Raw genomic sequence first — 57,671 nt, forward strand, 5'->3', positions numbered from 1 at the left:
CGGTGCCGGGCTCCTGGGCGGCGCGGGGCTCGCGCTCGGGGCGCGGGGCGCGGGGCTCCCGGGGTTCGCGCGGGGCGCGGGCTTCGGGGGCTTCGCCTTCGCGCTCGCCCTTGCCTTTCTTGCGCTTGCTGCGCTTGCCGCTCGATTTGATTTTGTCGTCGAGGCGGTCGAGCGAGCCTTCCACGATGGCCGACACTTCGGGCTCGGGCGCTTCTTCGCGGGGCGGCAGCAGGCTTTCGATTATTTCGCCGCGCTTGTTCATGTCCAGCAGCTCGCGCACGCGGGCCGTGTCGAGCATCACCCAGTTGTTGTCGCCCTTGAAGGCAAACCACATGCGGCGGCGGAAGATGTCGGTTTTCTGCAGGAAGGCTTCGCCCCGGCTGGTTTTGAGGGGGCGCTGCACCTGCGGAATGTCCTTGAGGGCATCGAGGTAGGCGTCCAGCTCGTAGTTGAGGCAGCACTTGAGGCGGCCGCACTGGCCGGCCAGCTTCTGGGGGTTGAGGCTGAGGTTCTGGTAACGGGCGGCGGTGGTGCTCACGGTTTTGAAGTCCGTCAGCCACGTCGAGCAGCACAGCTCGCGCCCGCAGATGCCGAGGCCACCAATGCGGCCGGCCTCCTGGCGCAGCGAAATCTGGCGCATCTCCACGCGCACCCGGAACTCGTCGGCCAGGCGGCGGATGAGCTCGCGGAAGTCCACCCGGTCTTCGGCCGAGTAGTAGAACAGGGCGCGGGTGCGGTCGGCCTGGTACTCCACGTCGGAGAGCTTCATGCGCAGGCGCAGCTCGCTCACCACGGCGCGGGCCCGGAACATGGTGCCGGTTTCGAGGTCGCGCACGGCCTGCCAGCGCTCCTCGTCGTCGGGGGTGGCGATGCGCAGGATGTTGCGGATTTCCTTGGAGTCGGTGGGCACCTTTTTCTTGCGCATCTGCAGGCGCACCAGCTCGCCCTTCAGCGAGACGTGGCCCAGGTGCCAGCCGGAGCCGGCGGCATCCACCACCACGGCGTCGCCGGTCACGAGTGGGATGCGCTGGTCGTTGCGCATAAACTCCTTGCGGCCGCCCTTGAAGCGGACTTCGACAATATCAAACCCGGCAAAAGAATCGGGAACCTCCACGTCCTGGAGCCAATCGAACACATTCATGCGGGTGCAGCCGCCGGAGCTGCAGCCGCCTTTGGAGCCGCAGCCTCCTACTTTGGTGGTGCCGCAGCCCCCACCGGTTGAACAAGTTGAGCAAGCCATCTGGCTGAATATCTATAAGTGAAGCGGCGCATTGTCCCGGCCGCTGATGAGTGGGAATCTAGCAAAGATAACCCGTTTGCGAGAGGGAAATGTTTGGGCATAAAAATGCCCCGACCAGTTGGCCGAGGCATTCAATTATCTGCTTGCTGAAGAGTTTGGTAGCGCCAAACCCGGTTACTCGCCGGGCTTGAGCACCACTTTCACGCAGCCGTCCTTCTTGTGACGGAAGATATCGTAGCCGTGCGGGGCCTGCGAGAGCGGCAGGCGGTGGGTGATGATGTCGTCGAGCTTCACGTCGCCGTTCGACACGTGCTGCATGAGCTTGTCGATGTGCTTGTGGGCGGGCGCCTGGCCGGCCTGGATGATGATGCCCTTGTCGAAAATCTGGCCCAGCGGGAAGTTGTCCGTGGGGGTGGCATACACGCCCAGGATGGACACGAAGCCGCCCCGGCGCACGGCGCTGATGCAGGCGCGCACCACCTTGTCGGAGCCTTTTTCGAGGTTAATCACCGATTTGGCACGGTCGAGCAGGTCGCGGTCGGGCTCAAAGCCCACGGCTTCCACGCACACGTCGGCCCCGCGCCCGTTGCTCTTGCTCCGGATTTCGTCCACCACCTGCTGGTGGCTTTCCCAGAGAATGGTTTCGGCGTTGGCCGACTTGCGGGCCATGTCGAGGCGGTAGGGCTGGGTATCGACGATGATGACGCGGCTGGCCCCGCGCAGCCAGGCACTCTTGGCGGCCATGATGCCCACCGGGCCGGCCCCGAAAATGGCCACGATTTCGCCGCCCTTCACCCCGGCCCAGTCGATGCCGGAGTAGCCCGTGGGGAAGATGTCGGTGAGGAACAGCACCTGCTCATCGGTCAGGTTGTCGGGCACTTTGCGGGGGCCGTTGTTGGCGTAGGGCACGCGCACGTATTCGGCCTGGCCGCCGTCGTAGCCGCCATACAGGCTGGTGTAGCCGAAGAGGGCGCCGCCCTTCTGGGTGAGCAGGCCGCCCTCGGGGCCGTAGTGGTCGGGGTTGGAGTTTTCGCAGTGGCCGGGCAGGTCGTGGTTGCAAAACAGGCAGTGGCCGCAGGCAATGGGAAAGGGCACCACCACCCGGTCGCCGCGCCGCAGGTTGGTCACGCCCTTGCCCACCTCTTCCACAATGCCCATGAACTCGTGGCCGAGCGTCTGGGGCGTGGGCTGGGGCAGGCTGCCGTTGTAGATGTGCAGGTCGGAGCCGCAAATGGCCGTGCTCGTGACGCGGATAATGGCATCGCGCGACTCGTGGATTTCGGGGTCGTCGACGTTATCGACGCGCACGTCGCGCATCCCGTGGATTCGGAGAGCTTTCATAAGGGAGTGGCTGGAAATGAAGTGAAGAACCTCCCTGCTAACGCCCCGCCTTTCCCCGGGTTGCTACCGTCGAGCCAGCTTGCCGCAATAGCCTCCGCCGTACCCGCCGGCCTTACATCTGATACACAGCCACGCCCGCCGCCGTGAAAACATACGCGAAAGTTTCGCCCACCAGCACCTGCCGCACCGCGCCGGGGTCGAGGCCGGGGGGCAGGGCCACGCGCCGCTCGGTCTGGTTGTAGAGCTGAAAGAAATGGATGGCCCCGGCATCGAGGTAGTACAGCTCATCGCCCCGAAAGCCCACATAGCTCAGGCCGGTGAAGGGCAGCTTTTTCTTGTAGTTGCCCAGGTTGTCGAACACGTAGATGCCCGTGCTGCGGTCCACGAGGTAGGTGTTGTTCTGATACTGCCGGATGAACCGAAAGTCCGGCCGCGAGCGGCCGATGATGAGGTCCAGCGGCGTACTCTGCACCGGGCGCAGGGTGTTGGGGTCGAACTCGCGCAGCGTGAGCGTGCTTTCATCGAGCAGCCAGATGAAGTTGTCCGGAGCCAGCGTGGCCACGCGCACGGTGCCATCCAGCACATCGCCCAGCCGCACCTCACCGATGAGCGACAGGAACCTGTCGAGCAGCACCAGCTGCTGCCGGTCGTCGTTGAAAACCATCGTCGTGGTCACGTTCCAGGCTTCTACCTGGGCAGCGTGGCCGGGCTGGGTGGGCGCGTAGGTGCTCAGGGGCAGGCCCTCGGGGCCGTACTGGCGCAGGTTGTTGTCGGCATCAGCCACGTACAGCGCCCCGCGCCGGTCCAGCGAGGCGGCCCCGGGGTTGGGCAGTCTGATGAGGCGCAGCAGCTTCCAGGCCGCCGTGGTGGGCGCGGCGCTGGCATCGTCTTTGGGGGCGGGCGCGGCCTGCACGGGCGCCACCGTCTGGGTAGCCGCCGGCGCCGTGGAGGCGGCGGAAGGCACGGTGGTTTGGGCGTGGGCTTGATTTAGAGCCAGGATATTAGCGCCAAGAACCAGGAGCAGCACGGCGCAGGCGCGCAACCTCACCCCCAGCCCCTCTCCTGCGGAGAAGGGAGCCGGACGATTGTGAACGGTCGCGCCGCCGTGGCTCCCCTCTCCGCAGGAGAGGGGCCGGGGGTGAGGTGCCCCCGGCATGCCGTTGGGCTTACTGCTCAAAATGCCGCAAAGCCAGCTCATTGCCATCATACACGCCGTAGCTGCAATAATTGACCCATTCGCCTAAGTTGATGTACCGGCTGCCGGGGCGCACTTCCACATCGAGCGGCAAGTGGCGGTGGCCAAATACGTAGTAGTCGTGGTGCAAACGCGTTTCGAGCGCGCGGCAGTATTGCAGCAGCCACTCTTCGTCGCCAAAGTAGGTGGCGTCGTCCTTGCCGGCCTGCATGCGGCTGCGGCGGCTCCACTTATTGGCCATGCCGATGCCGAAATTGGGGTGCAGCCGCGCAAACAGCCACTGCGCCAGCCCGGAAGTGAACACCTGCTTCAGCGCCTTGTAGCTGTAGTCCTTGGGCCCCAGCCCGTCGCCGTGCCCGATGTGAAACAGCTTGTCGCCAATGCGCTGGCTCACCTCCTGCCGCAGCACCGGAATGCCCATTTCCTGGGTGAAGTAGCCAAACATCCACATGTCGTGGTTGCCGGTGAAGATGGTGATGGGAAGGCCCGCATCGGCCAGCTCGGCCAGCTTCCCCTGCAGCCGGATGAAGCCGCGCGGCACCGCGTGCCGGTACTCAAACCAGAAATCAAACAAGTCGCCCAGCAGGTAGATGGCCGCCGCGTCCTGCGCCGCCGCGTCCAGCCAGCGCACAATGCGCTTCTCCCGCGCCAGCGACGAAGCCGCATCGGGCGCGCCCAGGTGGAAATCGGAAGCGAAATAGACCTTCTTGCCGGGCGGCAGCGCAAGGTCAGACAGCAAGTGGGGTTTTTTAGACATGAGACGTGAGACACGAGACATGAGAACCAAGACGCCAGAAGACAGAAGAGCATGGCGAATTTCTCATGTCTCGTGTCTCACATCTCCTGTCTCACATCTCTTCTTCCAGTAAAAACAGCGCAATGCGGCGCGGGCCGTGAGCCCCCAGCACCAGGGTTTTCTCAATATCGGCCGTGCGGCTGGGGCCGGTGGTGAGCGACAGCATGGAGGGCAGCTGCGTGCCGTAGCGCTCCTGCATCAACCGCAGCGCATCGCCGATTTCGGCCACCACCTGGCTGGGGCGGGCCAGCACCAGGTGCTGGTCGGGATAGATGCTCAGGCGGCGGCCGCTTTCCGTGGCGGGCGATATCAGCACGCTGCCCGTGCGCGCCACCAGCGCCTCGCAGGAAGTCAGGCTGAGGTCGGCACTGGCAATAAAGTCGGCTTCATCGGCCCGGAAATCAATGCCCGCCGCCCGCAGCACTTCCTGCAAATCGGCCTCCCACACGTAGGGCGCGCCCACCTGCTGCCGCTCCTGGAACGCGGCCAGCTGCGCGGCCAGCTCCGCCAGCGACTCGCAGTAGTGAAACTCGCCGCCCACGCGCTGGAAGCTTTCGGCAAAAGCCACCACGATGTCGGCATTGGTCAGCGGCGGGTGCACGGGGGCCGCAAAGTCGGGCCGGGGCGGCAGCGGCGCCGGGCCATTGGCCAGGCCCTGGCGGATTCGGGCCAGCACGGCATCACGGGAAGTATCGGACATGGTGCAAAAGTAGTACGCATAAAAAAAGCCAGCCCCGAAAGGCTGGCTTCTCTCTTGTGCCATAAGCCGAAGCTTGCCGGTTGTGGGCGACTAGCCAACCACGGCACTGCCGCTGGGGGCCGAAGCTTCGTTGTTGCGGTTGTCGTCGATGCCGGGCAGCTTCAGCTCGGGCAGGTCATTCAGCAGGCCGCCGGCGGCCTGCTCGCCTTTCACCTCGCTGGCGGTTTCGCTGCGGTCGGTGCCCAGCATGTGGGCCTGGTAGGTGGTTTGCGACTCAAACGGCCGCTTGCCGACCAACCGCTCCAGGTCATCCTGCAGCAGCACTTCCTTTTCCAGCAGCTCCTTGGCCACCACTTCCAGCTCGTGCCGACGCTCGGTCAGCAGCTCCTTGGTTCGGGTGTAGGCCTGCTCGATGATGTTGCGGATTTCCTCATCGATGAGCTGCGCCGTGGCTTCCGAGTAAGGCTTCGAGAAACCATACTCGTTCTGGCCCTTCGAGTCGTAGTACGACACGTTGCCCAGCTTGGCGTTCATGCCATAGATGGCCACCATCGACTGCGCGGTTTTGGTGATGCGCTCCAGGTCAGACAGCGCGCCGGTCGAGATTTTGCCGAACACGATTTCCTCGGCGGCGCGGCCGCCCAGCGTCATGCACATCTCGTCGGTCATCTGCTCCACGTTGTAGAGGAACTGCTCCTTGGGCAGGTACTGCGCGTAGCCCAGCGCGGCCACGCCACGCGGCACAATGCTCACTTTCACCAGCGGGTCGGCGTGCTCCAGGAACCAGCCGGCAATGGCGTGGCCGGCCTCGTGGTAGGCCACAATTTTCTTCTCGCCGGGGCTGATAATCTTGTTTTTCTTCTCCAGGCCGCCAATCACGCGGTCGATGGCATCGGTGAAGTCCTGGTTGGTGATGAACTTCTTGTCGCGGCGGGCCGCAATCAGCGCGGCCTCGTTGCAGACGTTGGCAATTTCAGCGCCCGCGAAGCCCGGCGTCTGGGCCGACAGCTTCTTGGCATCCACGTCGGGGCCCAGCGTGAGGGGCTTGAGGTGCACCTGAAAAATCTGGGTCCGGCCGTTGATGTCGGGCGTATCGATGCTGATTTGACGGTCGAAGCGGCCGGGACGCAGCAGGGCCGAGTCCAGCGTATCGGGCCGGTTGGTAGCGGCCAGAATGATAACGCCCGAGTCGGTGCCGAAGCCGTCCATCTCTACCAGCAGCGAGTTGAGGGTGTTCTCGCGCTCGTCGTTGCCGCCGGGCATCGAGCCGCGCGAACGGCTGCGGCCCACCGCGTCAATCTCATCGATGAAGATGATGCAGGGCGCTTTGGCCTTGGCTTGCTTGAACAGGTCGCGCACCCGGGCGGCGCCCACGCCCACAAACATCTCCACGAAGTCGGAGCCCGACAGGGAGAAGAACGGCACATCGGCTTCGCCGGCTACGGCTTTGGCCAGCAGGGTTTTGCCGGTGCCGGGAGGGCCTACCAGCAGCGCGCCTTTCGGAATCTTACCGCCAAGGATGGTGAACTTGCTGGGGTTCTTGAGGAACTCCACAATCTCCTGCACTTCCTCTTTGGCTTCCTCAAGGCCGGCCACGTCCTTGAAGGTGATTTTTACCTTGTCGCCGCCCTCAAACAGTGCCGCTTTGCTCTTGCCGATGCTGAAAATCTGGCCGCCGGGGCCGCCCGCGCTGCCCATGCGGCGCATCAGGAACCAGAAGCCCACAATCATCAGCAGGATGAGGCCGTAGCTGCCAAACAAGTCCATCGGGCTCGAGCGCTCCTCAATGTCGAGCGGCAGGCGCTGGGCCGCTGGCACGTTGGCCTGCAGCTTGTCCAGGTTTTCCTGAAACAGCTTGGCATCCACCACCGGAAAGTAGAACTGTGAGCCCGAGCCGGCCGCGCCAAACGGCGTGCGGCGCACCAGCTCCTGCCGGTACTCCGGCTTGTTCAGGGCTTCGGGCTTGAGCGATACTTCCACCACCTTCTGATTGCTCACGATGGTGACTTTGCTCACATCGCCGGCAGCCAGAATCTGCTCGAACTTCTGCTGATTGATTTTGGCGGGCGAGTTCATGCTGTTCACCACCACGACCCCAAACAGGAACACCAGCAAGCCCGCCAGCACCCACAGCTGCACGCCCGGACGGGGCGAGGGCGTGGGCACTATCGGCTTCTTTTTCTTATTGTTACTGGGATTTTTATCCGACATGTAAATAGCTAGTTAAAACGGGTATAACCACGGGCTGAACACCGGCCCGAAAGCAAATGTTCGCTGAAAAGGAAGACGCGGCCGGGGCAGTTTTATTTTATTCGACAAGCGTTTTTGCGTCCGTCGTCCCTCGCTACGCCCAGGATGACGGACAAGGACAAAATCTTTACGCCGGTTCCGACTCGATGTAGCTGATGTCGGCATCGCCCCACAGCTCCTCGAGGGCGTAGAACTTGCGGCGGTCGCGCAGGAATACGTGCACCACTACGTCCACGTAGTCGAGCAGCACCCACTCGCGGTTGGTGCGGCCCTCGGTCTGCCAGGGGCTTTCGCCGGTTACTTTTTCAATTTCCTCTTCCACCGAGCGGGCCACCGCCTCAAGCTGGGTATCGGAGTTGGCCGAGCAGATGATGAAATAATCTGCCACGGCATTTTTTAATTCCTTCAAATTCAGCACCACGATGTCGGATGCCTTCTTGTCCTGCATGCCGCGAACGACCAAATCTGCCAATGTGTCTGAATCCTGACGGACCAACGTGCTTTTCATATTGTCTTGTTAGGTGTGAGCTTTACAGCCGAAAGTCTACGAAGTTAACGATACGCGAAAGAAGGCTGTGGTAGTCACCCCCAAAACCCTGTTCACGGGCCAGCAACTGGTATGGCTGCCGGCCTGTGCCTCGACGAATTCGGAGGCTCAGCGTCTGATTGTCCAAAACCGGGCCAGCGAAGGCTGCACCATCATTACGGACTTTCAGACCGCCGGCCGGGGCCAGCGCGGCAACCAGTGGGAAGGCGCCCCCGCCGAAAACCTGATGCTGTCGGTGGTGTGGCAGCCCACTTTTCTGGCCGCCACCGAGCAGTTCCGCCTCAGCCAGGCCGTGGCCCTGGGCGTGTACGACTGGGCCCAAACCCTGCTCGGAACCGACCCGAAGCTGAAGCTGAAATGGCCCAACGACCTCTACTACGGCGACCAGAAACTGGGCGGCATTCTGATTGAGAACAGCCTGAGCGGCGCAAAGATTCAATATAGCATCATTGGCATTGGCCTGAATATCAACCAGCAGGAGTTTGCCGTGGGCACGGCCACGTCCTTTGCCAAGGTCACGGGGCGCAGCTACCAGCGCGACGCGCTGGCCGCCCGCCTGCTCGAGTGCCTGGAGCGGCGCTACCTGCAGCTGCGGGCCGGGCAGGTGGGCAGCCTGCGGCGCGACTACCTCCAGGCGCTGTACCGCTACCAGGAGGTTCACCCGTTCATCATCGACGGGAAAACGGTGAGCGGCCAGATTGTCGGGGTGGAGGACGATGGGCGGCTGGCCGTGGCAGTGGGCAACGAGCTGCGGCGCTTCGGCCTGCAGGAAATTCGCCACGCCTAGCAACCAATGCCGCCGTTTCGGCATCTGTTTCCTATATTCAGACTTTCGAATAAAAAATAATTCGGGGCAGGCAACCTTATCCGCTGCCCGGCCGAGTTGTTTTTGCTACGGGCATTCAACTTTTGGGTGTTTTGGCAATCCATCAAACCGAAATGCTTCGGCCGGCGTTGGTTACGCCAGGACGGCGCAGTTCGGCACGGTGCTTGTCTTTCCGGTGGCACAGTCCTTTTCCGCCTTCATTTTTTCTGCTTCATCTGATGAAACTCTTTACTCGTTTTGCCGCTCCCGTTGCTGCCATGTTGCTGGCGGCCACTTCGGCCTTCGCCGCCACCATCACCGTGCAGGTGGGCGACAACTTCTACACCGGCCCGGACGGCACCAACACCATCCGCATGACGCGGGCCGACGTGCTGGTGTTCCAATACGTGGGCGCTTCCAGCCACCCCACCATGTCGGACAGCTCGCCGGCGGCCTGGCCCCTGTTTCAGATGAACGGGGCCAACGTCACCAAGACGTTTGCGGCCAATACGTTTGCCGTGGGCTCCTACCCGTTCCACTGCACGGCCCACGGCGGGCCCGGCTCGGGGCAGTTCGGCACCCTCATCGTATCGGCCGCGCCCACGGCCACGATGGCGGAATCTAATCTGGCCGCCGCTACGCTGAATGTATTTCCGAACCCCGCCCACGGCCAGGTAACGGTGAAGCTGGAGCAGAAAGCCGGCATCGACTACAAGCTGCGGCTGAGCAACATCATCGGCCAGGAGGTGCGCACCATCGCCCTCAAGCCGGAGCTGACGGCCGCCGGCCTGCCCCTCGACCTGAGCGACCTGCGCACCGGCGTGTATTTCTACAGCCTGCTCGTGGATGGCAAAGTGGCCAGCACCAAGCGCCTCGTGCTGCAGAACTAGCTTCCGCTCATTTTGTGATTGACCAAAAAGCAGCCCCGGGCTGCTTTTTGTGTTTCTAGCCCGAATTGGTTGGCGGCAAGCGTCAGTGCAACGGTGCATTGCCTACTTTTGCCTTTTCACTGATTAGCTGTTGCTTTTTCCGGCAATGCGTTTTGCTGGCGCTTGCCGGGCCCTCGTGTCTCACCCGTTTCTATGCGTTCCTTTAAAAGCCTGAACAACCTTGTCGGCTGGCTGGTATTTGCCATTGCCGCCGCCACCTACCTGCTCACCCTGGAGCCCACGGCCTCGTTCTGGGATTGCGGCGAGTTCATTGCCTGCTCCTATAAGCTGCTGGTGCCGCACCCGCCGGGAGCCCCCACCTTCCTGCTGCTGGGGCGGTTGTTCTCGCTGTTTTCGTTTGGCGACGTGACCAAGGTGGCCGTGCTCATCAACGCCCTGTCGGGGCTGAGCAGCGCGTTCACGGTGCTGTTTTTGTTCTGGATTATCACGCGCATGGCCCGCAAGCTGGTGCTGCGCGGCGAGGCCAACGAATATTCCGTGGCCGCCGAAACCATTGAGCCCACGGGGGCGCAGACCCTGCTCATTCTGAGCGCGGGCGTGGTGGGGGCGCTGGCCTTTGCCTTCTCCGACTCGTTCTGGTTCAACGCCGTGGAGGGCGAGGTGTACGCCATGTCGGCCCTGTGCACGGCGGCCGTGGTCTGGATAATGCTGAAGTGGGAAGCCCGCGCCAACGAAGCCGACTCGGATAAGTGGCTGGTGCTGATTGCCTACGTCATCGGCCTCAGCATCGGGGTGCACTTGCTCAACCTGCTCACGCTGCCCGCCCTGGGCTTCACCTACTACTACCGCCGCACGGCCAACCCGACCCTGAAAGGCGGCATCATCGTGCTGGTGGTGAGCATGATTATCGTGGGCTCGATTCTGGTGGGCATCATCCCCGGGCTGCCCACGCTGGCCGGCAACTTCGAGGTGTTTTTCATCAACACCATCGGGCTGCCCTTCAACTCGGGCCTGTTTATCTTCCTGCTTGTGTTTATCGGGCTGATTTGGTTTGGCTTCCGCCTCTCCTTCCAGCGCCGCAGCCAGCTGCTGAACACGGCCATGCTGTGCTTCGTGTTTATCCTGATTGGCTACTCGTCGTACCTGATTGTGCCCATCCGCAGCTCGTTCCAGCCCACCATCAACGAGAACGACCCGGAGGATGTGCTTTCGTTCGTGAGCTACCTCAAGCGGGAGCAGTACGGCTCGCGCCCGCTGCTCTACGGCCCGCAGTTCAACGCCCAGCCGGTGGACTACGCCGAGGGTGCGCCCCGCTACGCCCGCGACCTGAAAACCGGTACCTACAAGGAGATTCTGCCGCGCCAGCAGGAGCCCGTGTACAAGGACGAGGACAAGATGCTGCTGCCCCGCATCTACAGCTACGAGCCCGACCAGATTGCCAACTACAAGAAGTGGGTGGACATTCAGGACGGCGTGAAGCCCACCATGGGCCAGAACCTGGGCTTCCTGTTCCGCTACCAGATGGGCCACATGTTCTGGCGCTACTTCATGTGGAACTTCGTGGGCCGCGAAAGTGACATTCAGCAGGCGGGCGTGGTCACGCCCTTCAGCCCAGGCAAGGGCGTGGTACCGCCGCGCATCCTCGACAGCCCGGCGCACAACAACTTCCTGGCCCTGCCGCTCATTCTGGGCCTCATCGGCCTGTTTTTCCAGAGCCGCCGCAACAGCAAGGATGCCTGGGTGACCGGCCTGCTGTTCCTGATGACGGGCCTGGCCATCGTCATCTACCTCAACCAGCCGCCGCGCGAGCCGCGTGAGCGCGACTACACCTTCACGGGGGCCACGTTTGCCTTTGCCATCTGGATTGGGCTGGGCGTGCTGGGCGTGGCCGAGCTGCTGGGCAAAGTGGTGAAGGCCGACGGCGTGCGCGCTGGCGTGGCGCTGGCGGTGAGCCTGCTCATTCCGGGCATTATGGTGGCCCAGGGCTGGGACGACCACAACCGCAGCAACCGCTACAACTCGGTGGATTCGGCCAAGAACCTGCTGAACTCCTGCGCTCCGAACGCCATCCTGTTCACCAACGGCGACAACGACACCTTCCCGCTGTGGTACGCCCAGGAGGTGGAAGGCGTGCGCACCGATGTGCGCGTGGCCGTGCTCAGCTACCTGAACACCGACTGGTACATTGCCCAGATGAAGCGCCGCAGCTACCTCTCGCAGGGCTTCCCCATCTCGATGCCGGCCGAGGCCTACGCCCAGGGCACCAACGACATGCTGCCCTTCGCGGCCAACCCGGCCGTGCAGAGCGTGAACCTGAAAGAGTTCATCGGGCTGGTGAAAACCAACAACCCGCTGCTGCAGGTGCAGTACCAGGAGGGTGGCCCGATGATGATGAGCTTCCCCACGCCCAACTTCTTCCTGCCCATCGACACGGTGGCCGTGAAGAAGCTCGGCATTATCCCCAAAGACCGCGAAGGCCAGTTGGTGGATAAGATGGAGTGGAGCATGGGCAAGCGCGCCATCGAGAAGAAAAACCTGGTGATTCTCGACATGATTGCCACCAACAACTGGCAGCGCCCCATCTACTTCAGCAGCACCGTGGCCCCGAGCGACTACATGAACCTGCAGCCCTACTTCCAGCTCGAGGGCATGGCCTACCGCCTGCTGCCGCTGAAAGACCCGAACTACGACCCGCGCAGCGGCGACGAGGGCTACGTGGAAAAAGACCTCACCTACGCCCGCCTGCTGAAAGATTTCAGCTACCGGGGCCTGCAGAACCCGCACATTTTCTACGACGAAAACAACCTGCGCTTCCCGGCCAACTACCGCGACAAGTTTGCCCGCCTGGCCAACGCCTACCTGGCCGCCGGCAACGTGGCCAAGGCCAAGGAAGTGGCCGACAAGGCCCTGGAGCTGATGCCCGACAACACCATCCCCTACGACTACTACTCGCCGCAGCTGGTGCCCGCCCTGGTGGCCGCCGGCGAGAAGGCGAAGGCCAACGCCATCATGGACACCATGACGCAGCGCTCGGAGCAGATGCTGGCCTACTACGCCGGCAAGCCCGACGGCAGCCTCTTCGAGGACGACATGCGCGGCTACCTGCTGGGCCTGCAAAGCGTGTACCGCGCCGCCGAGCTGGCCGGCGACAAGGCCCGCAGCGAAAAAGCCTACACGCTCATGAGCCAGTATTACCCGCGGTAGCAACCGTAGGGTGCGGGGCTTGCCCCCGCCCGGACGTTGAACCGTCGTTGAACCTATCAACAATGAGAAGGCCGGCCCCGCAGTGTGCGGGGCCGGCCTTCTCATTGTTGGGTGCGGGGCGTGCCCCCGCCCGGGCGTTAAACGGCGCGTTTGTATATCGTTGAACGCCGGACGGGGGCCAGCCCCGCCCCTACGACGTGTTGGAAACCCATTGTGCAACGCCGGGCGGGGGCCAGCCCCGCCCCTACCACCGATTCGGGTTATCGAGGATATAGCGGCGACAGGCTTCTAATTCGCTGGCGTCGCGGATAATACGCTCGTAGTAATCCCGCTGCCAGCAGGAAGGCGGCGCTGGGTGGCCGGCCGCAAGCAGGTGCCGACGCCACTGCCCGAAGCAACGCGACTTAAAGCTGCCAACCACCGCGCTTAGCTGGACCGACTGGTTACGCGTCAGCACCAGAATGCAGTGCAGGTGATTGGGCATGAGCACCCAGGTATCGAGCCGCACGGTAGGAAAGCGGCCTGGAACAGCGACCAATTCGGTAGTCACGATTTCGCCCAGAATGGTTGGCTGAATGGATTCGCCCGTTGCCAGGCTCCCAAACAAATGAGCTTTCGCACGCGCACAAATGGTGAGCGCATAATAGCCTGCCATGCTATAATCGTAGCCCTCATACCGAATGCTGCGACGCTGCGGAAGTTCCATAAACAGGTAGGGTGCGGGGCTTGCCCCCGCCCGAACGTTGCACAATAGGCTTACATCACAACGTAGGGTGCGGGGCTTGCCCCCGCCCCTACGTTGCACAATGGTTTATGTCACAACGTAGGGTGCGGGGCTGGCCCCCGCCCGTCGTTGCACGAAATCGCGGTTACGGCGCCAGCGCACGGGCGGGGGCAAGCCCCGCACCCTACCAGCAGGGCCGGACGCGTGCGTCCGGCCTATCCGGGGCGCACCGGAAGCACCGGACGCGTGCGTCTGGCTTATTCGAGGCACCTGAGTAGCACCAGACGCACGCGTCCGGCCTGTCTTAGGTGCCTCGGAAGCACCGGACGCGTGCGTCCGGCCTGCATTGGGCAGGCTAGCGCGTGCCGGCAGGCTTTTTGGTGGCGGTGCGGCCGGGCAGGCTGGCGTAATCGAAATACTGCCGGGCCTGCTCGGGGGCGCGGCGGTGCACGTACACGGCGGCGGAGTGCACGTCCCACAGGGCTTCGGCCAGGGCGTGGGCGGCGGGGCCGAGGTCGGCAATGGTTTGCTGCACGGCGGCGCGGGCCTGGGTTTTGGTGGCGCTGGCGGCGGCATACTGCGTGAGCAGGGCGCGGGCCTGGGTGCCCAGCGCCTTCAGGGCCTTGTCGGCAGCGGCTTCCAGGGCCTCGGTGTAGGCCGTGAGGCGGGTGAGGCGCTGCTTCACCGGGGCCTGGGTGAGGCCACCGAGCTTGGCGGGGTAGTAGGTGGCTTCTTCGGCGGCGTGGTCGAAGAGGTAGGGCCGGAGCACCTTGGCGTCGGAGGCCTGAATAAAGGCCTTGAACGCCGCGAAGGCAGTGTTTTCGGTAGTGGTGCCGGTTTGGCTGCTGCCGCCCTGGCCCTGGCGGGCCACCACGTCGTCGCGGAGGCCCTTCACGGCCGTGGCCAGGTCGGCGGCGTGCCCGGCAATGAGGGCCTCCACGCCCGGCGCGCCAATGGCCGTGGCCGTGAACTCGCCAAAGGCCGCCAGCCCCTCGCGGGACACTTTCAGGTTGAGGAAGAAGTTCTCGTACTTGTCGCTTTGGTAGTCTTTCATGGGGGTAAACGATGAAAATGGATGAGAAAAAACGGAGCCCCAGCCAGTTGGCCGGGGCCCCGCGTGTGTGGGGGTAAACGTAAGGAGTAATTCGGTTATTTCACTGAGCAGCGGCAGCTTTTTTATTCAAATCGAAACGGTAGCGCAAGCCAAAACTTAAGGCATTCGTAATGCCCCAGCTATTGCCAGTGGCGGCACGGTGTACATCGGCCGAAGCTGACTGCACGTTTTTGTTCCAGGTCAGGTCCGCCACGGCTTCCACGTGCCGCCCCACCAGGAAGGTGGCCCCCAAGCCCAGGCTGCCATACAGCTGCCAAGCCCGCTCGCTAAGGTGCCGCCCGCTCACCACCCGCCCTGCCACGGTGTTTACCTCGTCCAGCTCGTTCGTGGAGTGCCACCCCGTCAGCCCGCCCAGCGCCTGCAAGCCCAGCGGGCCGCGCTGCATGAGTTGGTACCGGGCCAGTAAGGGAATGGCGTGGGCCGTAATCGACGACCGACGGGAGCCGGTAGCCAGCTCGCCGGCCGTGGTGAAGCCAACGATGTACGGGTCCTGGTTATCAGCTTGCCGGGTATAGGCATAACCTACCTGCACGGCCAGCCGGGGCGAGAGTGACGCCCCGGCCACCACATGCCACGGCCCCACGCTGGCCCAGTTCGTGCCCGAGGGGTAGGCCACCTCGTAGGTGTTCCGGTACAGAAAAGCAGCCCCCACATAGTAGCGCGGCGCGGGCTGTGGCGTTTGAGCCGTGGCTGATTGCGCCAGGCAGCCACACAAGCAACACCATGCAATAGATTTCATGAGCCGTTCAGCGGGTTCGTTCCTGATTTGTGGGTATCTGTAAATATACTCGTCCCCGGTATTCACGTTAAGCTCGTAGGACATGTGGAACTGGCTAGGTGAGTGGTGCTGCTGGTTGTTGCTACCATGGCTGTTTCAGGCCCGTGCCCGCTTACTTATCAGTTTGCTGCTTCACCTAAAGGATTTTGTAACGTCTTTTCCGTAGTCCCTGTTATGTCCTCCACTTCGCGCTTTTGGCTCCTGCGTCTCGGCTGGCTGCTGCCGCTGCTCTGCGCCGCCGCGGCCCCGCTGGCCCCGCGCCCCGACTACGCCGGCCTCTACCGCGACGGCCCGCGCCTGGACGTGGACACCCGCCGCGAGGCCGACAGCCTGCGCCTCTACCTGCGCCTACCCGCCCCCGCCCGCCTGGGGCCGGGCCACGCGCTGCGCCTCACCGCCTGGCCCAGCTACGAAGCCAAAGTGCCGCTGTGGCAGGATAGCATCCCGCGCCGCCGGCAGCACCCCCACCCCGAAGCCAGCGGCGACGTGCGCCTGAGCTTCTGCATTGCGGCGGCCCGCGTGCCGGCCGGGGCCATCCTGCAGCTCACCACCGCGCCCATCGATGCCAAGGAAGATTACCAGGAGCCCAGCACCACCGCCTGGCTGCGCCTCACCGAGGCCGTGCTCACGCGCCCTTTTGTGCTCACCGATTTACTCGGGCTGCCGCTCTGCCGCCGCTACGTGCAGGCCGATGAAACCTTCGGCGTGGACAGCTACGGCCTGATGCAGCCCGTGCGCTGGAAGCGCTACGCCGTGGCCCCCACCGCCGCCCTGCCCCCCATGACCAACCCGGCCGCCATGCCCGCCGGCCCCCGCACCCTGCCCGTGCTCGACTCGGCCACCGCCCAGCCAGGCGAGCCGCTGCGCTTCGGCACGCCCGGCCTCTATGCGCTGAAAGTGGGCGGCGCGGGCGGCATGCCCCCGCGCACGCTGGCCGTGCTGGTGGCCCCCAACGCCTACCCCGCCCTCACCACCGCCGCCGAGCTCATCGAGCCGCTGCGCTACCTCACCACCAGCCAGGAGCGCCAGAAGCTCACCGATGCGCCCGACCCGAAGCGGGCCGTCGATAAATTCTGGCTCGACATTGCCCGCGACAACCAGAAGCTGGGCAAGGAGCTAATCCGCCAATACTACGGCCGCGTGACGGCGGCCAACCGCCTCTTTGCCGCCCACAAGGCCGGCTGGCTCACCGACCGGGGCCTGCTGTACGTGGTGCTGGGGCCGCCGCCCAGCGTGCGCCGGCTGTTTTCGGGCGAGGAGCGGTGGTTTTATCCCGATGGCGGCATCGATGGCGGGGCCATCACCTACACCTTCCGGCCCCGGCCGAGTACCTTTGCCCCTGATTACTACGAATTGGTGCGCCGGCCCGAGTACGAAATGCTCTGGTATGCCGCCGTTGAAAAATGGAGAACCCCACCGACCGCCCTGACCGGCCCGAACGTCCCCAGCGACCTGCCCGCCCGGTAGCCGGCCGCCGCTTCTACGACGGCGCCAACCGCCCCGTCACGCCCAAACAGTTCCGCCCCGACCGCCGGGCCGACGAGTTTGACGACCGCCCCGCCCGCCCCCGCGGCCGCGGCGGCTCCGACAACCGCGACGACTTCCCCGCCGAGCGCGGCGAGGCCCGCCCGCCCTACCGCAGCCGCGAGGGCGGCGAGAAGCCGCGCTACGAAAACCGGCCCGCCCAGAACGCCAGCATCGACATGCTGTTTGGCCTGCGTCCCATTCTGGAAGCGCTGAGCGCCGGCCGCACGCTGGAGAAAATCTTCCTGCTGCGCGGCACCCAAAACAGCCTTGTCACGGACATCTCTACCGCCGCCCGCGCCGCTGGCATTCAGGTGCAGATGGTGCCCGTGGAGAAGCTCGACAACCTGACCCGCAAGAACCACCAGGGCGCGGTGGCCTTCGTGTCGCCCATTGATTATGCGCCGCTCGACAACATCGTATCGGGCTTGTTTGAGGAAGGCAAAGTGCCCTTCCTGCTGCTGCTCGACCGCATTACCGACGTGCGCAACTTCGGGGCCATTGCCCGCACGGCCGAGTGCCTGGGCGTGCAGGCCATTGTGGTGCCCAGCCGGGGCGCGGCCCAAATCAACGGCGACGCGCTGAAAACCTCCGCCGGCGCGCTCAACATCCTGCCGGTGTGCCGCGAGGTGAGCCTGCACGAAACCGTGCGCTTCCTTCAGCAGTCGGGCATCACGGTAGTGGCCTGTACCGAGAAAGCCGAAGAAGCCGTGGGCTCGGCCGAAATCGACTTCACCGGCCCCGTGGCCGTGCTCATGGGCTCGGAAGAAGACGGCATCTCGCCCGACCTCCTGAACCTGGCCGACGTGAAGCTGAAAGTGCCCATGACCGGCCAGATTCAGAGCCTCAACGTGGGCGTGGCCGCCGGCATCATGCTGTTTGAGGTAGCCCGCCAGCGGGTGAGCGCAGAATAGCATACCGATGCCTGTCAGCCTGAGCGCAGCGAACGACCTCATCACGTTTTAACAGCTCACACAACATAAGAGAGCCCCGGCACTGCACAGTGCCGGGGCTTTTCGCATCCGGTTGGTGGCTTCGAGCGGCAAGATTGCCGCGTTGCGCTGCGCTCACAATGACAGCCGCGCCGTCATTAATTGTAGCCCACGCCTTTCCGGGCCTTCACGTCGGCCACGAACTCCTTCACGCGCTGCTCCTCGCTGCGCTTGCAGATGAGCAGCACGTTGTCGTACTCGGCCACGATGTAGTCTTCCAGGCCCTGCACCACCACGAGGCGCTCGGCGGGCGTTTTGATGACGCAGCCGGTGGTGTCGTAGAGCAGCACGTCGCCGCTCACCACGTTGTCGTTGGCGTCGTGCTGGCCGATGCGGTGCAGCGAGTCCCAGGTGCCCACGTCGCTCCAGCCGAAGTCGGCGGGCAGCACGTACACGTTATCCGCCTTTTCCATCACGCCGTAATCGATGCTGATGTTGCGGCAGCGCGAGTAGGCCTGGCCGATAAATTCCTCTTCCTGGGGCGTGCCCAGCAGGTTGGCTCCTTCCTCAAATACCTCGGCAATGTCGCTCAGGTAATGATGGAAGGCGTTGATGATGACATCGGCCCGCCACACGAACAGGCCCGAATTCCAGAGAAAGTCGCCGCTGTCGAGGAACATGCGGGCCAGCTCCAGGTTGGGCTTCTCGGTGAAAGTTTTCACCTTGTGCAGCTGGCCGCCGGGCAGGCTCTGCTCGTCCATGTACTGAATGTAGCCGTAGCCGGTATCGGGCCGCGAGGGCTGGATGCCGAGCGTGATGAGCACGTCGTTGGCCTGGGCGGCCTCCACCGCAATGCGGATGAGGCGGCGGAACTCGTCGTCGCGCAGCACGGCGTGGTCGGCCGGCGTCACGATGATGGTGGCTTTGGGGTCGCGCTGGGCAATGCGGTAGCTGGCGTAGGCAATGCAGGGCGCGGTGTTGCGCCCGATGGGCTCGCCCAGAATCTGGTCAGGCGGCAGCGTGGGCAGGTGTTCCTGCACCAGTTCCATGTAGTCGCGGTTGGTCACCACAAACACGTTTTCTACCGGGCAGATGCCCGCAAACCGCTCAATGGTCAGCTGCAGCATGGACCGGCCCACGCCCAGCACATCGTGAAACTGCTTGGGGTGATGCGTGCGGCTAAAAGGCCAGAACCGGCTGCCAATGCCGCCGGCCATTACGATGAGATAGGTGCTGTTGGACAATGGGTGAATGGCTGAGTGGGTGAATGGCTGAACGGGCGGTTGGCCCCATTCTCTTCCTAATCTTCTATGCAAAAGTGCATGAGAAAAGCGAAAGGCTCATCCACCCCTTTGCCCCTTCCCCCACTCAGCCATTCCCCCATCGAGCCCTACACCAGGCCTTCGCGCAGCAAATCGTGCAGGTGAATGAAGCCGCTGAAGGCGCCGTCCTCTGTCACGACCAGCTGCGTGATGTTGCGTTGCTGCATCCGGACCAGCGCCTCGGCGGCGAAATCCTCGATGTCGATGGTGGCCGGGCGCGGGGTCAGGATGTCGCGGGCCGTGAGGCGCTCCAGGTCGGAGAAGCTGCCCAGCATCCGGCGCAGGTCGCCATCGGTGATGATGCCCGCGAGCTGGCCCGCCACATCGAGCACGGCGGTGGCCCCGAGGCGCTTGCCCGAGATTTCCAGCAGCACTTCCTTCAGCGGCGCATCTTCCGCCACCTGCGGGCGCTGGTTCTGGCGGCTGAGGTCGCCCACTTTCAGGTAGAGGCGCTTGCCGAGCGTGCCGCCGGGGTGCAGCCGGGCAAAGTCGGCGGCGGTGAACTGGCGGCACTCGAGCAGGGCCACGGCCAGGGCATCGCCCAGGGCCAGGGCGGCGGTGGTGCTGGTGGTGGGGGCCAGGTTGTTGGGGCAGGCTTCTTTCGCGACGGGGGCGTGCAGGATGTAGGTGGCCTGCTGGCCCAGGTACGACTCCGCATTGCTGACCAGCGCGGCCAGCGGCACGCCCTTGCGGCGCAGCAGCGGCACCAGCACCTTGATTTCGGGCGTGTCGCCGCTCTTGCTGATGGCAATGACGAAATCTTCGGGCTGAATCATGCCCAAGTCGCCGTGGATGGCATCGGCGGCGTGCATGAACAGGGCCGGCGTGCCGGTGCTGTTGAGCGTGGCCACGATTTTGCCCGCCACGTGGGCGCTTTTGCCAATGCCCGTGACCACCACGCGGCCTTTCAGCTGCAGAATGGCCTGCACGCAATTGGCAAAGTCGGGGGTGGCGGCCAGAGCGGCGGCCACATCGTGCAGGGCGGCAGCTTCTTCGTGCAGCACTTGCCGGGCAATGGCCAGCACATCGACGGCCGCCGTGGCCGCCGGGTTTTCAAAAGGAATGGAAACGGGCATGAGCAATACGCGGAATGTTATTGCAAAATTGGGGGAAAGAAGCTCCCCCAACGCAAAGCAGCAAAAACGAGTGCCGCCGGAATATTGGCCCGTTGCAAGCGGGCCAGCGCTCAATTACAGCCTTTGAAGGGGACCAGGCTGCTGAAAAGGCTTATTTATCGGCTACTGTACGTCGGCCAGGCGCAAGGCCACGCAACCGCTCCTAGCCTTGGGACGCCGAATGCCAATATGAATAAATTGTTTTCCACAATTCACGAAAAAACCCATTTTTCATGCGGAGAATATTGGCTATTGCTTATCTTCGTTATGAACCGCGCATTAGGTTGCCTTTCACCAGAGCTTTCTAACTATGTCATCAATTGCCCTCCAGGATGCCCCGGCCATTACCGCCGATTTGAAACATACACTTAAAGAAGTATTCGGCTACGGCCAGTTTCGGGGCACACAAGAGGCTGTTATCCAAAATGTATTGGCGGGGCACAACACGTTTGTGATTATGCCCACCGGCGCGGGCAAGAGCCTGTGCTACCAGCTGCCGGCCCTGGTGCGGCCGGGCACGGCCATCGTTATTTCGCCGCTCATCGCCCTGATGAAGAACCAGGTCGACCAGCTCGGGGCCTTTGGTGTGAACGCGCAGGTGTACAATTCGACCCTGACGAAAACGGAGATGAACCGGGTGAAAAAGGACGTGATGAACGGCGACGTCCGGCTGCTGTACGTGGCGCCCGAAAGCCTGACCAAGGACGACACCATTGAGTTCCTGCTGAAAAGCACCATCAGCTTCGTGGCCATCGACGAGGCCCACTGCATCTCGGAGTGGGGCCACGACTTCCGGCCCGAATACCGCAAGATTCGCGGCATTATTGACAACCTGGGCGGCAACGTGCCCATTATCGCCCTCACGGCCACGGCCACGCCCAAAGTGCAGCTGGACATCCAGAAAAACCTGCACATGGACGACGCCAGCGTCTTCAAAACCAGCTTCAACCGCACTAATCTCTACTACGAGGTGCGCGCCAAGCACAACACCAAGAAACAGCTGATTCAGTACGTGAAGCAGCACAAGGGCAAGGCCGGCATCATCTACTGCCTGAGCCGCAAGAAGGTGGAGGAAATTGCCGAGCTGCTGCGCGTGAACGACGTGCGCGCCCGCCCCTACCACGCCGGCCTCGACCAGCAGACCCGCATCGACAACCAGGATGCTTTCCTAAACGAGGAGTGCGACGTGATTGTGGCCACCATCGCCTTCGGCATGGGCATCGACAAGCCCGACGTGCGCTTCGTGGTGCACTACGACGCGCCCAAATCCATCGAGGGCTACTACCAGGAAACCGGCCGCGGCGGCCGCGACGGCCTGGAAGGCAACTGCCTGATGTTCTACAGCTACGACGACATTCTGAAGCTGGAGAAGTTCAGCAAGGACAAGCCGGTGACCGAGCGCGACAACGCTCACCAGCTCTTGCAGGAGATGACCAACTACGCCGAAAGCGCCGTGTGCCGCCGCCGCCAGCTGCTGCACTACTTTGGCGAGACGCTGGAGAAGGACTGCGGCTTCTGCGACAACTGCAAGCACCCCAAGGAGCGGTTTGAGGGCGAAGCGGCCGTGGGCCTGGCCCTGCGCGCCGTGGTGCAGACGGAAGCGCGCTTCAACCTCACGCACATCGGCCAGGTGCTGCTGGGCCTGAGCAACCCGCACATTGAGAGCTACGGCCACAACGCCTTGCCCATTTACGGCACGGGCAAGGAGCTGGGCGACGCCCAATTCTGGCACTCGGTGCTGCGCCAGTGCCTGCTGAATGGCTTCCTGGAGAAGGACATCGACAGCCTGGGCCTGGTGCGTATCACCGACAAGGGCATGGATTTCATTGAAAACCCGCGCTCCATCACCCTCACCCGCGACCACAACTTCGACGAGGAGCAGAAGGCCGACGAGGAAAAAGAGGAAGTGCAGCACGCCGCTGGCCACGACGAGGCGCTGTTTGCCCAGCTCAAGGAGCTGCGCAAGCAGGTGGCTAAGCAGAAAAACCTGCCGCCCTACGTCCTCTTCCAGGACCCCAGCCTGAAGGAGATGGCCACCACCTACCCCACCTCGCTGCACGACCTCACGCACGTGTCGGGCGTGGGCCAGGGCAAGGCCCAGAAGTTTGGCGCGCCCTTCGTGGCCGCCATCAAGAAGTACGTGGAAGACAACGACATCGAAACCGCTGAGGACGTGGTGGTGAAGTCGGCCGTGAACCGCTCGAAAATCAAGATTTACGTCATTCAGCAGATTGACAAGAAGATGATGCTGGAGGACATTGCGTCGTCGAAGGGCATCACGATGGCCGAGCTGATGGAGGAAATCGAGCACATCTGCTACTCGGGCACCCGCCTGAACCTCGGCTATTACCTGGACGAGATGGTGGAGCCAGAAGTGCAGGATGAGATTTACGACTACTTCATGTCGGCCAGCACCGACAACATTGCGGCGGCCATGAAGGAGCTGGGCGATGAGTTTACCGAAGAAGAGCTGCGGCTGGTACGCATTAAATTCATCAGCGAAGTGGCGAATTAGGGCGGCGACGTTCTTCGTTTTTTCCAGTTAGCAAAGACCCTGCACCGTGGTGCGGGGTCTTTTTTTATGCCTGACTGACTGGAAAGGGCTTCGGACCGCTGGCAGGCACTCCGGCAGTCCAAAAACCGGCGCATCAGCCGGGCTAAACGGCTGGCCTACAAATCGCAATTCACTGTATTAAATAGCTTTAATGCATTTTTTAATCATTTGAAAAAGCAATATCTTCGTCGCCCTGCTTCCGTCCATTTTAATTGTTTTTATGGGAAACGTGCTACGCTACTCATTCTTCCTCGCGGTGCTGTGGGCTGGTGCGGGCGCACAAGTGGCCTGGGCCCAGGCGGGAACAACGACGCCGGCCAGGAAGCCCGCCGCCCCGGTGCCCGCGCGCCCGGCACCTGCTGCCGCCAAAGCTCCGGCTGCCCCCGCAGCCGGCAAACCGGCCGTGGCCCCCGCGCCCGCCGATACCGCCCGCGCCGTGGCCCAGGCCGATACGGTGCAGGTGCTGACGCCCGCCCAGCTGGCCGAGCAGGCCTACCAAACCGGCCTCGCCAGCTTCCAGAGCAAGGATTTTGCCGCGGCCCTGACCAGCTTCACGGCGGCCATTACCGCCAAGGCCGACCACGCGCCGGCCTACGCCTCGCGGGCCGCCACACACTTCGAGCTGAAGGAATACGCGCCCGCGCTGGCCGACTACAACGAGGCCATCAGGCTGGTGCCCACCGACTATGCCAGCTACCTGGGCCGGGCGCAGACGTATGAGGCGAACAACCAGCCCGCGGAGGCCGAGAAGGACTATGCCGAAGCCATGAAGGGCGGCAGCAGCTTTGGGCCGGCGTGGTACCGGCGGGGCCTGCTGCGCTTCGAGCGGGGCGAGTACCAGGCGGCCCGCGAGGACTTTGACGGGGCCATCAAGGCCGACCGCAAGGATGCGCTGGCGTTCCACGACCGGGCCTGTGCCAACCTGCAGCTGGGCAATTACCCCGAGGCCGTTATTGACTTTACCACGGCCCTGGCCCTGCAGCCCACGCTGCTGTCGGCGCTGCTGAACCGGGCCGCTGCCGAGCACCGCGCCGGCCAGATGCCCCAGGCGCTGCACGACTACGATACCTACCTCAAGGCCAAAACCGATGATGCGCTGGCCTTCGCCAACCGGGGCAGCGCCCGATTCGAGCAGCAGGATTTCAAGGGCGCGGTGGCCGATTTCACGCAGGCCATTTTGCTGGATGCCCAGTATGCGGTGGCCTGGAACAACCGCGCCGCGGCCAACCTGAAGCTGGAGGAATACGCCAAAGCCGAAGTGGATGCGACGCAAGCTCTCACGCTCGACGCGAAATATGCCGAGGCCTACCTGAACCGGGGCCACGCCCGCGAGATGCTGCGCAAGCCCGACGAAGCCTGCCAGGACTGGCGCAAGGCGGCCGAGCTGGGCATTGAGGCCGGCAGCAGCTACGCCACGGTTTCGGGCTGCGCGGCTCCGCCGCCCATGATTTCGACGCCCGAAACGGACAACGCCCAGGCCGTTTCCAAGCCCTAGCCAGCGGCTTGCCGCGCTTACTATCCGTTCCTTTTTACCTGTTGCTTCCGCATGGCTTTTCCTGTTCGCTCCCTGCTTCTGTCGGCCCTTTTTGCGGGGGCAATTCAGCTGGCGCATGGCCAGAACGTGCCCTTCGATGCCGCTCACATTCCGAACAAGGAGCTGCTGAAAATTTCCCAGAAGGCCATTCGCAGCGGCGACGACGACTACAAAGCCGCCCCGCCGCGCTACGCCGCCGCGCTGCCGCATTTTCTGGAAGCGCAGAAAATCAACCCCAACAACGGCGCCCTGAACCTGCGCGTGGGCGACTGCTACCTGCACGCCGGCGACGTGCCCACCGCCCTGCCCTACCTGCAAAAAGCCGCCGAGCTGGAAACCGGCCCCGCCGCCCCACAGGCGCACTACGTGCTGGGCCGCGCCTACCAGCTCAGCGCCCGCTGGACCGAAGCCATCAAGGAATTTGAGCGCGCCAAGCCGGTGGCCGCCGCCGCGGCCGCTAAGAAGGGCCAGGCCCCTGCCGACGCCAGCGCCGCCGACGTAGCCCGCCGGCTGGCCGAGTGCAAGGTGGGCCAACACCTGACGCAGCACCCCGTGCGCCTGTTTGTGGATAACCTGGGCCCAACGGTGAACTCGCCGGAGGACGACCACAGCCCGCAGGTGCTGGCCGATGAGTCGGTGCTGCTGCTGAGCTCGCGCCGGGCCGGGGCCATGGGCGGGGCCAGGGCCGGCAGTGGCCACGGCTTTGCCGATGACATCTACATGGCCACGGGCAGCGGTGGGGCCTGGGGCCCGTCGCGCGTGCTCAACGCGCCGGTGAATACGAACGGGGCCGACCAGGCCGTGGCCGTATCCATCGACGGGCAGCGGCTGCTGCTGCACACCGACGACGAAGCCGACGACCTGAGCGAAGCCCGCCTCTCGGCCGCCGGCTGGAGCAAGCCGCACCCGCTGGGCGCGCACATCAACACCAAGTACCGCGAAACGTCGGCCACGTTCTCGCCCGACGGGCGCTACGTGTATTTCGTGAGCGACAAGCCCGAGGGCAGCCTGGGCGGGAAGGACATTTACAAGGCCGAAATCGATGGCAAGACGCCGGCCGTGAACCTGGGCGCGGCCATCAACACCCCCTTCGATGAGGAAGGCGTATTTATGCAGCCCGATGGCAAGACGCTGATTTTCTCGTCGCAGGGCCACGGCACCATGGGCGGGTTCGACCTGTTCAAATCGGTGTTTGAGAACGGCAAATGGAGCACGCCGGAGAACCTGGGCTCGCCCATCAATAGCCCCAACGACGACATGTTTCTGGTGACCACGGCCTCGGGACGCTACGGCTACTTTGCCAGCGACCGGCCCGGCGGCCTGGGCGGGCAGGACATTTACCGCATCACCTTTCTGGGGGCCGAGAAGCAGGCCGTTATCAACCACGACGACCGGCTGCTGGCCGCCCGCCCGCGCCTGGTGCGGCAGCCCCGGCCCGCGCTGGCGGTGCCCGTCATCACCCCCACCGTGACGCTGCTGAAGGGCACCGTGACCGATATTGCCAACCAGCAGCCCGTGCCGGCCCGGCTGGAAGTCATCGACAACGCCAACGGCCAGGTGCTGGGCTCGTTCCAGACCACGCCGAATGGCAAATACCTGCTCAGCTTCCCCTCGGGCACCAACTACGGGCTGGTGGTGAGCCAGGAGGGCTACCTCTCGCAGTCTGAAAACGTGAACCTGCCGCCCGCCGCCGGCTACGCCGAAAACAAGCGCGACATTCGGATGCAACGCCCCGAAGCGGGCTCCAACATCGTGCTCAACAACGTGTTTTTCGACCCCGGCAAGGCCACCTTGCGCCCCGAAAGCACGGCCGAGCTCGACCGCCTGGTGCGCCTGCTCAACGACACCAAGCTGAAGCTGCACCTGGCCGGCCACACCGACAATGCCGGCGACCCCGCCGCCAACCAGGACCTAAGCCAGCGCCGCGTGCAGGCCATCATGGCCTACCTCATCGAGCACAAAATCAAGCCCGAGCGCCTCACGGCCACCGGCTACGGTGGCACGGTGCCGCTGGCCTCCAACACCACGGAGGCCGGCCGGCAGCTCAACCGCCGCACCGAATTCAAGGTGGTAGCGCGCTGATGGCCTGAACTCCGCCCGCCGGCGCGCGTATGGATAAGCACGTTTCTCCGCTGCATCTGGCGGGTATTGCCCGTGCTTATGTGGATAGTTTTTGCTTTGCTGGCGGCTTTGGCCTCCGCTTCCGTGGTCACGCTGTCGAAGGCCGCCATCAAAGATGTGCCGCCCAGCCTGGTGTTCGCCATCGAGGCAGTCTTGATTCTGCTGGTGGCCTGGGGCACGGTGCTGTGGCAGGATTTGCTGCCCGAAATTGGCAAGATTGAGCGCAAAACCTGGCTGGTGCTGGTGGTGGCGGGCGTGCTCACGGCCACGTCGTCGCTGCTGGTTTTCCGGGCGCTGTCCATCGGCGACGCCTCGCGGGTGTCGCCGCTCACCAACATTACGCTGGTGTTTTCGGTGTCGATGGCCGCCTTCTTCCTCAAGGAAAAACTAACCTGGCAGGTGATACTCGGAGCGGCTTTCATGGCGGCCGGGGCCCTGCTCATTGCCCTGGCCAAGCCGGCCGACAAAAAGGAAAGCAGCAGCAAAAATGGCCGCCCCGCCAGCGGAACCACCATTTACGAAACCAAGCCCACGGCGTAAGCTCAATTTGCGGCAGGGGCCAGCAGCGCTTCCGCTTCGAGCAGCAGCGAGGCGCTCATCAGCAAATCGTGCAGGTGAAACACCTCTTCGAGGCTGAACACAAACGCCTGATAGCTAACCGGCCCGGGCAGGGTGATGCAGCGCGCCAGCGGGTCGGGCAAACGGCAGGCGTGCTGTTCGTAAAGCGTGGCCACGGCTGTGCGCCAGCCGGCCAGCTCGGCCCGTTGCAGGCACAGGGCCACGTTGCCGAAATACAGGTGCAGGCAGCAGCCGGCAGAGCAGCCGGCAGAGCAGCGCGCAATGCAGCCTAGGTCGTTGTGATGCAGGTAGCGGCACATAATCGGGAAGCCTTGATTCTATTTAGAAATATTCTAAATATCAGCAAAGGTATTGTCCTCAGCCCACGGACCCAATTTTATTTAGAATTATTCTAAATAAAATTACGGCCACAAAAAAAGGCCGCTCTGCGGGCAGAGCGGCCTTTTCAGCCTGCTGGCGCAGCCTTCGGGCTTAGCAATACTCTTCGAATGCGCCCTGCAGGTTGTTCACGATGCGCATGGCATCGGAGCCTTCGATGTGGTAGCGCTCAATCATGTGCACCAACTCGCCGTCTTTGAACAGGGCGATGCAAGGGGACGAGGGCGGGTACGGGAGCAGGTGCTCGCGCATTTTGGCCACGGCGTCGGTTTCCATGCCGGCGAAAACGGTGACCAGCTTGCCGGGCTTCTTGTCGGCGCTGGCGAGGGCCATTTTGAGAGCGGGGCGGGCTTTGGCGGCGGCGCAGCCGCACACCGAGTTCACGGCCACCAGCACGGTGCCTTCGTTGGAAGCAAGGGCCGACTCTACTGCTTCGGGGGTCATGAGCTGCTCGAAGCCTGCTTCGGTGAGGTCCTGGCGGATGGGGGCCACCATGTATTCGGGATAAACTGCCATTGTCGTAATGAGTTATAAAAAAGCGGCATGGCCGCAGATGGGAACAAAAGTACGGGACTGTTTTGCATAAGTCGGCAGCCGGCCAAAAGGTTCGGGCAATGAGGCAGCCAAAACAGGCGGCAGCGCTACGGACCAGCTAAAATTGCAGATTGACAAATATTTATCTATAATTTACCATAATTACTCATACCTTACACAGCACAATTTATTCTTCACTTTTTAATAAATAAACACAGATGAGGTTACCTCTACCATCTTCCCGGCCGCGGCGTCGGCTACTGCTGGGCTTAGCTGCCTGGGGCATTTTGAGCCAATCGGCTACTGCTCAAACGCAGCCGTGCCCCACGGCCGAGGCGCTGTGGGCCCGCCACCACACGTTGGCACCGGCCAGAATCACCGCCAGAAACCAGGTATCTGCCCGCGCCAACTCCCGCCTCGACAGCGAGCTAAAGCGTCTGGATGCGCTGGCGGGCAGCATATCGGCCAGCGAGCTGCAAGCCAGTTTTCCGGCGTTAAGCTTCGGCCTGCACGCGGGCCAGCCCACGGTGCTGGTCCGCATCACGGCCAAGGACGTGAACGCCCTGCTGCCCCAGCTCCAAAGCCGGGGCTTTGAGGTGAGCAGCTCGTATCCCAAGCTGCACTTTGTGGAGGGCATGCTGCCCGTGCGCCAGCTGGCCGCCGCCGACGCGCTGAGCAGCTACGGCCTGATGGGCATCCTGGCCTCGCTGAAGCCCGAGAGCAACGGCGGGCTGGTGACCAGCCAGGCCGACTACGGAATGGAAGCGGCCCGCGCCCGCGCCACCCGCCCCAAGCAGGTGACGGGAGCCGGCGTTACGGTTGGCGTGCTAAGCGACTCGTTCAACTTTCTGAGAGGGGCCGGCGCAGACATCGCCTCGGGCGACCTGCCGGCCGCCGGGGTGCGCGTACTGACCGATTTGACGGCCAGCGGTTCTGACGAGGGTCGGGGCATGTGCCAGCTGGTTTATGACCTGGCTCCTGGCTCGCCTCTGGTTTACAGCACGGCTTTTGGGGGCGAAGGTGTATTTGCGCAGCACATTCGCGACCTGGCCAGCGCGGCCGGTGGCAGTTGCAAAGTGATTGTGGACGACGTATTCTACTCCGCCGAGCCGTTTTTTCAGGACGGAGTTATTGCCCAGGCCGTTACGGATGTAGTCACGAATCAGGGCGTGGCCTATTTCTCGTCGGCCGGCAACCACGCCGACAACAGCTACGAGAATGCCGCCCCACAGTTTGCCGCCAATGCCAACGGCGTACGCTGCCTCAGCTTCGACGTATCGGGCGCGACCACCGACCTCACGCAGCACCTCACCATAAGCAACCAGGGCATTTTTAAGCCCGTGCTGCAATGGTCCGACCCGTTTTACACAACCAGCGGCGTGCGAACGGACCTCGACATGTACCTGCTGGCGGTGAGCAGCGCCGGCGCGGTGGATACCGTAGCGCGCAGCAACTCGCGCAACCTGCTCACCCAAACACCCGGCGAATACTTCTCCTTCACCAACACAACGGCAACCACCGGCACCACCAGCTTCGACCTGGTTATCGTGCTGAAGGGCGGGGCCACGCCTACCCGCGTCAAGTACGTGAACTTCAACAACGGAGCCACCCCGCCCGTGGCCGAGTGGAACACATCGAGCAGCACCACCACGGGCCACAACACGGCCGCCGCGGCCATGTCCGTAGCGGCGGTGCCTTACTACAACCTGCAAACCAAAGAAGGCTTCACCTCGAAAGGCGGGGCCCTGCCGTTTTTGTTCTCGCCGACCGGGGCGGCCCTGACCACGCTCACCACCCGCCAAAAGCCCAACATTGCCGCCATCGACGGCACGAATACCACGTTTTTCGGCTACGACTACGAGGGAGACGGGTTTGCCAACTTTTTCGGCACCTCGGCAGCGGCCCCGCACGCGGCAGCCGTAGCCGCGCTGCTACTTTCCGCAGAGCCTACTCTCACGCCTACCCAAGTATATAGCCGGCTGGTAAGCAGCACCCGCCTGCTGCCCAACACCACAGCCACTGACCCTTACACCGGCCCCGGGCTTCTGGATGCTTTCACCACCCTGTACGGCCCGCTGGTGGCCACCACGCCGCCCGTGACGGAAGACCTCGAAAAAGGAGCCCTGCCGGTGAGCTGGCAGGTGGACGGCTACGCCGCCGGGCGGGTTCAGGTATCGACGCAGGCGCCAGCCTCGGGTATCCAGAGCCTGTTGCTCGACTCTTATCCCTACATCAACTCGGCTTCGCTGAGCGAGGCCACGCTGTTTTTGCAAGGCGCGACGGCCACCGACCTGCGGCTGACGTTCCGGGAGCGCAAGTTTGCCACCGAAACGGATGAGGCCATGCCCGTGCAGTTTCCCAATCACAGCAACACCGATGGCGTGGCACTGAGCGTGGATGGCGGCTTGAACTGGTACCGCATCATCGACCTGACCGGCACCAATGCGACGACGACTTTCCAAACCAAATCGGTGGATTTGACGGCCTTCGCCACAGCCAACAGCCTGACGCTGGGCAACGACATCCGCATCCGGTTTCAGCGCTACGGCCGGGGCGGCGTGATACCGGCTGCCCTCAGCAACAGCCCCGGCCGGGCTTTTGATGACATTGTGGTGGGCAGCCGCAACCCGGCGGCGGTGCCGCTCTACACCTACAGCCAGCCTACGGCGGGCTGCTCGGCCCTGCAGGTCCAGTTTGCCGACTCGTCGCTGTTTCGGCCCACGGCCTGGGCCTGGACGTTTGCCGGGGGCACGCCCGCCACGTCCACGCTGCGGGTGCCGCCCCTCATTACCTACAACACGCCCGGCCGCCACAGCGTGACGCTGAGCGTGACCAACGCGGCCGGCACCGTGACCCGCATCGATACCGGCCTGGTGGTGATAAACAGCCGGGCCCCGGTGGCCGCCATTACGGCTTCCAGTCTCAGCATTTGCAGCGGCAATTCGGTCACGTTCGCCAGCTCGGCGCTGTATTGCCCCGACACCTACTCGTGGACGTTTGCGGGCGGCACACCCGCCACTTCGGGTGCGCTGAACCCGCGCGCGGTAACCTTTGCCACGCCCGGGTCGCACACGGTCAGTCTCACCGTCAGCAATGCGTTTGGCAGCACTACGACTTCAATCGTCGTGATGGTGGATGCCCCGCTACCCTCGTCCTTCACCGAAACCTTCAACGCCGCGGCAGCCCTGCCCCCTGGCTGGTCGCTGGTGACGCCTCCCCCAGCCCTGCCCTGGGCCCTGCGCGACAACGTGGTGGGGCGTATTGGCACGGCCAGCCGGGTCGGGGTGGCTCAGTTTGCGGCCGATGCCACGGTAGGCACCCATCCGGCGGTGTACACGGCAGCCTACAGCCTGCCCACCAACGCCACGCCCACCCTCAGGTTTGACGTGGCCTACCGGCCCTATGCCAGCGTGGCGGGCGGGCCGGTTACCGCCAACGACTCGCTCATCGTGCAGATTGCCAATGCCTGCACCGGGGCCGTGCTGGGCCGGCCCTACGCCAAAGGGGCGCTGGGCACGCTGCCCACCGGCACCAGCGTGCCCGGCTTCGTGCCCGCCACGGCGGCCGACTGGCGCCAGGAAACCGTGGACCTGACGCCCTACATCGGCAACCGGGTGGTCATCCGCTTCGTGGGCCGCAACGGCCACGGCAACAACCTCTACATCGACAACGTGCAGCTGAACAGCACGGTGCTTTCCATGGCCTCGGCGGCCGATGCCGTGGGCTTCGAAGCCTGGCCCAACCCCACGCCCAGCGGCACGGCTCTGAACCTGCGCCTGCCCGCCTACACTGGCCAGGTGAGCCTGCGCCTGGTAGATGCCCTGGGCCGCGTGGTGTGGCAGGAGCAGGTGCAGCAAACCGGCGTGGCTCTGGAGCGCACCCTGCGCCCCACGCTGGCCGCCGGCCTCTACGACCTGCTCTACGTGCCGGCCAGCGGCACCCTGGCCGCCCGGCACATTGTGCTGGAGTAGCCTGTTGCTTTCAGGCAGAAAAAAGGGCCGGGCGCTGAGCGTCCGGCCCTTTTTTCAATTTCAGGCTACGGCACTATCGTTTCGATGCTGCCATCGGGGCGGCGCTTCAGCTCGGTTACTTTGATGTTGCGCAGCCAGGTTTTGCCGCTCAGCTGGGTATCGTGGTAGAAGATGTACCACTTGCCTTTCACTTCGATGATGGAGTGGTGGGTGGTCCAGCCCTCCACGGGCTGCATGATGACGCCCTGGTAGGTGAAGGGGCCGGTAGGTTTGTCGCTGGTGGCGTACACCAGCAGGTGGGTGTCGCCGGTGGAGTAGGAGAAGTAGTATTTGCCGTTGTACTTGTGCAGCCAGCCGCCCTCAAAGAAGCGGCGCTTGGTGTCGCTGGCCAGCAGGGGCTTGCCGGCTTCGTCGAGGATTTTGAGCTCCTGCACCGGCCCGTCGAAGTGCTTCATGTCGGCCGCGAGCTTGCCCACGCGGGCGTTGAGGGCGGGCACGTCGCCGTTGGGCTCTTTTTCGGGCGCGTTGGCATCGTAGGTGCCTTTTTGCCAGCGCTGCAGCTGGCCGCCCCACAGGCCGCCGAAGTACATGTAGGCCTTGCCGTCGGTATCCTGAAACACGGCCGGGTCGATGCTGAAGCTGCCCGCAATGGGCGTGGCCTCGGCCTTGAACGGGCCGCTGGGCGAGGTGCTGGTGGCCACGCCGATGCGGAACACGTCCTGCTTGTCCTTCACCGGGAAGTAGAGGTAATAGGTGCCGTTTTTGAAGGCCGCATCGGGGGCCCAGAGCTGGCGGCCGGCCCAGGGAATGTCCTTCACCGACAAGGCCACGCCATGGTCCGTCACCTTGCCGCCCACGCTGTCCAGCGACAGAATGTGGTAGTCGTTCATGGCAAAATGGTCGCCCTTGTCGTTCTCCGGAATGCCGGCCTCGATGTCGTGCGAGGGGTAGATGTAAATCTTGCCGGCGAAGACGTGGGCCGAAGGGTCGGCGGTGTAGATGTTGCTGATGAGCGGCTGCGACAGGTACTTTTTGGCGGCGGCGGTGTCGGCTTTGGGCGCTTCGGCGGGGGCGGTGGTCGTGGTGGTTTCCTGCTTGGTTTCGGTGGATTGGCAGGCGGCCAGCAGGGCCAGCGAGGCGGCGAGGACAGCCGCCGGGGCTTTCGATTTCAAGGGGTTGCGCATGGGGAATTTTAGGGATTGAAAACGCGGAAAAAGCTCCGGCCACAGCCTTGGGCTAATGGCTAGCCAATGTGGAGCCAGGCAGGAGCTCGCGCAAAGATAGATGCGCCTTTCATCCGCGCAACCATTTGATTTTTAACCCATTTTAGCCGCAAACTACCGCAACCGATTCCGATAGTCCGGCTTTCGCCCTGGTAAAAAACCCGGCTTGCCGGGGCACAGCCGATAACTATTTTGCCCCCAAACACTTTTAGCAGGCAGCCGCCGTGCGCGGACCTTCCACCTTGTTTCACTCGCTGCTTATGGACACTCTCCCGGCCACCGATTTCCGCCGAATCTTTCAGATAATTGATGGCAACCGCAAGGCCGTGGGCGACGGCTTCCAGGTGACGAGCCCCATGCCGGGGCCGCGCATTCGCCAGCTCAGCCCCTTCCTGCTCATCGACCACATCGGACCGATGGCCATTGCGCCGAGCGAGCAGCCGCTGGGCTCGCCGCCGCACCCGCACCGGGGCTTCGAAACCGTGACCATTATGTACCAGGGCGTGCTGGCCCACCGCGACACGGCCGGCCACGCGGGCAACATCGGCCCCGGCGACGTGCAGTGGATGACGGCCGGCGCGGGCCTGCTGCACGAGGAGCTGTACGAGAAGGAGTTCACCCGCCGGGGCGGCACGCTGGAAGTGGTGCAGCTCTGGGTGAACATGCCGAAGAAGGACAAAATGGCCCCGGCCAACTACCAGGACATTCCGTCGGCCGACATCAAAACCCTGCCCACGCCCGATGGCAAAGGCACCATTCGCGTCATTGCGGGCACTTACGAGGGCGTGGCCGGCCCCGCCAGCACGTTCTCGCCCATCACCATGCTGGACGTGCACCTCCGCGCCGGGGCCGACTTCACGCTGAACCTGCCGGCCGACTACAACGTGGGCCTCTACGTGGTGAAGGGCGCGGTGCAGCTCTACGACGGCCGCCCGGCCACCACCAAGCAGCTGGTGGTGCTGGGCTGGAACTCGCCCGGTGTTCGCCTCACGGCCACCGAAGACAGCATCGTTCTGGTGCTGGCCGGCGAGCCGATTGAGGAGCCGCTGGCGACCTACGGGCCGTTTGTGATGAACACCAACAAGGAGCTGGTGCAGGCCATTGCCGATTATGAGGCCGGGGCCATGGGCAAGTTTGCCGACTGACCACTCCGCCTGTCATCCTGAGCGCAGCGAAGGACCTTCTCACGTCAGAGCGGTAGCCGTTCAAGCGTGAGAGGGTCTTTCGCTGCGCTCAGGATGACAGGCGCGTTTCGTTACCGCTGCCCGGCGTAGCGCACCCCGAAAAAGTCGCCGTTGTTCCACGTCGGCCGCGCCGGGTCCTGCGCCACCTGGTAGCCGATGAGGAAGCAGAGCTGCACGTATTTGCGGCCGGCCTCGAAATCGAAGCGGCCGTTGATGTCGTCCTGCGGCTTGTGGTAGGTCACGGCGCGCCACTGCTGCACGGCTTCGCTGAGGTTGTTGCGGCCGTCGGCGGTTTTGTTGCCGTACTTGATGTGCAGGGCCGGAATGCCGGCCGTCACGAAGCTGTACTGGTCGCTGCGGATGAAGCGGTTCTGCTCCGGCTCGGGGTCGTTTTCGAGGTCGATGGCCATGTAGGCGCAGGCGCGTTTCACGGGCTCGATGAGGGTGGAATGCGGCGCGCCCAGCGCCACCACGCTCAGCAGCGGGGCAATGAGTGTGGGCATGTCCATGTTGATATCGGCCACGATTTTAGCCCTGGGCACCGTGGGAGCGGCCGCGAAGGCCGACGAGCCGAGCAGGCCCAGCTCCTCGCCGGTCATGAACACGAACAGCATCGAGCGCCGGGGCTTCTCTTTGAGCCGGGAATAGACTTTGGCGATTTCGAGCACGCAGGACACGCCCGAGGCATTGTCGTGCGCGCCGTTGTTGATGGAGTCGCCCTTCACCGGGGCGGTGATGCCGAGGTGGTCGAGGTGGGCGGAATGCACCACGTACTCGTCGCGCAGCCGGGCGTCGGAGCCGGCAAATTTGCCCACCACGTTGTAGCTCTCGAAGTCCTGATACGTCGATTCGGCGCTGGCCGAAACAGTGGTTTTCAGCACCACCGAGGCCGGCTTGCCGCTGCGAATGGCGGCAAAAACCGCCGTGGTATCGAGGGCCGAGGTTTGCAGGAAGCGCTGGAGCGCAACCGAGCTCACCGCCGCGTAGAACTGCTGCCGGCTGCCGGGCGCGAACGTGCGCGACACGGCTATTTTGCCATCGGCCCCGAGTACGCTGTTGGTGCCGGCCTTCACGCTGGCGGGCGGCGTGGCGTGGGTCGAGGCCACCATCAGCCCCACGGCGCCGTGGCGGATGGCCGCCTTCAGCAGCCCGGCCAAATCCTGGCTGGCCGAGGCCACGGTGGAGGCAAACGTGCGGGGCGCGCCGCGCACAATCAGCACCACTTTGCCCTGCACGTCGAGGCCGGCGTAGTCGTCGTAGCCCAGCTCGGGGGCGCTGATGCCGAAACCGGCGAAGGCCAGCGGCGCGTCTTTCACCCTGGTGGCGGGCAGCTCGGGGCTGGGGTAGAGCACGTAGTCGGGGCCGGCGGCCAGGGGCAGCGCCGCGCCTTGCGCGTCACGCGCTTCAAACGTCGCGCCGGGCCGCAGAAAGGCGCGGCGCAGGCGCACTTTCTGCAGGTAGGTACCGGCTTCGCCGGCGGGCTGCACGCCCAGGGTTTTGAGCTGCCGGGTCACGTAGTCGACGGCCAGCTGGTAGCCGGGCGTGCCGGCTTTGCGGCCCTGCAGGCGGTCGTCGGCCAGGTAGGCAATGTGGGCTTTGATGTCGGCGGGCCGGACCTGCTCCAGGGCAGTGGCCACGGGTTTCGGGACGGTGAGCGGGGCCTGGGCGTGGGCGGCGGCCCCCAGCAGCAGGCTGCTGAAAAAGCTAAGGAAACGGAAAAATCTCATGCTGTAAAGAAACGCAGCGCCACCGAACCACTGTAGAGACGCGACACTTCGCGTCTCGTCGTTGAGCGACTAATTCCTCAGCGTTGCTGCTCATAATGAACAACATCAGCAACAACGAGACGCGAGGTATCGCGTCTCTACAGCGTAATTTCCGCCCCATCCTAACCCAAATGCACCGGCCGGGTTTACCTTGCTCCTCCCTGCCATCCCATGCCCGATTCTTCGCCGCCCGTCATTCGCGCCACCGCGCTTCGCAAAAGCTTCGGGGCCCACGCCGTGGTGCAGGACGTGTCGTTTGAGCTGGCGGCCGGCGAAACGCTGGTGCTGCTGGGCCCCAGCGGCTGCGGCAAAACCACGCTGCTGAAAATGCTCAACCGCCTGATTGAGCCCGACGGCGGCACCGTCGAAATCAACGGCCTCGATGTGCGCCGGCAGCCCGCCGAAACCCTGCGGCGCGGCATGGGCTACGTCATTCAGCAGGTGGGCCTGCTGCCGCACTACACCGTGGCCGAGAACATTGCGGTGGTGCCGCGCCTGCTGGGCCACGCCCCGGCCGCCATTGCGGCGCGCACCACGGCGCTGCTCACCCGCCTGCACCTGCCGCCGGCGCGGTATGCCGGGCAGCTGCCGGCGCAGCTGTCGGGCGGGCAGCAGCAGCGCGTGGGCCTGGCCCGCGCCCTGGCCGCCGACCCGCCCATTATTCTCATGGATGAGCCCTTTGGCGCGCTCGACCCCATCACCCGGGCCGGCATCCGGCGCGAGTTTCGGGAGCTGGAGGAGCTGCGGAGCAAAACCGTGGTGCTGGTGACGCACGACGTGACCGAAGCCTTCGAGCTGGCCGACCGCATCATGCTGCTCGATGCCGGGCAGATTCAGCAGCTGGGAACGCCGCGCGAGCTGCTGTTCCGGCCCGCGAATGACTTTGTGCGGCGCTTTTTTGCGGCTGAGCGGCTGGCTTTGCAGCTGCGTACGCTCACGCTGCATGATGTTTTCGGCAACGCTGAAGTAAATAAACCGGGCGCCGCGGTACATAAACCCCACTCAGCGGCACAAAACCACACCTTGGGGCCAAGCTCAACCACAGGCCCGGCACATACGTCCGAATTGTTGGTAAATAATTCGGAGGGTGGGGTAAATAACCCGGTGGGCAGCCAGCCATTCGCCGCCGCAAGTAAGCAAGCGGCTGGCGCAAAACCATTGGCAGGAGCGAAAAACGCGCCTGCTTTCGCTCCCGCCACCACCGTGCACGAGGCCCTGGAAGCCCTGACCGGCGCCGGCGCCGCGGCCGACGCGCCCTTCACCGTGGCGCAGCTCATGGCGGCCTTCGGCGAAGCCCTGCAACGAGAGGAGGACGCATGGAAACGCTAGGCGCGCTCTTCACCTTCTGGCACGAGCAGGCCGGCAAGCTGGGCCAGCAAACCGTGCAGCACATCGGCCTCACGGCGGGCTCGCTGCTGCTGGGGGTGCTGCTGGGCGTGCCGCTGGGGCTGTTTTTGTCGCGCCGGCCGCGCTGGGCCCCGGCGGTGCTGGGCCTGGCCGGCGTGCTCCAGACGGTGCCCAGCATTGCCCTGCTCGGCTTCCTGATTCCGCTCATGGGCATTGGGCCGAAGCCGGCCATCTTCGCCCTGTTTCTGTACTCGCTGCTGCCCATCATCCGCAACACGTTCGAGGGCATTCGGGGCGTGCCGCCGGCGGTGGTGGAGGCCGCCCGCGGCCTCGGCCTGACGGACGGGCAGGTGCTGCGCAAGGTGGAGCTGCCGCTGGCGCTGCCGGTGCTCATGGCCGGCATCCGCACGGCCACGGTCATCAACGTAGGCGTGGCCACGCTGGCGGCCTACGTGGCGGCCGGCGGGCTGGGCGAGTTCATCTTCGGCGGCATCGCCCTGAACAACCCCGTGATGATACTGGCCGGGGCGCTGCCCGCCGCCGGCCTGGCCCTGGCCTTCGATGCGCTGCTGGGCGGCGTGCAGAGGCTGAGCACCCGGCGGCTGGGCCAGGTGGGCACGGCGCTGCTGGTGGCGCTGCCGCTGCTGGGCGGGCTCTACCTGCTGCCCCGGGCCACCGGCAAGCTGCTGGCCGGCTTCAGCCCCGAGTTTGTGGGCCGGGCCGATGGCCTGCCGGGCCTCACCAAAAGCTACGGCCTTGCGCGCCTGCCCAGCGTGGTGCTGGCCCCTGCGCTGGTGTACGAAGCCGCCCGCAACGCCAACGTGGACGTGATAGACGGCTACAGCACCGACGGCCGCATCCGGGCCTACGGCCTGCGCGTGCTGCGCGACGACCGCCGGGTGTTTCCGCCCTACTTTGCCGTGCCCGTGGTGCGCCCCGCCCTGCTGCGCGCGCACCCCGAGCTGGTGCCGGTGCTGGCCCGGCTCGATGGGCAGATTTCCGACTCGGTGATGACGGAGCTGAACTACCGGGCCGACTACCTGCATCAGGCCCCCAAAGCCATTGCCGAGGCGTTTCTGAAGCAGCGCGGGCTGTGGCGCGCCCCACGCCCGGCCGCAGCAGGGGCCCCGGTGGTGCGGCTGGGCTCGAAGATTTTTGCCGAGCAGTACATCCTCATCGAAATGTACGCGGCCCTCATCCGGGGCGCTACCGACCTGGCCGTGGAAACCAAGACCGGGCTGGGCGGCACCACCATCTGCTTCGAAGCCCTGCGCAGCGGCGCCATCGACATGTACCCCGAATACACCGGCACCGGCCTGCTGGTGCTGCTGCAGCCGCGCCCGACCGTGGTCGATTCGCTGGGCGGGCGGCCGGCGGCGGTGCTGGGCTACGTGCGCCAGGAGTTCCGGCGCCGCTTCGGGCTGCAATGGCTGGCCCCGTTGGGCTTCAACAATACCTACGCGCTGCTCATGCGCGGGCAGCAGGCGCGGGCGCTGGGCATCGTGAGCGTGTCGGATTTGGGCGGGTACCTGCGGCAGTAGCGCAGGCTTTGGGCTGTCATCTTCAGCTGTCATCCTGAGCTTGCGAAGGACCTTATCACGATTGCGCCGATTGATAAGGTCCTTCGCAAGCTCAGGATGACAGACGGGCTGCTACTTTCGCGCCATGATGCTCGCCTACGCCACGCCCGCCGATGCCCCGCGCCTCACCGCATTCGTGAATGCCGCCTACCGGGGCGACACCGCCCGCCAGGGCTGGACCACCGAGGCCGACCTGCTCGACGGCCAGCGCATCGACGAGGAAGGCATGCTGGAGATGCTGGCCCGGCCCGGCGCGGCCCTGCTGCTCTGCCAGAGCGCGGCCGGCGAGCTGCTGGGCAGCTTTCATGTGCAGGTGAAGGGCGCGCTGCTCTACCTCTCCATGCTGGCCGTGAACCCCGCCGGCCAGGCCCGGGGCGTGGGCAAGTTCCTGCTGCAAGCCGCCGAGGACCACGGCCGCCGGCACGGCTGCACCCTGAGCCGCATGACGGTTATTTCGGTGCGCGCCGAGCTGCTGGCCTACTACGAGCGGCGCGGCTACCAGCGCACCGGTGCCACCGAGCCCTTCCCCACCGACCCGCGCTTCGGCATTCCGAAGCAGCCGCTGGTGCTGCTGGTGCTGGAAAAGCCGCTGTAGGGGCGGGGCCTGCTCCCGCCCGTCGGCGCGCGGCACGGTTAGCACCGCACGAACGTCTGGGCGGGGGCAGGCCCCGCCCCTACCGCGCCAGCTTTTCGGCCCGAAACAGGTCGTCGGCGGTTTGCAGGAGCTTGGCCCTGAGCTGCGGGTTATACTCGGGGTGGGCGGCCAGGAAGGCCCGCACCGTGGCCGCTGCCGTGGCCGACTGGTAGCTGCCCAGCGTGGCCTGCAGCCAGGAATAGGGAAAGAAAATGTCGCCCGTGAGCTGGATTTCCTGCAGCAAGTCGAGGCTGGCGGGCAGGTACTTTTCCGAAGTGGCCTGGCGCAGCGGGTGGTGCAGGTAGCCCAGCGCGGCCGTCACCCAAGCCTCTTTCTCGCGGCCCTTTTCGTCTTTCAGCGAAGCAAAAAAGGCGTCGCGGGTGGCCACATCGGGCGCAAGGGCGGGCATCAGGAACTGCAGCCGCAGGCGGCGGTCGGCGTTTTTGATGCGCGTGAGCTGCGTGGGCAAAATGGGCTCGGGCGCCGGGTAGTCGCGCACGGCCAGGGCCAGCGCCAGGGCCGTGTAGTCGTCCTCGGTCAGTTTCACGCGGGCGGGGGCCTGCTGGCTTTGCCAGATGCGGTAGAGCCGGCGTTGGGCCTCCTTGCTCAGCGCCACCGACTGATAGGTTTTGAACAGCTGCTTCTGGGCGTTGGGGGCCGGGTTTTTCAGCATGGCCGCCCACAAGTCAGCTTCCAGCGCCGGCCCCACGGCCTGCCGCTGGGCAGGGCTGAGAAACTGCCAGAAAATGGCGCTGGCCTGGCCCGTGAGCAGCTTCAGGTTCAGCTCTTCGGGCTCGCGGGTGAGGGCCGGGCGGTAGGCATTGAGCAGGGCCAGCGGCTTGATTGCTTCACCGCGAAGCATGCTTTCATACAGGTTGACGTAGCTGGCAGCGCGGGCCACCGGACTTTGCAGCTGCGTTACGGAAGCAGCCAATTCCGGGGCCACCGGAAACACGCCGTAGCCGATTCCGGTGACGTTGAACACGACGCGCCTGGGCAGAAACGGTATCCGGATGCCCTTTTCCTTTCCCTCCATCTTCACCGTCAGCTGCTGCTGCTCGCCGCTGGCCGACTCCACCAGCACGTCGAATTCCTGCGGCCACAGGCGGTCGGAGCCGTCCTCGGCCGTTTGGGTCACATACAGGCCGTAGCGCTGGTCGTGGCCCCCGCTGATGCGGTAGCTGAGCACCGGGCGGCCGGGCTGGTTCACCCACACCTGGTTCCAGGCCTGCAGGTCGGCGGGCGTGCGGGCGTCGAGAATGCTGATGAGGTCGGGCCAGGTGGCGTTGCCGTGGGCGTAGGTTTTCAGGTATTCCTGCAGGCCGGCCCGGAAGGCGTCGGGCCCCATCAGGCGCTCCAGCTGGCGCATCATGATGGGTGCTTTGTGGTAGATGATGTTGCCGTAGAGCGAGCCCGCGTCCTGCAGGTTGGCCAGCGGCTGCCGGATGGGGTTGGCCCCGGCCGTGCGGTCCACGCCGTAGGCGGCGGGGTAATGGTCGATGACGAATTTGAGGTCGTAGCTGGCGTTCTTGACCGAAACCTGCGTGATTTTATCGGCCATGAAATTGGCAAACACTTCCTTCATCCACACGTCGTTGAACCAGCGCATGGTCACCAAATCGCCAAACCACATATGCGCCGTTTCGTGCGACACGAGGTTGGCGCGGGCCAGCACCTGGTCCTGCGTCGCGCCCTCGTCCAGAAACAGCGTCGAAGCCTTGTAGTCGATGGCCCCGACGTGCTCCATGCCGCCGTACTGGAAGTCGGGAATGGCCACAAAATCAAACTTCTGAAACGGGTAGCGGATGCCCGTGTACTGCTCCATAAACGTCAGCGCATCGGCGTGCAGCTGGAAGATGGGGCCGAGGCTCAGGCGCAGCTTGGCCGGGTCGGTTTCGCGGTGCAGGAAGCTCATCGGGCGGCCGTTCACCGTCCGGTTCAGCCGCGAGAACTTGCCCGCCGCGAAGGAAAACAGGTAAGTGCTGATGCTATCGGAAGTGGCAAAGTGGTAGAACTTCCTACCGGGCAACACGCCATCAGCTGTTTGAAGAGTATCAACCAACCGCGCGTTGGCTACGGCCTGCCATTGCCAAGGCACGGCGAGGCTCAGCTTAAACGTGGCCTTCAAATCGGGCTGGTCGAATACCGGGAAAACGGTGCGGGCGCGGTCCGGCACCAGCAGCGTGTAGAGGTAGTCGTCGTTGCGGTTGAGCGACTGCTCGCCAGCCGTGAGATGGATTTCAATCTCGTTGCGGCCCACTTTCAGCGCCGCCGCCGACAGCACCAGGTGCTCGTTGCGGTGGTCGATTTTGACGGGCTGCCCATTGATTTTCAGGCTGTCGAGAAGGTCGGTACTGGCTTTGAAATCCAGCTGCACCGGGTTGCGGTTGTCTTTGAGCTTGAAGGAAATCGACTCCCGCACGTCAATTGGCGCGGTTTTCTGCGCCGGAATCTGCAGGCTAAGGTCATACGCCACGCCGCTGATGCGCTGCCTGCGCGCCACGGCCAGCGCCTCGGAAACGCCTTTTTCAACGGGTGGCTCCGGGGCGGCTACAGCGGCAGGGGGCGGCATTGCCGCCGTGGCTGCCGGCTGGCGCTGGCAGGCCGCGCCCAGAATGCCAAGAACCACCAGCCCAATGCGGCAGCGGGAAAGCGTGTGCTCATTCATACGGGTTGCGTTTCGGATAACGCGCCAAAGGTCGTGCCTCCGGCGGTTGATGCGGTGGTAATGCACCCGCCGCGTATCTTGACGCCTCTTTTCCACTTCAATTTCCGGCATGAAACCACTGCTACTTTTCCTGGTCCTTTTTGGCGCGGCCGGGTCGGCCCGGGCCCAGTTGGTCAATCTGATTTCCACCGGCGTGCGGGTGGGCGTCGGTGCCGCCGCGGCCAGTCGCTCCGGCGCCGGGGCCCGCAACTACGTGGAGCTGGCCGACCCGCGCGCCCCCACGCCCGACATCAACGTGACGGCGGCCAGCTACCGCGGCCAGGCCTACCCGCAGAAGCGCACGCCCCCAACCCGCCTCAACGGCCCCGGCGGCCCGCAGATTGCCAGCCACGAAGCGCTGCTGCAGCAATGCCAGGCCGCCCTGGCCGCCGACTCCACCGGCGCCCTCGGCACTGCCGATACCTGGGCCCGGCTCAAAAAATCGGTGGAAGCCATTGCCCGCGACCGCCCCACCTGGAACGTGCAGCCCTACCGCGACGAGGCCGCCTTCTACGAAGCCGAAGACGCTCGCCGCCAGCGCGTCGCGGCTGCGGCACCTCACTAATCGTGCTTATATTCGGCCGGGTCTTCTTTCCCTGAAACTGCCATGCACACCCCGTCCGACACCTCCTTTGCCCCCGGCCTCACCAGTCCCGACCTGGCCCCCGTGCAGCCCGCCGAGCGCACCTGGGGCACCGGCAACTACGCCGCCCTCTGGATTAGCATGAGCCTGTGCATTCCGACCTACATGCTGGCCAGCTCGCTCATCGAGGGCGGCATGAACTGGTGGCAGGCGCTGCTCACCATCTTCCTGGGCAACAGCATTGTGCTGGTGCCCATGCTGCTCAATGGCCGGGCGGGGGCGCAGTACGGCATCCCGTTTCCGGTGCTGGCCCGGGCCAGCTTCGGCGTGCGCGGGGCCAACGTGCCGGCCTTGCTAAGGGCCATTATCGCCTGCGGCTGGTTCGGCATCCAGACCTGGATTGGGGGCTATGCGCTCTACCAGATGGCGGTGCTGTGGGTGCCGTCGCTGGCTACGCTGCCGGCCATTTTCCCGGCCAGCTGGGGCCTGGCTACGGGGCCGGCGCTGGTGTTTCTGCTGTTTTGGGTGCTGAACATGTACGTGGTGTACCTCGGCGTCGAGAGCATTCGGAAGCTACTGGTGTTCAAGGCTTTTTTTCTGCCGCTGGCGGCGCTGGCGCTGCTGTGGTGGGCCATCTCGGCCGGGCACGGGCTGGGGCCGATTCTGGCACAGCCCAGCAAGTTTGCCGATAGCGCGGCGTTCTGGGCGTTCTTTTTTCCCTCGCTCACGGGCATGGTGGGCTTCTGGGCCACGCTCTCGCTCAACATTCCCGATTTCACGCGCTACGCCACCAGCCAACGGGCGCAGCAGCTGGGGCAGGCGCTGGCCCTGCCGGCTTCGATGACGCTGTTTTCCTTCGTGGGCGTGGTCGTGACGTCGGCCACGCTGGTCATCTACGGCCAGACCATCTGGGACCCGGTGGTACTGGCCGGCCGCTTCGACAGCAAGCTCTTGGTGAGCGCCGCCATGCTGGCCGTGGCCCTGAGCACGCTGGCCACCAACATTGCGGCCAACATCGTGAGCCCGGCCAACGACTTCGCCAACTTCTCGCCCGAGCGCATCAGCTTCAAAACCGGCGGCTACATCACCGGCGTCATCGGCGTGCTCATCTTCCCCTGGAAGCTCATTGCCGACCCCTCGGGCTACATTTTCACCTGGCTGGTGGGCTACTCAGGGCTGCTCGGCCCCATCGGCGGCATCATGATTGTGGACTACTACCTCCTGCGCAAGCAGCAGCTGGCCGTGCCCGACCTCTACCAGTACACCGGCCGCTATGCCTACCGGGGCGGCGTGAACCCGGCGGCCATCTGGGCGCTCATCATCGGCGTTTTGCCCAACGTGCCGGGTTTCCTCACGGCCATTGGCGTGCTCGATAAGGGCGCGGTGTGGCCGGCGCTGGTGGCGGTGTACAACTACGCCTGGTTTGTGGGTTTCCTGATTTCGGGCGGGGCTTACCTGCTGCTGATGCGCGGGCAGGCGGTGCCGGCCGCTGCGGCGGCGGCACCAGTAGCTACATTGGCCCGATAGCTGTTCCTTCGATGGCTTCTGGCCCTGCGCCGTCGCCTGCCTCCCATGCTCCGCTGGAAAGACGTCCTCATCTACGCCCGCTACGGCAACCCCGAGCCGCCCCGCCGCGTGCGCCGCTCCCCCGCCGAGTGGGCGCAGCAGCTCACGCCCCCTCAGTACCAGGTGCTGCGCGAAGCCGCTACCGAGCCGCCCTACCGCAACGCCTACTGCCGCGCCTACAAGCCCGGCCGCTACGTGTGCGCCGGCTGCGGCAGTCTGCTGTTTGAGGCGCAGGAGAAGTACCACGCCATTTCGGGCTGGCCCAGCTTCCGGCAGCCGGCCAGCCGCGCCGCCATCAGCTATTTTTTCGACGAAAGCCACCACATGCAGCGCATCGAGGCGCGCTGCAATGTGTGCGCGGGGCACCTGGGCCACGTGTTTGCCGATGGGCCGGCACCGGCCGGGCTGCGGTATTGCATCAACTCGGCGGGTATGGTGCTGGTGGCGGAAGCGGCCGAGGCAACGAATGAGCCGGCGGGCTCGTCTGGCTAAGATGCGCGGCCAGCCAGTGGCGACCAGCTTTCCTCACATGCTCCTCCTTTCTTATGGCTAAACCAGCCACTCCTTCCTCCCCCACCGATTTCTCCGGCTTCGTGCGCGTGCGCGGCGCCCGCGAGCACAACCTCAAAAACGTCGACGTCGACATTCCGCGCGATGCGCTGGTGGTATTCACCGGCGTGTCGGGCTCCGGCAAATCGAGTCTGGCCTTCGGTACGCTCTACGCCGAAGCCCAGCGGCGCTACCTCGAGTCGGTGTCGCCCTACGCCCGGCGGCTGTTTCACCAGATGGCGGTGCCCGAGGTGACGGCCATTGAGGGGCTGCCGCCGGCGGTGGCCCTGCAGCAGCAGCGCGGCGCGCCCAGCACCCGCTCGTCGGTGGGCTCGGTCACCACGCTTTCCAACCTGCTGCGGATGCTCTACTCGCGGGCCGGCGACTACCCGGCCGGCCAGGGCATCATCTACGCCGAAGCCTTTTCGCCCAACACCGCCGAGGGCGCCTGCCCCACCTGCCACGGCCTGGGCCGCGTGTACGAAGTGACCGAGCAGAGCATGGTGCCCGACCCCACGCTCACCATCCGCGAGCGGGCCATTGCGGCGTGGCCGCAGGCCTGGGGCGGCCAGAACCAGCGCGACATCCTGGTGAGCATGGGCTACGACGTGGACACGCCCTGGCAGAATTTACCCCAAAAGGACCGGGACTGGATTCTCTTCACCGAGGAGCAGCCCGTGCTGCCGGTGTACCCCGGCTACTCGCCCGAGCAAACCCAGCGGGCCATTAAAAGGAAGGAGCCGCCGAACTACATGGGCACCTTCATGGGCGTGAAGAAGTACGTGCTGCACACCTTCGCCACCACCCAAAGCGCGCTGATGAAGAAGCGCGTGGCCCAGTACATGCTGGGCTCCGACTGCCCCACCTGCCACGGCAAGCGCCTGCGCCGCGAGTCGCTGAGCGTGAAGTTTGCCGGGCTGGATATTGCCGAGATGTCGCGCCTGCCGCTCAAGCGGCTGGCGGCGCTGTTGCAGCCCTTCGCCGAAGGCAAAGCCGGCCGGCAGCAGCACGACCAGGAGCATCCGGAGCAGGCCATCGTGGCCCGGCGCATTGCCGAGGACCTGGCGGCCCGCCTCACGGTGCTGCTCGATTTGGGCCTGGGGTATCTGTCGCTGGAGCGCGGCACGCCCACGCTTTCGCCCGGCGAGCTGCAGCGGCTGCGGCTGGCCACCCAGCTCTATTCCAACCTGTTTGGCGTCGTGTACGTGCTCGATGAGCCCAGCGCGGGCCTGCACCCGGCCGATACCGAGGCGCTGCTGCAGGCGCTGGCCGGCCTGAAAGGCGCGGGCAACTCGCTGTTTGTGGTAGAGCACGATTTGGACGTCATCCGGCGGGCCGACTGGCTGGTGGACGTCGGCCCCGCCGCCGGCACCCAGGGCGGCCAGGTTCTCTACAGCGGCCCGCCCGAGGGCCTGAAAACCATCGAAGCCTCGCAGACGCGCCAGTTTCTTTTCGATACTTCGCCCCTGCCCGACCAGCCGCCGCGCACGCCCACCGGCTGGCTGAAGCTGGCCGGCGTGACGCGCAACAACCTCGAGAACCTCAGCGTGGACTTCCCGCTGGGCGTGTTCACGACGGTCACGGGCGTGTCGGGCTCCGGCAAGTCCAGCCTCGTGAGCCAGGTGCTGGTGGAGCTGGTGGCCGAAAGCCTGGGCCAGGCCATCGAAGCCGAGGAAGAGGAAACCGACCCGCTGGCCGCGCCCGCGCCGGCCACGCTGGGCGGCCAGCTTACGGCCGGCCTCGACAAAATCAAGCGCCTGGTGCGCGTCGACCAAAAGCCCATTGGCCGCACGCCGCGCTCCAACATGGCCACTTATACGGGCTTGTTCGACCATGTGCGCAAGCTGTTCGCCGCCACGCCCGAGGCCCGCAGGCGCCGCTACGATGCCGGCCGCTTCAGCTTCAACGTGGCCAAGGGCCGCTGCGAAAACTGCGCGGGCGAAGGCTTCGTGATGGTTGAGCTGCTGTTTCTGCCCAGCGTGTACGCGCCCTGCCCGGTGTGCCACGGCGCCCGCTACAACGCCAAAACGCTGGAAGTGCAGTACCGCGACAAGAACATTGCCGAAGTCCTCGGCCTGACCGTGGACGCCGCCTGGGCCTTCTTCGATGAGGAGCCGCTCATCCACCGCGCCCTCACGGTGCTGCGCGAGGTGGGCCTGGGCTACCTGCGCCTGGGCCAGCCCGCCACCGAGCTGAGCGGCGGCGAGGCCCAGCGCATCAAGCTCGCCACCGAGTTGCAGCGCATCGGGCGCGGCAACACGCTCTACGTCCTCGACGAGCCCACCACCGGCCTCCACCCATCCGACATTGAAAAGCTGATGCTCCAGCTCGAAGGACTGGTCGAAGCCGGCAACACGGTCATCGTAGTGGAGCACGACATGCGCGTGGTGGCCGGCTCCGACTGGGTTATCGACATCGGCCCCGGCGCGGGCGAAGACGGCGGCCGCGTGGTAGCCGCCGGCCCCCCGCAGGACATAGTGAAGGCCCAAGCAAGCCGCACAGCCCCCTACCTGGCGCGGTTCCGGCAGGAAGCAACCAGATGACCCGAAAAAGAAAGAGGCCGTTTCCTGATTGGAAACGGCCTCTTCTTAGGTAGCGGGGACTGGACTCGAACCAGTGACCTTTGGGTTATGAGCCCAACGAGCTACCAACTGCTCCACCCCGCACTGTTTGGTTCTGCAAAGGTAGCTTGATTTGTTGGGAAAGCAAGGGCTACTTCGCAAAAACCGATGCAAAGCAAGCAAGGCGCTGCGTGTCAGGCGAATATTTTATTTCACACCTGCCCCATCAGGCGCGGTCACCGGTGGTTTTCACCAGGTTAATGCCGGCGGCGAAGAATATCAGGCCCACTACAAAGGGGACGATGGAATTCATTTTGCCCAGGCCCAGCCCACCAATACCCAAAAAGGCCAGTGCCCCGATGATGATGCCAATGATGCCAAGGACGGTGAGAATGCTGCCAAATGTGCGTTTCTGGTTCATGACGCGAGAAGTCGAAGTGAGAGAAAATCCTGAGAAGGCAGGATTGGGCTTCATACGAGCGTGCGCCAAAAATGGGCAAGCGCGCCCATCGCCACGCCCTGATTATGGCAGCTGCGCCCAGGGGCAGGATGCGCTTAGTCTGCGTAGCGGAACCGTTCCTTCAGCCGGTCGATTGGCTGCTCGAGCCACCGCCACGAGGCGGCGCTGAGCAGGAGGAGCACCGGCCCCAGCACCAGCAACACGGGCCAGCGGCCCATGAGGGCGGCCCGGCCGGCCGCACCGGGCACCGCATGGTACACCAGCCGCTGCCAGAACACCAGCAGCGGCAGGTGAATCAGGTACATCCCGTAGCTGCGCTGCCCCACCCAATGCAGCACCGGATGCCCCAGCCACCGGCCCGGCCGCGAAGGCTGCAACAGCCAGCCCACGGTCAGAAACTCGGTGGCGGCCAGCCAGCCGGCCAGCCCTGCTGCCTGGGGTGCAGCCCAGCCGGCCACCACCGGCAGGAGCCGGAGCGCTGCCCACCCGGCCCACGCCAGGGCCACGTACCGCCCCCGCGCCACCCGGGCCAGCCAGGCCCCTCCCGCCGCCAGCTGCAGCAGCGCGCCAAGCGCAAATGCATCGAAGCTGACGGGCAGCAGCAGGTGCACCATGTCGGAGTGCCGGTAGCAGGACCACAGCACGCGGAAGCCCACAGCGCCCACGGCCAGCCCCACCAGCCACGCCGGCCGCCGGCCGATGGCCCCCAGCAGCCAGGGCCAGAGCAGGTAGAACTGTATTTCGACGGCAATGGTCCACAAGTGCCCGACGCCATCGGGCCAGCCGCGGCCCTGGTAGATGAGCAGGTTGGCCACCGGCAGCAGAAACCAGCCGGGATGGGCCCGCACGGCCGCCAGCGGCAGCAGCGCACACCCCAGCACCACCGCATAGTAGGCCGGCAAAACGCGCAGCCCCCGGCGCAGGTAAAAGACACCCAGCCGGCGCTTCCACCGCCCTCCCGCGCCCGGATAGGCCCGCTCTTTCCAGATGATGCCCGAAATCAGGTAGCTGCTTAGCACAAAGAACAGGCTCGGCCCCACTTCGCCCAGCGGAAATCCCGGCTGCAGCCAGTGCTGGGCCACTACCACCGCCACGGCCACGGCCCGCAAGCCGGTGAGCGCGGGGCGGTAAGGCAGGGCAGAAGCTGATAAAGCGGGCATGGGGCGGCAGCGCGGGCTTTCTGGCAGGAAGCCGGAAAGCCGCAAAATACGGCCCGGCGGGCGGCAGCGGCGCAGCGGCAGCGCCGGGCATTTTTCTGCGACCTTTGCCGGTGGCAGGCCATTGCCCGCCCCTTGCTTATGTCTGATAAACGCGCGCCAGCCCTCGGCTTCATTTTCATCACAATTCTGATTGATGTTATCGGCCTGGGCATCATCATTCCGGTGGTGCCCAAGCTCATCGAGCAGCTCACGGGCGAGGGGCTGAGCCGGGCGGCTGTTTACTCGGGCTGGCTCACGTTTGCCTACGCGGCGGCGCAGTTCTGCTTTGCGCCCGTCATGGGCGGCCTCAGCGACAAGCTGGGGCGGCGGCCGGTGCTGCTGACCTCGCTGCTGGGCCTGGGGCTCGATTATGTGTTTGTGAGCTTTGCGCCCACGCTGGCCTGGCTGTTTGTGGGGCGCGTGATTGCGGGCATGGCGGGGGCCAGCTTCACCACGGCCACGGCCTACATTGCCGACATCAGCACGCCCGAGAAGCGCGCCCAGAACTTCGGGCTGGTGGGCGCGGCATTTGGCATTGGCTTCGTGATAGGGCCGTGGCTGGGCGGACAGCTGGGCGTATTCGGGGCCCGGGTGCCGTTTATGGCGGCAGCGGCCCTGAGCCTGTGCAATGTGGTGTATGGCTACTTTGTGCTGCCTGAGTCGCTGGCGCGGGACAAGCGCCGGCCGTTTGAGTGGCGCCGGGCCAACCCCGTGGCTTCGCTGCTCCGGCTGGGCAAGTACCCAACGATATCCGGCCTGATAGCCGCCCTGGTGCTGCTGTACCTGGCGGGCTCGGCCACGCAGTCGGTCTGGACGTTTTACACCATTCTCAAATTCGGCTGGACCGAGAAGATGGTGGGCAACTCGCTGGCCGTCATCGGCCTGTTTACCGGGCTGGTGCAGGGCGGGCTGGTGCGGGTGGCCATTCCGAAGCTGGGGGCCACGCGGGCCATTGTGATTGGGTTGCTGTGCTACACCGTGGGGTTTGTGCTGTTTGCCTTTGCGCCCAGCGGCGGGCTGATGCTGGCCTTTCTGGCCCCGTATTGCCTGGGCGGCATTGCGGGGCCGGCGCTGCAAAGCACGATTTCGGGCCAGGTGCCGGCCACCGAGCAGGGCGAGCTGCAGGGCGCGCTCACCAGCCTCATCAGCGTGACGGGCGTAATCGGCCCGCTGATGATGAGCTACTTATTCGGCGAATTTACCCGCAAGGGCGCGCCGGTGCATTTCCCGGGCGCGCCCTTCCTGCTGGGCGCGGTGCTGGCGCTGGGCAGCGTGGCGCTGGCGGTGCGCTCGCTGCGCCGGCACCCGCCGGTGGAGGCCGCCGTGGCCGAAATTGTGCCCACGCACTAGCGCCGGGCGGCGGCGGGGCAGCGCAGTCGGGGCGCCAGCCCGTAATTTGCCGCTGTCCGCCCTTTGCCTGCCTATGAATTCCGACATTCCCGCGCCGCTCATCGACCTCGCTTATCGCGCCGACCTCGACATTCTGGTGAGCCGGTGGGCCTACCAGCCCGCCCCGCCCGAGCTGCCCGCCGTGTACGAGCAAATGTGCGAGACGGCCCTGCGCGAGAACGCCCGGTTCTGGCTGCAGGACATCCGGCGGCGCACCCTCAACGACCCTGCTACCACGGAATGGCTGCTGAAGCAGTATTTTCCGGACATGGCGCGCCGGCTGGGCGGCCGGCTCTACGTGGCCTACCTCCTGAGCCCGACGCTGCACGAGTCCATTGTGAACCGGCACGACTACGTGCCGGCCGAAGCCTACAACGACAAGCCGTTTGCCACCTCGTTTTTCAACGACGAAGGCGCGGCCATTCGCTGGCTCCAAATTCAGCAGACCGATAAAGCCCGCTGACTACCTGCTATTGTTTTATCGAAGCTGTTTAGAAAGCCTGATTTGCCTACACGTCTGTCATCCTGAGCGCAGCGAAGGACCTTCTCACGTCAGATTAGGCGCTGTTCTGACGTGAGAAGGTCCTTCGCTGCGCTCAGGATGACAACGCTTTTGACTTGCTAAACAGCTTCATTATTAAAAAGCCGTTTCCAGGCCGGAAACGGCTTTTTCTATTTCCAGCTGAAATTATTTTTCATCGGGAACAATCATTATTACGAAAATTTCGTAGATTTACGACATAATCGTAACACTGATTGCTCCCCCTCGATGGAACGCCTCACCCAACCCGAAGAAGACGCCCTGCGCGTGCTGTGGCCGCTGCCCGCCGGCGGCTTTGTGAAAGACGTGCTCGACGCCCTGCCCGACCCGCGCCCGCCCTACACCACCCTGGCCAGCACCCTGCGCAACCTGGAGCGCAAGGGCTACGTGCGCAGTGAAAAGCTGGGCAACTCCTACCGCTTCGTGCCCGTGGTGACGGCCGACGACTACCAGCGCCGCTCGCTGGGCACGCTGGTGAAGCAGCATTTTCAGAACTCCTACAAGGACCTGGTGTCGTTTTTCGCGCAGGAAAACAAGGTGAGCGCCGAGGATTTGCAGGAGATTATCCGGCTCATCGAAAGCAAGAAGGAGGACTAGCCATGCACGCCATCCTGCTGTATCTGCTGAAGGCTAACGCGGTGCTGCTGCTGTTTGCGGCGGTGTATTTCGGGCTGCTGCGCCGGCTCACGTTTTTCACCCTGAACCGGGCATACCTGCTGTTTGCGCTGCTGTTTGCGGCCGTGTACCCGGCCCTGCCGGTGCCGGCGCTGCTGCCGGCCGAGGCCACTCCCGCCATCTTTTTTCCTGTGGTGGGAAATCCGGGGGCCGCAGCCGCTTTGCCGGCGGCCGCAGCCCCGGCCGCAGATTGGGCGGCTGTGGGAGTGGCCTTGTACGGCGCGGGCGCGGCCGTGTGGCTGGGGCGGCTGCTGCTGCAGCTGCTGTCGCTGGCGCGGCTGCGGCGGGCCTCCCGGCCGGCCGTGGTGCAGGGGCTGCCGGTGCGGGTGCTGCCGGGCGACATCAGCCCGTTTTCCTTTGGCAGCACCATTTACCTGAACCCGGCGCAGCACCCCGGCCCCGAGCTGGCGGCCGTGCTGCGCCACGAGCAGGTGCACGTGCGCCAATGGCACACCGTGGACGTGCTGCTGGCCCAGCTGATGCAGGCCGTGGCCTGGTGCAACCCAGCGGCGTGGCTGCTGCGCCGCGCCCTGCTCGACAACCTTGAGTACCTGGCCGACCACGCCGTGCTCGAAACCGGCCTCGTTGACCGCCGGGCCTATCAATACAGCCTGCTGCGCCTCAGCCACTCGGCGAGCGGCCTTTCCCTGGTTTCCCATTTCACATTTCCAACCCTCAAAAACCGCGTACTCATGATGAATTCCCCTGCTTCTGCTACGGTCCGCCTGGGCCGGTACCTGGTGGTGCTGCCGCTGCTGCTTGGCACCCTGGCCCTCAACGCCCAGGCCGACCCCTCCGGGGCCCACTCCGCACGGCTGGCCCTGACCGGCAACCCGGTCTATTATGTCGACGGCAAGCTGACGGGCGCCGACTGGTCGGAGAAAATCAAGCCCGATGAGATTGCCAGCGTCAACGTGCTCAAAGCCGAGCAGGCCCGGCGGCTGTTTGGCGGCGAGGCGGCCGGCGGGGCGGTCATCATCACCACCAAAAACAACGAGCACGCCCCCGATGTGGAAGCCTTCAATGCCCGGATTAACAAGGCCGTACCCCTGGTGCCCGGCACCGAAGCCCCGGCCGAAGTGAACGTGCTAACCCCCAAAGCATTGGCCTACATCACCAAAACCTACCCCAACTCGCGCATCATCGGCGTCACCAGGCTGAGCTACCCCTCGACCGGCGCGGTGAACTACAAGGTGCAGCTGGCCGAAGGCATGCGCCCGCACTATGTGTTCTTCGATGAGAAGGGCAGCCCGGTGAAACCGTAGGGACGCCTCCCTGCGCCTCGTCATCGCTCCATTGCATCCACCAAAAAGCCGCTCCCAGCACCGGGGGCGGCTTTTTGCTTTTCATGCCGTGCAGCCCGCGCCGCTACTTGCGCTCTTTGTTGCTCTTTTGTGCTAACGAAACATCAAGTCTTTATGAACAACCGATACTTCCCGGCCGGCGCGGCGGCCCTGCTGGTGCTGGCGGGCTGCGCCGGCAGCAAGCCTTCCACCAGCACCACGGCCCCGGCGGCGCCCGTGGCTGCTGCCGCGCCCGCCCCCAAAGGCGTGGGCCTCGACATGGCCGACATCGACCGCTCGGTGAACCCCTGCGACGACTTTTTTCAGTTTTCGGGCGGCAACTGGCTGCGCAATAACCCCGTGCCGAGCTACGCCAGCAGCTGGGGCCCGCGTAACCTGCTCGGCAACCGCACCCAGGACTTGCTGCGCAGGATTCTGGACGACGCGGCGGCCAACCGCACGGCCGCGCCCGGCTCGAACGCCCAGAAAGTGGGCGACTTCTACGCCGCTGCCATGGACACAGTGGCCATTGACCGGGCCGGCCTCGCGCCGCTGAAACCGGAGCTGGACCGCGTGGCCAACATCCGCAGCCTGGCCAATCTGCGCACGGAGGTGGTGCATCTGCAGGAAATCGGGGCCAGCGTGTTTTTCAACATCGGGGTGGACGTGGACGAGAAAAACACCACCCAGTACGCCGTGCAGATGGGCCAGGGTGGCCTGACGCTGCCCAACCGCGAGTTCTACTTCAAAACCGATGCCCGCACCGAGAAGGTGAAGGCCGCCTACCGCGCCTACATGATGCAGGTATTCCAGCTGCTGGGCGCGGCCCCGATGGTGGCCCAGCTCGACGCGGCCACCGTGGAGCGCATCGAAACGCGCCTGGCCAAAGCCTCGCGCACGCCCGTGGAGCTGCGCGACCCGCAGGCCAACTACAACAAGCTGACCGTGGCCGCCGCCCAGCAGCGCTACCCCAACCTCGACCCCCGGGGCCTGCTGGCGGGCCTGGGCCTGGGCAAGGCACAGGAGGTGATTATCGGCCAGCCGGCGTTCTTCGACGAGGTGAATGCGGTGCTGAAAACCGAGACGCTGCCCGACCTGAAGGTGTACCTGCGCTGGCAGCTGGTGCGCTCGGTGGCCAGCACGCTGCCCACGCCCTACGCCGAGGCCGCCTTCAAATACAGCCAGGCGCTGACCGGGGCCAAGCAGCAGGCCCCGCGCTGGAAACGCATTCAGGCCGCGACGGACCAGCTGCTGGGCGAGGCCTTCGGACAGCTGTACGTGGACCAGGCTTTCTCGCCCGAGGCCAAGGCCAAGGCGCTGGAAATGGTGGGCAACATCAAGGCCAGCATGGCCGAACACATCCGGACCAACACCTGGATGAGCGCGCCCACCAAAGCCGAAGCCTTGAAAAAGCTGAACGCGCTGCGCGTGAAAATCGGCTACCCCGACGTATGGAAGGACTATTCGGCCCTGCCCATCTCGCGCGAGAGCTACCTGAAAAACGTGCTGGCCGCCCGCCAGTGGGAAAGCCGCCGCGAGGCCGCCCACTTCGGCCAGCCCATCGACCGCAACGAGTGGGGCATGACGCCGCCCACCATCAACGCCTACTACAACCCGCCGATGAACGAGATTGTGTTTCCGGCCGGCTACCTGCAACCGCCTTTCTTCGACCCCAAGGCCGATGACGCCATCAACTACGGGGCCATTGGCGGGGTGATGGGCCACGAGATGACCCACGGCTTCGACGACCAGGGCCGGCAGTACGACTCCGAGGGCAACCTGCGCGACTGGTGGACGCCGGCCGACGCGGCCGAGTTCACGAAGCGCGCCGCCGTGGTGGGCCGCCAGTACGACGCCTTCTCGCCCCTCGACTCGGTGCACGTGAACGGCCAGCTCACGATGGGCGAAAACCTGGCCGATTTTGCCGGCCTCACCGTGGTGTACGGCGCCCTCGAAAAGCAGCTCCAGCAGCGCTACGGCAACGGCCCGCGCCCGAAGTACGACGGCTTCACGCCCGAGCAGCGCTACTTCCTGAGCTGGGCCCAGTTGCGCCGCACCAACATCCGCCCCGAGGCCCTGCGCCAGCAAATTGCCACCGACCCGCACTCGCCCGGCCAGTACCGCACCATCGGGCCGCTGATGAACATGCCGCAGTTTCAGGCAGCGTGGGGGTGCAAGGAGGGCGATAAGATGATACGCAAGCCGGCGGACCGGGCGGTGATTTGGTAGTAGCGCGGCGGTTGCTGGCGCGCGTCTGCGACGCGTGCCCCCTGACTTCGAGCCTGCGGCTCGGATAGTGGGCAATGCCGCGAACAAGCACACCCCGAGTCAGAGACTCGAACCCAGTCGGCACGCGTCGCAGACGCGCGCCAGCGGGGTAACCAGCGGGGCTTTGTTATGCTGCTATATTTACTCTGGCCTTCTACCAATGGTGGGCCGTTTCTTCCTTTTTATGAAGCACTTTTTCTCCCTGATGCGCGGCTGGCCAGCGGCGCTTTTCCTTCTCCTGTGGCTGGCGGGGCCGGCGGCGCGGGCGCAGGCGCCGGCCTGGCAAGTCGCCGTGGCCCAAAACTCCGTTAATGGGTCTTCAACCGTAACTGGGACAGCTGCCGACGGCAACGGAAACATTTATGTTGTGGGTACTTATTATGGAACGGTCAGTTTTGGCAGCACAACGCTGAGCAGCACTCTCACTAACAACGGCTATGTTGCCAAATGGAGCACGGTCACGAACACCTTCGTATGGTGCCAAGCCACCAGCAACAGCCGGATAACAGCAGTGGCGGTCAATGGCAGCTCTGTGTACATCACCGGCTCATTCAGTAATACGGCCCTTTTTGGCAGCCTTACGTTGTCGGGCACCGGCAGCAATTTTTACGTTGATGCGTTTGTCGCCAAGCTTACTGACAGCGGATTGGCTGGCACAGTGGTTTGGGTGCAAAAGGCGGGGGGAACGAATGACGACTTTGCAACCGGCGTGGCCGTGAATGGGAACAATGTATACATCACCGGCAATTTTTCCAGTTCCACAGCGGCTTTTGGTAGCAGTAGTCTGGTAAATATGAATACCGGCCTCACGGATGTTTTTGTGGCGAAGCTTACCGATACCGGTCCAACCGGGACGTTTGTATGGGCGCAACGCGCCGGCGGCACTAGCAACGACGAGGTAGTCGGCATCGCGGCCAGTGGGCCTAATGTTTTTATAACGGGTACCTCCTCCGACTTGAATGCCGCTTTTGGGACCATCGTGCTAAGAACGATTGGCTTATTTGTGGCGAAGCTGGTCGATGCAGGAGCAAGCGGCAATTTTCTATGGGTGCAACAGGCGAGCGGAACCGGGTCGGTACCCGACATCAACCCCATGGCAATTGCTGCAAGTGGCAGCCAGGTGTACATAACCGGCGGTTTTGCCAGCGCCACGGCAACCTTTGGCACCATCGGTTTGGTAGGTCCCAACACGTACCCCGATATCTTCATCGCCAAGCTAACGGATGTGGGCTCGACTGGAAATTTCACGTGGGTCCAACGGGTCGGCGGCCCAAGAGTTGATTATGGAATTGCGCTGGCCGTGCAAGGAACCCAAGTCTATGTAGCGGGGCATTTTGACAGCTCAAGCATGAGTTTAGGTCCATCGCTGCTCACCAATACGGGGAATGGCAGCAATGCTTTCGTTGCGAAGCTTATTGATTCAGGTACTACCAGCACAGTTGCTTGGGCCCAGCAAAGTCGTGGTGTGAATTATGATGGAGCCAATGCCATTTCTTTGAGTGGTACCAATGTGTATGTCAGCGGTACTTACACCTCCTCCGTCATCAACTTCGGCACAATTGCGTTAACTGGTCCTACCAACAATGTCTTCAAGAGTTCATTTCTCGTCTCCCTCACCGACCCCACCCTGCTGGCTACCAATGCCCCCCAAGGCAACCTGAGTTTCTCCCTGGCGCCCAACCCCGCCCGCGCCGCCACCACCGTGCTGCTGCCCGTGCTGCCCGGCACCGCTACGGCCACCCTCACCCTGCGCGATGCCCTGGGCCGCACCCTGCGCACCAGCACCGTGGCTCTGCCCGCTGCCGGCCTGCGCCACGAGCTGGACCTGATGGGCCTTGCGCCGGGGCTCTACGCCGTGGAGGTGCAGGCCGGCAGTTTCACCGGCACCCGGCACCTGGTAGTAGAGTAGCGTAGCGCGGACGCTGTAGTCCGCGTCCCCGCACCGCTTGGTTTCTCTTTAACAACAAAGCCCCGGTGGTTGCCACTGGGGCTTTGTTGTGCTGCTATA

Annotated in this window: 43 protein-coding genes and 1 tRNA gene; 24 read left to right on the forward strand and 20 right to left on the reverse strand. The window is 64.5% G+C overall.

Translation table 11 applies throughout. From position 1 onward, the window contains the following. The 7 genes from ACYVHT_RS19195 to rsfS all read right to left on the reverse strand — a co-directional run. On the reverse strand, nt 1-1,141 hold a 1,141-nt coding region (locus ACYVHT_RS19195; protein WP_460555807.1), incomplete at its 3' end, for a PSP1 domain-containing protein. A gap of 273 nt (nt 1,142-1,414) precedes the next feature. Further along, nucleotides 1,415-2,581 carry a zinc-dependent alcohol dehydrogenase gene (locus ACYVHT_RS19200; RefSeq protein WP_460555810.1) on the reverse strand — a complete coding sequence of 389 codons (1,167 nt, stop codon included), beginning with the start codon at nt 2,579-2,581 and terminating at the stop codon, nt 1,415-1,417. A 112-nt stretch (nt 2,582-2,693) separates the two neighbouring features. Then, the gene (locus ACYVHT_RS19205) at nt 2,694-3,545 is read right to left on the reverse strand and encodes a hypothetical protein (RefSeq protein ID WP_460555813.1); all 852 of its coding nucleotides are present in this window, start codon (nt 3,543-3,545) and stop codon (nt 2,694-2,696) included. A gap of 202 nt (nt 3,546-3,747) precedes the next feature. Then, entirely contained in the window at nt 3,748-4,533 is a 786-nt protein-coding gene (locus tag ACYVHT_RS19210; RefSeq protein WP_460555816.1) for a UDP-2,3-diacylglucosamine diphosphatase, read from the reverse strand. A gap of 91 nt (nt 4,534-4,624) precedes the next feature. Then, a complete protein-coding gene (locus tag ACYVHT_RS19215) occupies nt 4,625-5,272 on the reverse strand; it encodes a LutC/YkgG family protein (RefSeq protein ID WP_460555819.1) in 648 nt (215 codons plus the stop codon). A 90-nt stretch (nt 5,273-5,362) separates the two neighbouring features. Continuing rightward, a complete protein-coding gene (ftsH, locus tag ACYVHT_RS19220; protein WP_460555822.1) occupies nt 5,363-7,483 on the reverse strand; it encodes an ATP-dependent metallopeptidase FtsH/Yme1/Tma family protein in 2,121 nt (706 codons plus the stop codon). A gap of 166 nt (nt 7,484-7,649) precedes the next feature. Beyond that, entirely contained in the window at nt 7,650-8,030 is a 381-nt protein-coding gene (gene rsfS / locus ACYVHT_RS19225; protein WP_460555825.1) for an RsfS/YbeB/iojap family protein, read from the reverse strand. A 67-nt stretch (nt 8,031-8,097) separates the two neighbouring features. Here rsfS and ACYVHT_RS19230 point away from each other — a divergent pair, with 67 nt between their 5' ends. From ACYVHT_RS19230 to ACYVHT_RS19240, 3 genes are all read left to right on the forward strand, one after another. Next, a complete protein-coding gene (locus ACYVHT_RS19230; protein ID WP_460555828.1) occupies nt 8,098-8,856 on the forward strand; it encodes a biotin--[acetyl-CoA-carboxylase] ligase in 759 nt (252 codons plus the stop codon). A gap of 257 nt (nt 8,857-9,113) precedes the next feature. Continuing rightward, the gene (locus ACYVHT_RS19235) at nt 9,114-9,764 is read left to right on the forward strand and encodes a T9SS type A sorting domain-containing protein (protein WP_460555831.1); all 651 of its coding nucleotides are present in this window, start codon (nt 9,114-9,116) and stop codon (nt 9,762-9,764) included. 192 nt (nt 9,765-9,956) lie between these two features. Beyond that, a complete protein-coding gene (locus ACYVHT_RS19240; RefSeq protein ID WP_460555833.1) occupies nt 9,957-12,968 on the forward strand; it encodes a protein O-mannosyl-transferase family in 3,012 nt (1,003 codons plus the stop codon). 244 nt (nt 12,969-13,212) lie between these two features. On the opposite strand, the gene ACYVHT_RS19245 is transcribed toward ACYVHT_RS19240, so the two are convergent. The 3 genes from ACYVHT_RS19245 to ACYVHT_RS19255 form a co-directional block, all read right to left on the reverse strand. Beyond that, on the reverse strand, nt 13,213-13,674 hold the full coding sequence (locus ACYVHT_RS19245; protein ID WP_460555836.1) for a transposase: 462 nt from the start codon (nt 13,672-13,674) through the stop codon (nt 13,213-13,215). 373 nt (nt 13,675-14,047) lie between these two features. After that, a complete protein-coding gene (locus tag ACYVHT_RS19250) occupies nt 14,048-14,746 on the reverse strand; it encodes a hypothetical protein (RefSeq protein ID WP_460555839.1) in 699 nt (232 codons plus the stop codon). A 100-nt stretch (nt 14,747-14,846) separates the two neighbouring features. Continuing rightward, complete coding sequence (locus ACYVHT_RS19255) at nt 14,847-15,545, reverse strand: hypothetical protein (RefSeq protein ID WP_460555842.1); 699 nt, start codon at nt 15,543-15,545, stop codon at nt 14,847-14,849. A gap of 213 nt (nt 15,546-15,758) precedes the next feature. Here ACYVHT_RS19255 and ACYVHT_RS19260 point away from each other — a divergent pair, with 213 nt between their 5' ends. Further along, nucleotides 15,759-17,051, forward strand: coding sequence for a GWxTD domain-containing protein (locus ACYVHT_RS19260; RefSeq protein ID WP_460555845.1), 1,293 nt, complete (start codon nt 15,759-15,761; stop codon nt 17,049-17,051). After that, entirely contained in the window at nt 16,988-18,022 is a 1,035-nt protein-coding gene (gene rlmB / locus ACYVHT_RS19265; RefSeq protein WP_460555848.1) for a TrmH family RNA methyltransferase, read from the forward strand. The genes ACYVHT_RS19260 and rlmB overlap by 64 nt, the downstream gene beginning before the upstream one ends. Nucleotides 18,023-18,198: 176 nt before the next feature. Here rlmB and ACYVHT_RS19270 read toward each other — a convergent pair whose 3' ends face one another. Together ACYVHT_RS19270 and ACYVHT_RS19275 are read right to left on the reverse strand one after the other, a co-directional pair. Beyond that, on the reverse strand, nt 18,199-19,257 hold the full coding sequence (locus tag ACYVHT_RS19270; protein ID WP_460555932.1) for a mannose-1-phosphate guanylyltransferase: 1,059 nt from the start codon (nt 19,255-19,257) through the stop codon (nt 18,199-18,201). Between the two features lie 173 nt (nt 19,258-19,430). Beyond that, on the reverse strand, nt 19,431-20,438 hold the full coding sequence (locus tag ACYVHT_RS19275; RefSeq protein WP_460555851.1) for a KpsF/GutQ family sugar-phosphate isomerase: 1,008 nt from the start codon (nt 20,436-20,438) through the stop codon (nt 19,431-19,433). A 349-nt stretch (nt 20,439-20,787) separates the two neighbouring features. Here ACYVHT_RS19275 and recQ point away from each other — a divergent pair, with 349 nt between their 5' ends. The 4 genes from recQ to ACYVHT_RS19295 all read left to right on the forward strand — a co-directional run bounded on the left by recQ (nt 20,788) and on the right by ACYVHT_RS19295 (nt 27,226). Continuing rightward, nucleotides 20,788-22,992 carry a RecQ family ATP-dependent DNA helicase gene (recQ, locus tag ACYVHT_RS19280; RefSeq protein ID WP_460555854.1) on the forward strand — a complete coding sequence of 735 codons (2,205 nt, stop codon included), beginning with the start codon at nt 20,788-20,790 and terminating at the stop codon, nt 22,990-22,992. 259 nt (nt 22,993-23,251) lie between these two features. Then, nucleotides 23,252-24,526 carry a tetratricopeptide repeat protein gene (locus ACYVHT_RS19285; protein WP_460555857.1) on the forward strand — a complete coding sequence of 425 codons (1,275 nt, stop codon included), beginning with the start codon at nt 23,252-23,254 and terminating at the stop codon, nt 24,524-24,526. A 51-nt stretch (nt 24,527-24,577) separates the two neighbouring features. Beyond that, on the forward strand, nt 24,578-26,647 hold the full coding sequence (locus ACYVHT_RS19290) for an OmpA family protein (RefSeq protein ID WP_460555860.1): 2,070 nt from the start codon (nt 24,578-24,580) through the stop codon (nt 26,645-26,647). A 78-nt stretch (nt 26,648-26,725) separates the two neighbouring features. After that, a complete protein-coding gene (locus ACYVHT_RS19295; RefSeq protein WP_460555863.1) occupies nt 26,726-27,226 on the forward strand; it encodes an EamA family transporter in 501 nt (166 codons plus the stop codon). A gap of 2 nt (nt 27,227-27,228) precedes the next feature. On the opposite strand, the gene ACYVHT_RS19300 is transcribed toward ACYVHT_RS19295, so the two are convergent. Both ACYVHT_RS19300 and ACYVHT_RS19305 read right to left on the reverse strand, forming a co-directional pair. Further along, the gene (locus tag ACYVHT_RS19300) at nt 27,229-27,564 is read right to left on the reverse strand and encodes a hypothetical protein (RefSeq protein WP_460555866.1); all 336 of its coding nucleotides are present in this window, start codon (nt 27,562-27,564) and stop codon (nt 27,229-27,231) included. 172 nt (nt 27,565-27,736) lie between these two features. Further along, nucleotides 27,737-28,159 carry a BrxA/BrxB family bacilliredoxin gene (locus tag ACYVHT_RS19305; protein ID WP_460555868.1) on the reverse strand — a complete coding sequence of 141 codons (423 nt, stop codon included), beginning with the start codon at nt 28,157-28,159 and terminating at the stop codon, nt 27,737-27,739. 305 nt (nt 28,160-28,464) lie between these two features. On the opposite strand from ACYVHT_RS19305, the gene ACYVHT_RS19310 reads away from it, so the two are divergent. Continuing rightward, on the forward strand, nt 28,465-32,148 hold the full coding sequence (locus ACYVHT_RS19310) for a PKD domain-containing protein (protein WP_460555871.1): 3,684 nt from the start codon (nt 28,465-28,467) through the stop codon (nt 32,146-32,148). A gap of 65 nt (nt 32,149-32,213) precedes the next feature. Here the strand turns inward: ACYVHT_RS19310 and ACYVHT_RS19315 are convergent, their stop codons facing one another. Then, a complete protein-coding gene (locus ACYVHT_RS19315; protein ID WP_460555874.1) occupies nt 32,214-33,332 on the reverse strand; it encodes a glycoside hydrolase family 43 protein in 1,119 nt (372 codons plus the stop codon). 299 nt (nt 33,333-33,631) lie between these two features. Here ACYVHT_RS19315 and ACYVHT_RS19320 point away from each other — a divergent pair, with 299 nt between their 5' ends. Further along, nucleotides 33,632-34,516: a pirin family protein gene (locus ACYVHT_RS19320; protein WP_460555876.1), complete on the forward strand. Its 885-nt coding sequence runs from the start codon at nt 33,632-33,634 to the stop codon at nt 34,514-34,516. Between the two features lie 110 nt (nt 34,517-34,626). On the opposite strand, the gene ACYVHT_RS19325 is transcribed toward ACYVHT_RS19320, so the two are convergent. Beyond that, entirely contained in the window at nt 34,627-36,282 is a 1,656-nt protein-coding gene (locus ACYVHT_RS19325) for a M28 family peptidase (RefSeq protein WP_460555879.1), read from the reverse strand. Between the two features lie 210 nt (nt 36,283-36,492). Here ACYVHT_RS19325 and ACYVHT_RS19330 point away from each other — a divergent pair, with 210 nt between their 5' ends. The 3 genes from ACYVHT_RS19330 (at nt 36,493) to ACYVHT_RS19340 (ending at nt 39,843) form a co-directional block, all read left to right on the forward strand. After that, on the forward strand, nt 36,493-37,650 hold the full coding sequence (locus tag ACYVHT_RS19330) for an ABC transporter ATP-binding protein (RefSeq protein WP_460555882.1): 1,158 nt from the start codon (nt 36,493-36,495) through the stop codon (nt 37,648-37,650). Further along, on the forward strand, nt 37,638-39,209 hold the full coding sequence (locus tag ACYVHT_RS19335; protein WP_460555885.1) for an ABC transporter permease/substrate-binding protein: 1,572 nt from the start codon (nt 37,638-37,640) through the stop codon (nt 39,207-39,209). The genes ACYVHT_RS19330 and ACYVHT_RS19335 overlap by 13 nt, the downstream gene beginning before the upstream one ends. Nucleotides 39,210-39,333: 124 nt before the next feature. Then, nucleotides 39,334-39,843: a GNAT family N-acetyltransferase gene (locus ACYVHT_RS19340; RefSeq protein ID WP_460555888.1), complete on the forward strand. Its 510-nt coding sequence runs from the start codon at nt 39,334-39,336 to the stop codon at nt 39,841-39,843. A 79-nt stretch (nt 39,844-39,922) separates the two neighbouring features. Here the strand turns inward: ACYVHT_RS19340 and ACYVHT_RS19345 are convergent, their stop codons facing one another. Then, a complete protein-coding gene (locus ACYVHT_RS19345) occupies nt 39,923-42,550 on the reverse strand; it encodes a M1 family aminopeptidase (RefSeq protein WP_460555891.1) in 2,628 nt (875 codons plus the stop codon). Nucleotides 42,551-42,659: 109 nt separating this feature from the next. On the opposite strand from ACYVHT_RS19345, the gene ACYVHT_RS19350 reads away from it, so the two are divergent. From ACYVHT_RS19350 to uvrA, 4 genes are read left to right on the forward strand one after another with little or no spacing between them, the layout of a single operon-like run. After that, nucleotides 42,660-43,154, forward strand: coding sequence for a hypothetical protein (locus ACYVHT_RS19350; protein ID WP_460555894.1), 495 nt, complete (start codon nt 42,660-42,662; stop codon nt 43,152-43,154). Between the two features lie 42 nt (nt 43,155-43,196). Next, nucleotides 43,197-44,699, forward strand: a complete 1,503-nt coding sequence (locus ACYVHT_RS19355; protein WP_460555897.1) for an NCS1 family nucleobase:cation symporter-1 — start codon at nt 43,197-43,199, stop codon at nt 44,697-44,699. Between the two features lie 45 nt (nt 44,700-44,744). Then, nucleotides 44,745-45,230, forward strand: a complete 486-nt coding sequence (gene msrB / locus ACYVHT_RS19360; RefSeq protein WP_460555899.1) for a peptide-methionine (R)-S-oxide reductase — start codon at nt 44,745-44,747, stop codon at nt 45,228-45,230. A 53-nt stretch (nt 45,231-45,283) separates the two neighbouring features. After that, the gene (gene uvrA, locus ACYVHT_RS19365) at nt 45,284-47,830 is read left to right on the forward strand and encodes an excinuclease ABC subunit UvrA (protein ID WP_460555902.1); all 2,547 of its coding nucleotides are present in this window, start codon (nt 45,284-45,286) and stop codon (nt 47,828-47,830) included. Between the two features lie 50 nt (nt 47,831-47,880). On the opposite strand, the gene ACYVHT_RS19370 is transcribed toward uvrA, so the two are convergent. The 3 genes from ACYVHT_RS19370 to ACYVHT_RS19380 form a co-directional block, all read right to left on the reverse strand. Then, nucleotides 47,881-47,953 (reverse strand) — tRNA-Met (locus ACYVHT_RS19370). A 121-nt stretch (nt 47,954-48,074) separates the two neighbouring features. After that, a complete protein-coding gene (locus ACYVHT_RS19375; protein ID WP_460555905.1) occupies nt 48,075-48,269 on the reverse strand; it encodes a hypothetical protein in 195 nt (64 codons plus the stop codon). Nucleotides 48,270-48,403: 134 nt separating this feature from the next. Further along, entirely contained in the window at nt 48,404-49,468 is a 1,065-nt protein-coding gene (locus ACYVHT_RS19380; protein ID WP_460555908.1) for an acyltransferase family protein, read from the reverse strand. A 138-nt stretch (nt 49,469-49,606) separates the two neighbouring features. On the opposite strand from ACYVHT_RS19380, the gene ACYVHT_RS19385 reads away from it, so the two are divergent. The 6 genes from ACYVHT_RS19385 to ACYVHT_RS19410 all read left to right on the forward strand — a co-directional run bounded on the left by ACYVHT_RS19385 (nt 49,607) and on the right by ACYVHT_RS19410 (nt 57,572). Beyond that, nucleotides 49,607-50,857, forward strand: a complete 1,251-nt coding sequence (locus ACYVHT_RS19385; RefSeq protein WP_460555911.1) for a TCR/Tet family MFS transporter — start codon at nt 49,607-49,609, stop codon at nt 50,855-50,857. Between the two features lie 73 nt (nt 50,858-50,930). After that, entirely contained in the window at nt 50,931-51,359 is a 429-nt protein-coding gene (locus ACYVHT_RS19390; RefSeq protein ID WP_460555914.1) for a hypothetical protein, read from the forward strand. A 306-nt stretch (nt 51,360-51,665) separates the two neighbouring features. After that, nucleotides 51,666-52,034, forward strand: a complete 369-nt coding sequence (locus ACYVHT_RS19395; RefSeq protein ID WP_460555917.1) for a BlaI/MecI/CopY family transcriptional regulator — start codon at nt 51,666-51,668, stop codon at nt 52,032-52,034. A 2-nt stretch (nt 52,035-52,036) separates the two neighbouring features. Further along, nucleotides 52,037-53,377, forward strand: coding sequence for a M56 family metallopeptidase (locus tag ACYVHT_RS19400; RefSeq protein ID WP_460555920.1), 1,341 nt, complete (start codon nt 52,037-52,039; stop codon nt 53,375-53,377). Nucleotides 53,378-53,530: 153 nt separating this feature from the next. Further along, nucleotides 53,531-55,624 (forward strand): M13 family metallopeptidase, encoded by a 2,094-nt coding sequence (locus ACYVHT_RS19405; protein ID WP_460555923.1) that lies wholly within the window; start codon nt 53,531-53,533, stop codon nt 55,622-55,624. Between the two features lie 223 nt (nt 55,625-55,847). Continuing rightward, the gene (locus ACYVHT_RS19410) at nt 55,848-57,572 is read left to right on the forward strand and encodes a hypothetical protein (protein WP_460555926.1); all 1,725 of its coding nucleotides are present in this window, start codon (nt 55,848-55,850) and stop codon (nt 57,570-57,572) included. Nucleotides 57,573-57,671 lie beyond the last annotated feature (99 nt).

The sequence above is a fragment of the Hymenobacter daeguensis genome (assembly GCF_054780555.1).

Coding starts and splice junctions, on each gene's coding strand:
- ACYVHT_RS19215 (WP_460555819.1), bottom strand. CDS start 5,272: ATGTCCGATACTTCCCGTGATGCCGTGCTGGCCCGAATCCGCCAGGGC.
- recQ (WP_460555854.1), top strand. CDS start 20,788: ATGTCATCAATTGCCCTCCAGGATGCCCCGGCCATTACCGCCGATTTG.
- ftsH (WP_460555822.1), bottom strand. CDS start 7,483: ATGTCGGATAAAAATCCCAGTAACAATAAGAAAAAGAAGCCGATAGTG.
- uvrA (WP_460555902.1), top strand. CDS start 45,284: ATGGCTAAACCAGCCACTCCTTCCTCCCCCACCGATTTCTCCGGCTTC.
- rlmB (WP_460555848.1), top strand. CDS start 16,988: ATGGAGAACCCCACCGACCGCCCTGACCGGCCCGAACGTCCCCAGCGA.
- ACYVHT_RS19275 (WP_460555851.1), bottom strand. CDS start 20,438: ATGCCCGTTTCCATTCCTTTTGAAAACCCGGCGGCCACGGCGGCCGTC.
- ACYVHT_RS19240 (WP_460555833.1), top strand. CDS start 9,957: ATGCGTTCCTTTAAAAGCCTGAACAACCTTGTCGGCTGGCTGGTATTT.
- ACYVHT_RS19385 (WP_460555911.1), top strand. CDS start 49,607: ATGTCTGATAAACGCGCGCCAGCCCTCGGCTTCATTTTCATCACAATT.
- ACYVHT_RS19210 (WP_460555816.1), bottom strand. CDS start 4,533: ATGTCTAAAAAACCCCACTTGCTGTCTGACCTTGCGCTGCCGCCCGGC.
- ACYVHT_RS19340 (WP_460555888.1), top strand. CDS start 39,334: ATGATGCTCGCCTACGCCACGCCCGCCGATGCCCCGCGCCTCACCGCA.
- ACYVHT_RS19325 (WP_460555879.1), bottom strand. CDS start 36,282: ATGAGATTTTTCCGTTTCCTTAGCTTTTTCAGCAGCCTGCTGCTGGGG.
- ACYVHT_RS19260 (WP_460555845.1), top strand. CDS start 15,759: ATGTCCTCCACTTCGCGCTTTTGGCTCCTGCGTCTCGGCTGGCTGCTG.
- ACYVHT_RS19380 (WP_460555908.1), bottom strand. CDS start 49,468: ATGCCCGCTTTATCAGCTTCTGCCCTGCCTTACCGCCCCGCGCTCACC.
- ACYVHT_RS19395 (WP_460555917.1), top strand. CDS start 51,666: ATGGAACGCCTCACCCAACCCGAAGAAGACGCCCTGCGCGTGCTGTGG.
- ACYVHT_RS19250 (WP_460555839.1), bottom strand. CDS start 14,746: ATGAAAGACTACCAAAGCGACAAGTACGAGAACTTCTTCCTCAACCTG.
- ACYVHT_RS19335 (WP_460555885.1), top strand. CDS start 37,638: ATGGAAACGCTAGGCGCGCTCTTCACCTTCTGGCACGAGCAGGCCGGC.
- ACYVHT_RS19290 (WP_460555860.1), top strand. CDS start 24,578: ATGGCTTTTCCTGTTCGCTCCCTGCTTCTGTCGGCCCTTTTTGCGGGG.
- msrB (WP_460555899.1), top strand. CDS start 44,745: ATGCTCCGCTGGAAAGACGTCCTCATCTACGCCCGCTACGGCAACCCC.
- rsfS (WP_460555825.1), bottom strand. CDS start 8,030: ATGAAAAGCACGTTGGTCCGTCAGGATTCAGACACATTGGCAGATTTG.
- ACYVHT_RS19405 (WP_460555923.1), top strand. CDS start 53,531: ATGAACAACCGATACTTCCCGGCCGGCGCGGCGGCCCTGCTGGTGCTG.
- ACYVHT_RS19375 (WP_460555905.1), bottom strand. CDS start 48,269: ATGAACCAGAAACGCACATTTGGCAGCATTCTCACCGTCCTTGGCATC.
- ACYVHT_RS19285 (WP_460555857.1), top strand. CDS start 23,252: ATGGGAAACGTGCTACGCTACTCATTCTTCCTCGCGGTGCTGTGGGCT.
- ACYVHT_RS19410 (WP_460555926.1), top strand. CDS start 55,848: ATGAAGCACTTTTTCTCCCTGATGCGCGGCTGGCCAGCGGCGCTTTTC.
- ACYVHT_RS19255 (WP_460555842.1), bottom strand. CDS start 15,545: ATGAAATCTATTGCATGGTGTTGCTTGTGTGGCTGCCTGGCGCAATCA.
- ACYVHT_RS19245 (WP_460555836.1), bottom strand. CDS start 13,674: ATGGAACTTCCGCAGCGTCGCAGCATTCGGTATGAGGGCTACGATTAT.
- ACYVHT_RS19400 (WP_460555920.1), top strand. CDS start 52,037: ATGCACGCCATCCTGCTGTATCTGCTGAAGGCTAACGCGGTGCTGCTG.
- ACYVHT_RS19355 (WP_460555897.1), top strand. CDS start 43,197: ATGCACACCCCGTCCGACACCTCCTTTGCCCCCGGCCTCACCAGTCCC.
- ACYVHT_RS19315 (WP_460555874.1), bottom strand. CDS start 33,332: ATGCGCAACCCCTTGAAATCGAAAGCCCCGGCGGCTGTCCTCGCCGCC.
- ACYVHT_RS19330 (WP_460555882.1), top strand. CDS start 36,493: ATGCCCGATTCTTCGCCGCCCGTCATTCGCGCCACCGCGCTTCGCAAA.
- ACYVHT_RS19390 (WP_460555914.1), top strand. CDS start 50,931: ATGAATTCCGACATTCCCGCGCCGCTCATCGACCTCGCTTATCGCGCC.
- ACYVHT_RS19350 (WP_460555894.1), top strand. CDS start 42,660: ATGAAACCACTGCTACTTTTCCTGGTCCTTTTTGGCGCGGCCGGGTCG.
- ACYVHT_RS19295 (WP_460555863.1), top strand. CDS start 26,726: ATGTGGATAGTTTTTGCTTTGCTGGCGGCTTTGGCCTCCGCTTCCGTG.
- ACYVHT_RS19305 (WP_460555868.1), bottom strand. CDS start 28,159: ATGGCAGTTTATCCCGAATACATGGTGGCCCCCATCCGCCAGGACCTC.
- ACYVHT_RS19300 (WP_460555866.1), bottom strand. CDS start 27,564: ATGTGCCGCTACCTGCATCACAACGACCTAGGCTGCATTGCGCGCTGC.
- ACYVHT_RS19200 (WP_460555810.1), bottom strand. CDS start 2,581: ATGAAAGCTCTCCGAATCCACGGGATGCGCGACGTGCGCGTCGATAAC.
- ACYVHT_RS19270 (WP_460555932.1), bottom strand. CDS start 19,257: ATGGCCGGCGGCATTGGCAGCCGGTTCTGGCCTTTTAGCCGCACGCAT.
- ACYVHT_RS19345 (WP_460555891.1), bottom strand. CDS start 42,550: ATGAATGAGCACACGCTTTCCCGCTGCCGCATTGGGCTGGTGGTTCTT.
- ACYVHT_RS19235 (WP_460555831.1), top strand. CDS start 9,114: ATGAAACTCTTTACTCGTTTTGCCGCTCCCGTTGCTGCCATGTTGCTG.
- ACYVHT_RS19320 (WP_460555876.1), top strand. CDS start 33,632: ATGGACACTCTCCCGGCCACCGATTTCCGCCGAATCTTTCAGATAATT.